The organism is Actinomadura geliboluensis (assembly GCF_043197915.1).
GTDB classification, from domain to species: Bacteria; Actinomycetota; Actinomycetes; order Streptosporangiales; family Streptosporangiaceae; genus Spirillospora; species Spirillospora geliboluensis.
Genome location: NZ_JBICUA010000002.1, coordinates 710,120 through 766,172 on the forward strand (window position 1 = coordinate 710,120; position 56,053 = coordinate 766,172).

General features: G+C 73.7%; 52 protein-coding genes and 1 pseudogene (1 of these 53 only partly in view). 26 read left to right on the forward strand and 27 right to left on the reverse strand.

Going from position 1 to position 56,053, the window contains the following annotated elements; genetic code table 11:
* Positions 1-198: 198 nt before the first annotated feature.
* Positions 199-1,338, reverse strand: coding sequence for an Mrp/NBP35 family ATP-binding protein (locus ACGFI1_RS08840; RefSeq protein WP_138640656.1), 1,140 nt, complete (start codon positions 1,336-1,338; stop codon positions 199-201).
* Positions 1,339-1,448: 110 nt separating this feature from the next.
* Between ACGFI1_RS08840 and ACGFI1_RS08845 the strand changes: the two genes are divergently transcribed.
* Entirely contained in the window at positions 1,449-1,943 is a 495-nt protein-coding gene (locus ACGFI1_RS08845) for a MarR family winged helix-turn-helix transcriptional regulator (RefSeq protein ID WP_240808436.1), read from the forward strand.
* Here ACGFI1_RS08845 and ACGFI1_RS08850 read toward each other — a convergent pair.
* A complete protein-coding gene (locus ACGFI1_RS08850; RefSeq protein ID WP_240808435.1) occupies positions 1,909-2,388 on the reverse strand; it encodes a DUF1003 domain-containing protein in 480 nt (159 codons plus the stop codon). The two genes, ACGFI1_RS08845 and ACGFI1_RS08850, sit on opposite strands and share 35 nt — an antisense overlap.
* A 14-nt stretch (positions 2,389-2,402) precedes the next feature.
* A complete protein-coding gene (locus ACGFI1_RS08855; RefSeq protein ID WP_138640654.1) occupies positions 2,403-3,701 on the reverse strand; it encodes a magnesium transporter MgtE N-terminal domain-containing protein in 1,299 nt (432 codons plus the stop codon).
* Positions 3,702-3,824: 123 nt separating this feature from the next.
* Here ACGFI1_RS08855 and ACGFI1_RS08860 point away from each other — a divergent pair, with 123 nt between their 5' ends.
* On the forward strand, positions 3,825-4,715 hold the full coding sequence (locus ACGFI1_RS08860) for an RNA polymerase sigma-70 factor (RefSeq protein ID WP_392784211.1): 891 nt from the start codon (positions 3,825-3,827) through the stop codon (positions 4,713-4,715).
* A 37-nt stretch (positions 4,716-4,752) separates the two neighbouring features.
* Here ACGFI1_RS08860 and ACGFI1_RS08865 read toward each other — a convergent pair whose 3' ends face one another.
* Positions 4,753-5,253, reverse strand: coding sequence for a hypothetical protein (locus tag ACGFI1_RS08865; protein WP_301177406.1), 501 nt, complete (start codon positions 5,251-5,253; stop codon positions 4,753-4,755).
* Positions 5,254-5,292: 39 nt separating this feature from the next.
* Here ACGFI1_RS08865 and ACGFI1_RS08870 point away from each other — a divergent pair, with 39 nt between their 5' ends.
* Both ACGFI1_RS08870 and ACGFI1_RS08875 read left to right on the forward strand, forming a co-directional pair.
* The gene (locus tag ACGFI1_RS08870; protein WP_171069371.1) at positions 5,293-6,231 is read left to right on the forward strand and encodes an HpcH/HpaI aldolase/citrate lyase family protein; all 939 of its coding nucleotides are present in this window, start codon (positions 5,293-5,295) and stop codon (positions 6,229-6,231) included.
* Between the two features lie 294 nt (positions 6,232-6,525).
* Complete coding sequence (locus ACGFI1_RS08875) at positions 6,526-7,677, forward strand: CPBP family intramembrane glutamic endopeptidase (RefSeq protein WP_392784213.1); 1,152 nt, start codon at positions 6,526-6,528, stop codon at positions 7,675-7,677.
* A gap of 18 nt (positions 7,678-7,695) precedes the next feature.
* Here the strand turns inward: ACGFI1_RS08875 and ACGFI1_RS08880 are convergent, their stop codons facing one another.
* Positions 7,696-8,085: an NUDIX hydrolase gene (locus ACGFI1_RS08880; protein ID WP_301177404.1), complete on the reverse strand. Its 390-nt coding sequence runs from the start codon at positions 8,083-8,085 to the stop codon at positions 7,696-7,698.
* A gap of 83 nt (positions 8,086-8,168) precedes the next feature.
* On the opposite strand from ACGFI1_RS08880, the gene ACGFI1_RS08885 reads away from it, so the two are divergent.
* The 4 genes from ACGFI1_RS08885 to ACGFI1_RS08900 are packed head-to-tail and all read left to right on the forward strand — an operon-like array spanning position 8,169 to position 11,294.
* Positions 8,169-8,816, forward strand: coding sequence for a DUF6758 family protein (locus ACGFI1_RS08885; RefSeq protein ID WP_392784215.1), 648 nt, complete (start codon positions 8,169-8,171; stop codon positions 8,814-8,816).
* 16 nt (positions 8,817-8,832) lie between these two features.
* Complete coding sequence (locus tag ACGFI1_RS08890) at positions 8,833-9,699, forward strand: PHP domain-containing protein (RefSeq protein WP_392784217.1); 867 nt, start codon at positions 8,833-8,835, stop codon at positions 9,697-9,699.
* A gap of 10 nt (positions 9,700-9,709) precedes the next feature.
* Entirely contained in the window at positions 9,710-10,417 is a 708-nt protein-coding gene (locus ACGFI1_RS08895; protein WP_138639767.1) for an MBL fold metallo-hydrolase, read from the forward strand.
* A 10-nt stretch (positions 10,418-10,427) separates the two neighbouring features.
* Positions 10,428-11,294 (forward strand): RecB family exonuclease, encoded by an 867-nt coding sequence (locus ACGFI1_RS08900; RefSeq protein ID WP_138639768.1) that lies wholly within the window; start codon positions 10,428-10,430, stop codon positions 11,292-11,294.
* Here ACGFI1_RS08900 and ACGFI1_RS08905 read toward each other — a convergent pair.
* The 3 genes from ACGFI1_RS08905 to ACGFI1_RS08915 all read right to left on the reverse strand — a co-directional run bounded on the left by ACGFI1_RS08905 (position 11,291) and on the right by ACGFI1_RS08915 (position 12,952).
* The gene (locus ACGFI1_RS08905; protein WP_138639769.1) at positions 11,291-12,196 is read right to left on the reverse strand and encodes an oxygenase MpaB family protein; all 906 of its coding nucleotides are present in this window, start codon (positions 12,194-12,196) and stop codon (positions 11,291-11,293) included. The genes ACGFI1_RS08900 and ACGFI1_RS08905 overlap by 4 nt on opposite strands.
* A 94-nt stretch (positions 12,197-12,290) precedes the next feature.
* Complete coding sequence (locus ACGFI1_RS08910) at positions 12,291-12,482, reverse strand: DUF1059 domain-containing protein (protein WP_138639770.1); 192 nt, start codon at positions 12,480-12,482, stop codon at positions 12,291-12,293.
* A 125-nt stretch (positions 12,483-12,607) separates the two neighbouring features.
* Positions 12,608-12,952 carry an ArsR/SmtB family transcription factor gene (locus ACGFI1_RS08915; protein WP_387072462.1) on the reverse strand — a complete coding sequence of 115 codons (345 nt, stop codon included), beginning with the start codon at positions 12,950-12,952 and terminating at the stop codon, positions 12,608-12,610.
* A gap of 52 nt (positions 12,953-13,004) precedes the next feature.
* On the opposite strand from ACGFI1_RS08915, the gene ACGFI1_RS08920 reads away from it, so the two are divergent.
* Complete coding sequence (locus ACGFI1_RS08920; RefSeq protein WP_392784221.1) at positions 13,005-13,751, forward strand: SDR family NAD(P)-dependent oxidoreductase; 747 nt, start codon at positions 13,005-13,007, stop codon at positions 13,749-13,751.
* 10 nt (positions 13,752-13,761) lie between these two features.
* The gene (locus ACGFI1_RS08925) at positions 13,762-15,321 is read left to right on the forward strand and encodes an FAD-binding oxidoreductase (RefSeq protein ID WP_392784223.1); all 1,560 of its coding nucleotides are present in this window, start codon (positions 13,762-13,764) and stop codon (positions 15,319-15,321) included.
* Positions 15,322-15,340: 19 nt separating this feature from the next.
* Here ACGFI1_RS08925 and ACGFI1_RS08930 read toward each other — a convergent pair whose 3' ends face one another.
* Both ACGFI1_RS08930 and ACGFI1_RS08935 read right to left on the reverse strand, forming a co-directional pair.
* Positions 15,341-15,838, reverse strand: coding sequence for a GNAT family N-acetyltransferase (locus ACGFI1_RS08930; RefSeq protein WP_392784225.1), 498 nt, complete (start codon positions 15,836-15,838; stop codon positions 15,341-15,343).
* Positions 15,839-15,957: 119 nt separating this feature from the next.
* Positions 15,958-16,833 (reverse strand): alpha/beta fold hydrolase, encoded by an 876-nt coding sequence (locus ACGFI1_RS08935; RefSeq protein WP_387072474.1) that lies wholly within the window; start codon positions 16,831-16,833, stop codon positions 15,958-15,960.
* Positions 16,834-16,902: 69 nt separating this feature from the next.
* On the opposite strand from ACGFI1_RS08935, the gene ACGFI1_RS08940 reads away from it, so the two are divergent.
* Positions 16,903-17,631, forward strand: coding sequence for a glycerophosphodiester phosphodiesterase (locus ACGFI1_RS08940; protein WP_138639774.1), 729 nt, complete (start codon positions 16,903-16,905; stop codon positions 17,629-17,631).
* 60 nt (positions 17,632-17,691) lie between these two features.
* Here ACGFI1_RS08940 and ACGFI1_RS08945 read toward each other — a convergent pair whose 3' ends face one another.
* Entirely contained in the window at positions 17,692-19,170 is a 1,479-nt protein-coding gene (locus ACGFI1_RS08945; RefSeq protein WP_392784228.1) for a DEAD/DEAH box helicase, read from the reverse strand.
* A 489-nt stretch (positions 19,171-19,659) separates the two neighbouring features.
* Here ACGFI1_RS08945 and ACGFI1_RS08950 point away from each other — a divergent pair, with 489 nt between their 5' ends.
* A complete protein-coding gene (locus tag ACGFI1_RS08950) occupies positions 19,660-21,474 on the forward strand; it encodes a serine/threonine-protein kinase (RefSeq protein WP_392784229.1) in 1,815 nt (604 codons plus the stop codon).
* A gap of 95 nt (positions 21,475-21,569) precedes the next feature.
* Here ACGFI1_RS08950 and ACGFI1_RS08955 read toward each other — a convergent pair whose 3' ends face one another.
* The 7 genes from ACGFI1_RS08955 to ligD (ACGFI1_RS08985) all read right to left on the reverse strand — a co-directional run bounded on the left by ACGFI1_RS08955 (position 21,570) and on the right by ligD (ACGFI1_RS08985) (position 26,787).
* Entirely contained in the window at positions 21,570-21,869 is a 300-nt protein-coding gene (locus tag ACGFI1_RS08955) for a GlsB/YeaQ/YmgE family stress response membrane protein (protein ID WP_254715089.1), read from the reverse strand.
* A 113-nt stretch (positions 21,870-21,982) separates the two neighbouring features.
* Positions 21,983-22,216 (reverse strand): DUF3107 domain-containing protein, encoded by a 234-nt coding sequence (locus tag ACGFI1_RS08960; protein WP_138640599.1) that lies wholly within the window; start codon positions 22,214-22,216, stop codon positions 21,983-21,985.
* 133 nt (positions 22,217-22,349) lie between these two features.
* Positions 22,350-22,979, reverse strand: a complete 630-nt coding sequence (locus tag ACGFI1_RS08965) for a TetR/AcrR family transcriptional regulator (protein ID WP_089326332.1) — start codon at positions 22,977-22,979, stop codon at positions 22,350-22,352.
* Positions 22,980-23,192: 213 nt separating this feature from the next.
* Positions 23,193-23,387: a hypothetical protein gene (locus ACGFI1_RS08970; RefSeq protein ID WP_138640600.1), complete on the reverse strand. Its 195-nt coding sequence runs from the start codon at positions 23,385-23,387 to the stop codon at positions 23,193-23,195.
* Positions 23,347-24,738, reverse strand: coding sequence for a dihydrolipoyl dehydrogenase family protein (locus ACGFI1_RS08975; protein ID WP_392784232.1), 1,392 nt, complete (start codon positions 24,736-24,738; stop codon positions 23,347-23,349). The genes ACGFI1_RS08970 and ACGFI1_RS08975 overlap by 41 nt, the downstream gene beginning before the upstream one ends.
* Positions 24,739-24,846: 108 nt before the next feature.
* Positions 24,847-25,755, reverse strand: coding sequence for a non-homologous end-joining DNA ligase (gene ligD / locus ACGFI1_RS08980; protein WP_392784234.1), 909 nt, complete (start codon positions 25,753-25,755; stop codon positions 24,847-24,849).
* 57 nt (positions 25,756-25,812) lie between these two features.
* Positions 25,813-26,787 (reverse strand): non-homologous end-joining DNA ligase, encoded by a 975-nt coding sequence (ligD, locus tag ACGFI1_RS08985; RefSeq protein ID WP_392732811.1) that lies wholly within the window; start codon positions 26,785-26,787, stop codon positions 25,813-25,815.
* A gap of 112 nt (positions 26,788-26,899) precedes the next feature.
* Here ligD (ACGFI1_RS08985) and ku point away from each other — a divergent pair, with 112 nt between their 5' ends.
* Positions 26,900-27,799, forward strand: coding sequence for a non-homologous end joining protein Ku (gene ku, locus ACGFI1_RS08990; RefSeq protein ID WP_138640603.1), 900 nt, complete (start codon positions 26,900-26,902; stop codon positions 27,797-27,799).
* A gap of 9 nt (positions 27,800-27,808) precedes the next feature.
* Here ku and ACGFI1_RS08995 read toward each other — a convergent pair whose 3' ends face one another.
* From ACGFI1_RS08995 to ACGFI1_RS09005, 3 genes are all read right to left on the reverse strand, one after another.
* Entirely contained in the window at positions 27,809-28,111 is a 303-nt protein-coding gene (locus ACGFI1_RS08995; RefSeq protein ID WP_138640604.1) for a hypothetical protein, read from the reverse strand.
* 100 nt (positions 28,112-28,211) lie between these two features.
* Positions 28,212-30,374, reverse strand: a complete 2,163-nt coding sequence (locus ACGFI1_RS09000) for an MMPL family transporter (protein WP_386867944.1) — start codon at positions 30,372-30,374, stop codon at positions 28,212-28,214.
* 132 nt (positions 30,375-30,506) lie between these two features.
* On the reverse strand, positions 30,507-32,672 hold the full coding sequence (locus ACGFI1_RS09005) for an MMPL family transporter (RefSeq protein WP_392784237.1): 2,166 nt from the start codon (positions 32,670-32,672) through the stop codon (positions 30,507-30,509).
* A 153-nt stretch (positions 32,673-32,825) separates the two neighbouring features.
* On the opposite strand from ACGFI1_RS09005, the gene ACGFI1_RS09010 reads away from it, so the two are divergent.
* On the forward strand, positions 32,826-33,548 hold the full coding sequence (locus ACGFI1_RS09010; RefSeq protein ID WP_138639144.1) for a TetR/AcrR family transcriptional regulator: 723 nt from the start codon (positions 32,826-32,828) through the stop codon (positions 33,546-33,548).
* Here the strand turns inward: ACGFI1_RS09010 and ACGFI1_RS09015 are convergent.
* Entirely contained in the window at positions 33,524-34,741 is a 1,218-nt protein-coding gene (locus tag ACGFI1_RS09015) for an ROK family transcriptional regulator (protein WP_392784239.1), read from the reverse strand. The genes ACGFI1_RS09010 and ACGFI1_RS09015 overlap by 25 nt on opposite strands.
* Positions 34,742-34,855: 114 nt before the next feature.
* Positions 34,856-37,885, reverse strand: coding sequence for an alpha-N-acetylglucosaminidase TIM-barrel domain-containing protein (locus tag ACGFI1_RS09020; RefSeq protein WP_392784241.1), 3,030 nt, complete (start codon positions 37,883-37,885; stop codon positions 34,856-34,858).
* Positions 37,886-38,550: 665 nt separating this feature from the next.
* Here ACGFI1_RS09020 and ACGFI1_RS09025 point away from each other — a divergent pair.
* Positions 38,551-38,676 (forward strand): annotated as a pseudogene (locus ACGFI1_RS09025) (ankyrin repeat domain-containing protein); the annotation flags it as partial.
* A gap of 93 nt (positions 38,677-38,769) precedes the next feature.
* Here the strand turns inward: ACGFI1_RS09025 and moeZ are convergent.
* Positions 38,770-39,951: an adenylyltransferase/sulfurtransferase MoeZ gene (moeZ, locus tag ACGFI1_RS09030; protein ID WP_138639151.1), complete on the reverse strand. Its 1,182-nt coding sequence runs from the start codon at positions 39,949-39,951 to the stop codon at positions 38,770-38,772.
* Between the two features lie 201 nt (positions 39,952-40,152).
* Here moeZ and ACGFI1_RS09035 point away from each other — a divergent pair, with 201 nt between their 5' ends.
* The 10 genes from ACGFI1_RS09035 (at position 40,153) to ACGFI1_RS09080 (ending at position 52,957) form a co-directional block, all read left to right on the forward strand.
* Positions 40,153-40,353, forward strand: coding sequence for a CsbD family protein (locus tag ACGFI1_RS09035; RefSeq protein ID WP_138639152.1), 201 nt, complete (start codon positions 40,153-40,155; stop codon positions 40,351-40,353).
* Between the two features lie 118 nt (positions 40,354-40,471).
* Positions 40,472-41,335 carry a hypothetical protein gene (locus ACGFI1_RS09040; RefSeq protein ID WP_392732806.1) on the forward strand — a complete coding sequence of 288 codons (864 nt, stop codon included), beginning with the start codon at positions 40,472-40,474 and terminating at the stop codon, positions 41,333-41,335.
* Positions 41,329-42,708 carry a S8 family serine peptidase gene (locus ACGFI1_RS09045; protein WP_392784244.1) on the forward strand — a complete coding sequence of 460 codons (1,380 nt, stop codon included), beginning with the start codon at positions 41,329-41,331 and terminating at the stop codon, positions 42,706-42,708. The genes ACGFI1_RS09040 and ACGFI1_RS09045 overlap by 7 nt, the downstream gene beginning before the upstream one ends.
* 25 nt (positions 42,709-42,733) lie before the next feature.
* Positions 42,734-43,483, forward strand: coding sequence for a hypothetical protein (locus tag ACGFI1_RS09050; protein WP_392784246.1), 750 nt, complete (start codon positions 42,734-42,736; stop codon positions 43,481-43,483).
* Complete coding sequence (locus tag ACGFI1_RS09055; protein WP_392784247.1) at positions 43,477-44,709, forward strand: S8 family serine peptidase; 1,233 nt, start codon at positions 43,477-43,479, stop codon at positions 44,707-44,709. The genes ACGFI1_RS09050 and ACGFI1_RS09055 overlap by 7 nt, the downstream gene beginning before the upstream one ends.
* On the forward strand, positions 44,693-45,001 hold the full coding sequence (locus tag ACGFI1_RS09060; protein ID WP_138641583.1) for an MGMT family protein: 309 nt from the start codon (positions 44,693-44,695) through the stop codon (positions 44,999-45,001). The genes ACGFI1_RS09055 and ACGFI1_RS09060 overlap by 17 nt, the downstream gene beginning before the upstream one ends.
* Before the next feature lie 144 nt (positions 45,002-45,145).
* Positions 45,146-48,259: an ATP-dependent helicase gene (locus tag ACGFI1_RS09065; protein WP_392784249.1), complete on the forward strand. Its 3,114-nt coding sequence runs from the start codon at positions 45,146-45,148 to the stop codon at positions 48,257-48,259.
* 30 nt (positions 48,260-48,289) lie between these two features.
* Positions 48,290-51,682 carry an ATP-dependent helicase gene (locus tag ACGFI1_RS09070; protein ID WP_392784251.1) on the forward strand — a complete coding sequence of 1,131 codons (3,393 nt, stop codon included), beginning with the start codon at positions 48,290-48,292 and terminating at the stop codon, positions 51,680-51,682.
* Positions 51,683-51,818: 136 nt separating this feature from the next.
* Positions 51,819-52,598, forward strand: coding sequence for a class I SAM-dependent methyltransferase (locus ACGFI1_RS09075; RefSeq protein WP_392784253.1), 780 nt, complete (start codon positions 51,819-51,821; stop codon positions 52,596-52,598).
* A 53-nt stretch (positions 52,599-52,651) separates the two neighbouring features.
* A complete protein-coding gene (locus ACGFI1_RS09080; RefSeq protein ID WP_089326206.1) occupies positions 52,652-52,957 on the forward strand; it encodes a hypothetical protein in 306 nt (101 codons plus the stop codon).
* 53 nt (positions 52,958-53,010) lie between these two features.
* Here the strand turns inward: ACGFI1_RS09080 and ACGFI1_RS09085 are convergent, their stop codons facing one another.
* Positions 53,011-54,618, reverse strand: a complete 1,608-nt coding sequence (locus tag ACGFI1_RS09085) for an AMP-binding protein (protein ID WP_392784255.1) — start codon at positions 54,616-54,618, stop codon at positions 53,011-53,013.
* An 89-nt stretch (positions 54,619-54,707) separates the two neighbouring features.
* Between ACGFI1_RS09085 and ACGFI1_RS09090 the strand changes: the two genes are divergently transcribed.
* On the forward strand, positions 54,708-55,346 hold the full coding sequence (locus tag ACGFI1_RS09090) for a maleylpyruvate isomerase N-terminal domain-containing protein (protein ID WP_392784256.1): 639 nt from the start codon (positions 54,708-54,710) through the stop codon (positions 55,344-55,346).
* A gap of 6 nt (positions 55,347-55,352) precedes the next feature.
* Here the strand turns inward: ACGFI1_RS09090 and ACGFI1_RS09095 are convergent, their stop codons facing one another.
* Together ACGFI1_RS09095 and ACGFI1_RS09100 are read right to left on the reverse strand one after the other, a co-directional pair.
* Entirely contained in the window at positions 55,353-55,700 is a 348-nt protein-coding gene (locus ACGFI1_RS09095; RefSeq protein ID WP_138641645.1) for a VOC family protein, read from the reverse strand.
* 86 nt (positions 55,701-55,786) lie between these two features.
* Positions 55,787-56,053, reverse strand: the 3' end of a protein-coding gene (locus ACGFI1_RS09100; RefSeq protein WP_392784259.1) for an alanine racemase. The gene runs 819 nt beyond the window's last position; 267 of the gene's 1,086 nt are visible here — the last part of the coding sequence; its start codon lies off the right edge, out of view; the stop codon is at positions 55,787-55,789.

Genomic DNA, 56,053 nt, shown 5'->3' on the forward strand with positions numbered 1-56,053 from the left:
CCCCGGGCGGGGGGGGGTGGTGGTGTGGCCGGGGGGGGCCCCCCCCGTCCCCCCCCGGTTGGGGGGGGTTGTGTGTCCCCCCCGGGCGGGGGCGCCCCCCCCCAACCCCCCCCCCCCCCCGGCGGGCCGGGCGGCCTCCGGGCGCTAGAGCGCCCTCCGGCCGCCCGGCCCGTGTGGTGTCGGTTGGGCTTTGTGCTTTTACCTACCCTTGGGGCTGATGCCCAGGGACATGCCGGCGAGGCCGCGGCTGCGGCCGGCGAGCTTGTCGGCGATGGTGCGCAGCTCCTTGGCGGCGCCCGCGTCCGGGTCGGACAGGACGAGCGGGGTGCCGTTGTCGCCGCCCTCGCGCAGGCGCGGGTCGATCTGCACCTGGCCGAGCAGCGGGACGCGGGTCCCGAGGGTCTTGGTCAGGGCGTCCGCGACGGTCTGGCCGCCGCCCTCGCCGAAGATGTGCTGCTGCTCGCCGCAGTGCGGGCACGCCAGGTAGGACATGTTCTCGATCACGCCGACGACCTGCTGGTGCGTCTGCGCGGCGATCGCGCCGGCCCGCTCGGCCACCTCGGCGGCGGCCTGCTGCGGGGTGGTGACGACGAGGATCTCCGCGGACGGCAGCAGCTGCGCGACGGAGATCGCGATGTCGCCGGTGCCGGGCGGCAGGTCCATCAGCAGGATGTCGAGGTCGCCCCAGTAGACGTCCGCGAGGAACTGCTGGAGCGCGCGGTGCAGCATCGGCCCGCGCCACACGACCGGCTGGTTCCCGGCGGTGAACATGCCGACCGAGATCACCTTCACGTCGTGCGCGGACGGCGGCATGATCATGTCTTCGACCTTGGTGGGCGGGGTGTCCACGCCCAGCATCCGCGGCACCGAGTGGCCGTAGATGTCGGCGTCCACGACGCCGACCTTGCGGCCCTGCGCGGCCAGCGCGGCGGCGAGGTTCACCGTCACCGACGACTTGCCGACGCCGCCCTTGCCGCTCGCGACCGCGTACACCTTGGTCAGCGAGTTCGGCTTGGCGAAGGGGATCTCCTTGGCGGGCTGCCCGCCGCGCAGCTTGGTCTGCAGGTCCTTGCGCTGCTCCTCGCTCATCACGTCCAGGTCGACCTGGACCGAGGTGACCCCGTCGAGACGGGAGACGGCCTCCGTGACGCGTTTGGTGATGGTGTCCTTCATCGGACATCCGGCCACGGTCAGGTAGACGCCGACGCGGACGGTGCCGTCCGCCTCGATGTCGACGCTCTTGACCATGTCGAGCTCGGTGATGGGCTTGTGGATCTCAGGATCGTTCACCGTGGCGAGAGCCTCGGTCACCCGCTCGGTCGTCAACTGGGAGGCCATGCGTCCATGGTATGAACCCCGGGCCCCGTTCCGTTAATCAGGGTGTCCGTCCTCACACGCCGGGTGCGTCTCCATCGCGCGGGGGCCTCACCGGCCGTAACATCGGTGCGGTGACCACCGGTACCCTCCCGGCCGACGAGCCGGCCGTCTGGCGGACCATGCTGCGGGCGCAGGCGCGGATCTCCCGCCGCCTGCAGGCCGACCTGCTGGCCCGCCACGGCCTCGCCCTCGCCTCCTACGACGTGCTGCTGCACCTCGGCGAGGCGCCGGACGGGCGGCTGCGGATGAACGACCTCGCCGACCGCGTGCTGCTGTCGCGCAGCGGCCTGACCCGGCTGGTCGACCGCATGCAGCGCGACGGGCTGGTGGTGCGGCAGTCCTGCGCCGACGACGCCCGCGGCCTGTACGCCGTCCTCACCGCCGCCGGGCGGGACCGGCTCGCCGACGCCACCCCCACCTACCGGCAGGGCGTCCGCGACTACCTGCTCAGCCGGCTGGACGAGCCCGACCTGCGCATCCTCGGGCACATCCTCGGCAAGCTCGCCGACGAGAAGGTCCCCGCCCGAGCGGCTAGCGGACGTTCTCCTTGGCGTCCATCTCCTTGAGGATCTGCTGGAGCTCCGAGCGCAGGAAGTCGCGGGTGACGACCTCGTTCAGCGCCACCCGCAGCCCCGCGATCTCCCGCGTCAGGTACTCGGTGTCGGCGATGCTGCGGTCGCCGCGGGCCCGGTCCGACTCGTACTGGACGCGGTCCCGGTCGTCCTGCCGGTTCTGGGCGAGCAGGATCAGCGGCGCCGCGTAGGACGCCTGCAGCGACAGCATCAGCGTCAGGAAGATGAACGGGTACGGGTCGAACTTCAGCGCGGACGGCGCGAGCAGGTTCCACCCGATCCACACGGTGACGAAGACGGTCATGTAGACGATGAACCGGGCCGTGCCGAGGAACCGCGCGATCCGCTCCGACAGCCGCCCGAACGACTCGGGGTCGTAGTGGATCCGCGGCAGCAGCGTCCGGCGCACCTCCCGCGGCTGGTCCAGGCGCCCGGTCATCGGCCGTGTCGTCATCATGTGGTCCCCCGGAGAGCCTCTTCCTCGGGGTCCGCGGACCCCTCGGCGACGGCGTCCATCACGGTCTCGCGCCAGTCCTCGGGCAGCAGGTGGTCGAGGACGTCGTCGATCGTCACCGCGCCGAGCAGATGCCCGTTCTCGTCCACGACGGCGCCGGCGACGAGGTTGTAGGTGGCCAGGAACATCGCGACGGCCTCCAGCGACATGGTGGGGCGCAGCGGGTCGAGCTCGGCGTCCACGATCCCGCTGACCAGCGTCGGCGGCGGCTCGCGCAGCAGCTTCTGGAAGTGCACGGTGCCGAGGTACTGGCCGGTCGGCGTCGCGGTCGGCGGCCGGCACACGTACACCTGCGCGGCCAGCGCCGGGTTCAGGTCGGGGCGGCGGATCAGCGCGAGCGCCTCGGCGACCGTCGCGTCCGGCGGGACGATCACCGGGTCGCTGGTCATCAGCCCGCCGGCCGACTCGTCGGGGTAGGTGAGCAGCCGCCGCACCGGCGCCGCGTCCTGCGGCTCCATCAGCGTCAGCAGCCGCTCCCGCTGCTCGGCGGGCAGCTCGCCGAGCAGGTCCGCCGCGTCGTCGGGCCCCATCGCCTCCAGCACGTCGGCGGCCCGGTCCACGCCGAGGTTGCCGAGGATCTCGACCTGGTCGTCCTCGGGCAGCTCCTCCAGGACGTCGGCGAGCCGCTCGTCGTCCAGCGCGACCGCGACCTCCGCGCGCCGCTTCGGCGACAGCTCGTGCACGATGTTGGCGAGGTCGGCGGGCTTCATCCGCTCGAACGCGGCGATCAGCCCGGCGGCGCCCTGCCCGTGCTCGACGGCGGAGAACCCCTCGACGGCGTCCCAGTCGACGATCAGGCTCTCCCCGCGCTTGCGGAGGCCGCGGCCGGTGCGGCGGCGGACGGCGACCTTCGCGATGAGCCAGTCCCGGGTGCGGGTGGGCTCCATCGCCACGTCCACCACGGAGACGGGCTCGCCGGTGTCGCAGAACCGGACGGTGCGGTCCAGCATCTCGGCGATGGCCAGCGTCTCCGACTCGCGCTTCTGGAAGCGGCGCATGTTCAGCCGCCCGTCGAAGATGATCGCGTCCGCCTCGATCACCGTCACCCGGGTGATCGGCAGGAACACGGTCCGCCGCGGCGCGACCTCCACGACAAGCCCGAGCACCCGCGGCGGCCGCGGCGCCAGCCGCAGCGCGACCACCACATCGCGGACCCGGCCGACCTGGTCCCCGGCCGGGTCGAACACCGCGATGCCCGCGAGCCGGGCGATGAACACCCGTGTCGGAGCCGCACTCATGGGCAGGACACTACCCATGATCTCCCGGTCGATCCGGACCCGGGACGCACACCGGATGCTTCCGGCGAGGAGTGTCACATCTCGGGCGCTCGCCCCGTCCTAGCTGGCGTGAAAGAGTTGACGATGATGAGCGACGCTTTCGAGGAGCACCGCAGCCTGCTGTTCGCGGTGGCGTACCGGATGCTGGGCACGGCGGCGGACGCCGAGGACGCCGTGCAGGACGCCTGGCTGCGCTGGTCCGCCGCGGACCGCTCCGGCGTGGCCGACCCGAAGGCCTACCTCGTCCGGATCACCACCAACGTGGCGCTGGACCGGCTCCGCTCGGCGCAGGCCCGGCGCGAGACCTATGTCGGCCCGTGGCTGCCGGAGCCGATGCTGACGTCCCCGGACGTCGCCGAGGACGCCGAGCTGGCGGAGTCGGTGTCGATGGCGATGCTGGTCGTCCTGGAGACGCTGAGCCCCCTCGAACGGGCCGTCTTCGTCCTCAAGGAGGTCTTCGGCTACCCGTACGCGGAGATCGCGCGGGCGCTGGACCGGTCGGAGGCGTCCGTGCGGCAGCTCGGGACCCGCGCCCGCAAGCACGTGCAGGCCCGGCGGCCGCGCTTCGAGGCCGGCGGCGCCGACCGGCGCGCCGTGACCGAGCGGTTCTTCGACGCGGTGCTCGGCGGCGACATCAACCGGTTCATGGAGGTCCTGGCCCCGGACGTCGCGCTGTGGTCGGACGGCGGCGGCAAGGTCCGCGCCCCGCGCCGGGTCATCTTCGGTGCGGAGAAGGTGGCCCGCTTCTTCAGCGCGGTGTCCCAGCAGACCTACCAGGGCGTCGAGCCGGCGGACATGCGGTTCGAGCGGGTCGAGCTCAACGGCGAGCCCGCGGTGGTCGTGTCCGGCCCGGCCGGCCCGATCAGCGCGTTCACCGCCGACGCCGACGCCGACGGCCGGATCCAGGCGATCCACCTGGTCGCCAACCCGGACAAGCTGCGCGCTCTCGCGGAGGGCCGCCGGCTCGAGATGTGAATCGGCGGCTCGAGAGGGAACCGGCGGTGGGCGTCCGCTAGCGGTCGACGCGCCGGCGCTTGCCGCCGACCATGCGCGGCGGCGTGCCGGCGGTCGTCGCCGGGGTCGGCACCGGCCGGACGGCCGCGTACTCCTCCGCCGCCGTCTCGACCTCCTCCACCGGGGTCAGCCGGACGATCCACGACTCGGCCGCCCACGTCTCCACCTGGCCCTCGTGGGTGCGGGCGTTCAGGCGCTCCTTGGCGAGGATCGGCGTCACGGCGTCCCACAGCTCGGTGCCGGGCTCGACGACCTCCGCGTCGGCGGTGAACGAGAGCAGCCGGCCGCCCTTGTCCTTGCTGCGCAGGATCACCGTGACCCGGTCGGCCTCCGGCAGGCCCGGCAGCGGCTGCTCGCCCTCGCCGCCGGTCAGCACGTAGGCGGAGCCGTCGTGCCACACGTGCCAGGCGGCCCGCGGCTGCGGCAGGCCCGGCAGGTCGAGCCACAGCAGCCCGGACTTCTTGGCCGCCTCCTCCACCAGCGCCCTGTTCAGACCCATGCCGGAAGGGTCTCACACCCGCTGGATAGCATCCGGGCCATGCGTTCACGCCGTACCACCCTCGCCGTCCCGGGCAGCAATCCCCGCTTCATCGAGAAGGCGCAGGGGCTGCCCGCCGACGAGATCTTCCTCGACCTGGAGGACGCCGTCGCGCCGTCCGCGAAGGAGGGCGCCCGCTCGACCGTCGTCGCCGCGCTCACCGGCGGCGACTGGTCCGGCAAGACCCGGGTGGTGCGCGTCAACGACCTCGACACCCCGTGGGCCTACCGGGACGTGATCGAGGTCGTCGAGGGCGCCGGCGCCCAGTTGGACGCGATCATGCTGCCGAAGGTGTCGGACGCGACCCACGTCCAGTGGCTCGACCGGCTGCTCACCCAGATCGAGCGGGCCACGGGCCTGCCGGTGGGCGGCATCGGCATCGAGGCGCAGATCGAGGACGCCCGCGGCCTGACGCACATCGACGCGATCGCCGCGTCCTCGCCGCGGCTGGAGACCCTCGTCCTCGGGCCGGGCGACCTCATGGCGTCCCTCAACATGAAGACGCTCGTGGTGGGGGAGCAGCCGCCCGGCTACACCGAGGGCGACGCCTACCACCACATCCTGATGCGCATCCTGATCGCCGCGCGCGCCCACGACCTGCAGGCCATCGACGGGCCCTACTTCAACGTCCGCGACGTGGACGCGTTCACGCGGGTCGCGCGGCGCTCGGCCGCGCTCGGCTTCGACGGCAAGTGGGTCCTGCACCCGTCCCAGATCGACGCCGGGAACGCGGTGTTCTCCCCGACCCAGGACGACTACGACCACGCCGAGCTGATCCTCGACGCCTACGACCACGCGCTGCGCGAGGGCCGGGGTGCCGCCCGGCTCGGCGACGAGATGATCGACGAGGCGTCCCGGAAGATGGCGCTCGTCATCGCCGCCAAGGGACGCGCCGCCGGGCTGGCCCGCACGAAGCGCTTCGACCCCGCGGGGAACTGAGGCCCCGTACGATTCGTCCCACGTACGCGAAGGTTAACGGGGAGGGGTCGAGCGTTGTCAGAACCTGGGGAGACCAACGGCTGGGCGCCCCCGGACCCAGCCACTCCCGCCCCCGAACCCGTCGCGCCCGCCGCACCGGAGCCGCCCCTCGCGGCGCCGCCTCCGCAGCAGGTGCAGCCCGCGCATCAGGCGTCGCCTCCGCAGCAGGCACAGCCTCCGCAGCAGGCACAGCCTCCGCAGCAGGTACGGCAGCAGCCGTATGAGGCCGGGGCCGCGCCGGGCTACGCGCCGGGCATGCCTTACTGGCCCGGGGCGCCCGCGCAGCCCGACGGCTGGGGCCAGGCGTACGGGACCGGCCAGTACCCGGCCCCGCAGTACGGGGCGTACGGGCCCGGCGCGTACTACGGGCCCGCGTACGGCATGCCGCCCGCCAAGCGGTCGTGGACGGTGGCCCTGCCGCCCGGCAGGCCCTACCACCAGGCCGCCCGGAACGAGGCGCACCGGTGGTGGCGCCCGCTGGTGGGCAGCATCGCGATCCTCGTGGTGGGGATGGTCGGCATGCTCGGGCTGATGGTCGCCGGGGCGGTCGTCCAGATGGCGGTCACCGGGGAGGCCCCCGACCCCGCCGCGGCCGACACCGACTCGATCTTCGGCAACACCACCGCCGACGTCGTGTTCAACCTGGCGGCGCTCGCCCTGTTCCTGCCCGTGGTCTTCGGGGCGGCGTGGCTGGTCCAGCGGCGGCGGCCCGGCACGCTGTCGTCGGTCGCGGGACGGCTGCGGTGGCGCTGGATGCTGGTGTGCTGCGGCCTGGCGATCGGCTTCTGCGTCGTGTCCTACGGGACGTCGATCGTGGCGGCGATCGCGATGGGCGACACGTCCGGCGGCGACGAGCACTGGGTCGGCTGGAGCGAGTTCCTGCTCCCGGCGGTCCTGATCGTCCTGCTGGTGCCGTTCCAGGCGGCGGCGGAGGAGTACGTGTTCCGCGGCTGGCTGCTCCAGGCCGTCGGCGCGTGCACGCTGGAGAACGCCAGGGGCCCGGTCGGGCGGGTGTTCAGCGCGGTGTTCCGCACCCCCTGGCCCGGCATCGTGCTCGGGTCGGCGCTCTTCACGGCCGGGCACGGCTACACGAGCTGGGGCGTCCTCGACATCTTCCTGTTCGGCGCGATCGCGGCGTGGATGACGGTGCGGACGGGCGGCCTGGAGTCCGGCATCGCCCTGCACGTGTTCAACAACCTGATGGCGTTCCTCCTCCCGGCGGCGGTCGGGAAGCTCGACATGGAGCAGGGCAGCGTGCCCTGGCAGGTCGTCCTGGCGGACGTCATCCCCATGGCGCTCTACGCGGCGGTGGTGGTCCTGCTGGCGCGGCGCATGCGGATGCAGAAGCGCACGGGTGACGACGAGGTCCCGACCACGGCGGAACCCGAGCCGCTGCCGGTGCCGTAGCGGTTCGTCCAGCCTCTTCTAGAGGACGCCCCACTCGGCCAGCGCGTCGAGCAGCCCCGGCGTGAGCGGAAGATCGGCGAGGTCGTCCGGACGCACCCAGGCCACGTCGTCGGCGTCGTCGCCCGCGCGGAGCGTCCCGCCCGTGACGGTGGCCGCGTAGTCGTGGATCTCGAAGACGACGCCCTCCGGCCCGGGGCGCTCGACCGTCCCGGCGAGGGCGCCCACGGCGACGTCCAGGCCGGTCTCCTCCTTCAGCTCCCGCGCGACCGCGGCCGGGTCGTCCTCGCCCGGCTCGACCCGCCCGCCCGGAACGGACCACAGGCCCGCGCCGGGCGGGCGCCCGCGCCGCACCAGCAGCAGCCGCCCGTCGCCGTCGCGCACGATCCCGCCCACGCACCGTGTTCTCATGGCTCCATTTTGTCCCCCCTTTTCCCGGTGGCGACCTGCGCCGACTTGACGGGGCGGGACGCGGCCGCGCAGTGTGGATATCCATGAGGGCGGAGCCCATGTGCCCGCGCTGCGCGGGTCCGCTGAGCGCGCCGGGCCTCTGGTCGAGCGACTGGAGCTGCGGCGTGCACGGCGCCGTGCTGCCGCGGCAGCCGTCCCGGCGCCCCGGCCCGGACGGGCTGGCCGCCGTGCTGCGCGACGCGCGGGTCCCGGTCTGGACGCCCTGGCCCCTTCCGCCGGCCTGGCTCGTCACGGGATTCGCCACGGTCGGCGACGACCGCTCGGGCGCGCGGGCGACGGCCGTCGCCGTGTCCGGGCCGGGGCTGCTGCGCGGCCCCGCCGACATGGTGCTGATCGCCGAGGAGCCCGGCATCGGGCTCGGCGCCCACTACGCGGGCCTGGAGGGCTCCGACCCCGGCGAGGCGTTCAACGGGGGTCCGCCGCACGTGAAGCTCGACGTCAGCGGCCCCGCCGCGACGTGCGGCCGGTCGGTCCCCATGTGGGCGGTCGGCGACCGGCCCGACCGGGCCGTCTACGTCGGAGAGGCGATGGGGAACTGGCTGTGGGCGGTGCTGTGGCCCGCCGACGCGGGCGTGCTGATGCTGGAGAGCCAGAACCTCCTCGACCTGCGCGAACCGGGCATGGAGATCGACCTGCCCTACGGCGCCTACAGCCCCCGGCTCGACGAGTGAGAGGGGCGGGCCGCTGATGCGGATCGACCTGCACTGCCACAGCGATGTTTCCGACGGCACCCGGCCGCCCGCCGAGGTCGTCCGGCGGGCGCGGGCGCGGGGACTGGACGTCGTCGCGCTGACCGACCACGACACCGTCGCCGGATGGGACGAGGCGGCCGCCGCCGCGCCGGACGGCCTGACGGTCGTCCCCGGCATCGAGCTGTCCTGCCAGGAGGGCGGCCGCAGCCTGCACCTGCTCGGCTACCTGTTCGACCCGGAGCACCCGGCGCTCGCCGCCGAGCTGGCCCGGATCCGCGACGACCGGGTGGTCAGGGCGCGGACCATGGTCGACCGGCTCCGCGACCTCGGCGTGGACGTCACCTGGGGCATGGTCCGGGCGCTCGCGCGCGGCGAGGCGGTCGGGCGCCCGCACATCGCGCGCGCCATGGTCGAGGCCGGCGCGATCAAGACGACCGACGAGGCGTTCACGGCGCGGTGGATCGCGCAGGGCGGCCGGGCCTACGCCGAGCGCTACGCGATGGACCCGGAGCGGGCGGTCGGGCTCGTCCGCGCCGCCGGGGGAGTGTGCGTGCTGGCGCACCCGCGCGCCCGCCGCCGCGGCTACGTGTTCGACGACGAGGTGATCGAGCGGCTCGCCGCCGCCGGGCTCGCCGGCGTCGAGACCGACCACCCCGACCACGTCCCGGAGGACCGCGCCCGGCTGCGCGCGCTGGCCGCCGCGCTGGACCTCGCCGCGACCGGGTCCGGCGACGACCACGGCGCGCTGACCGGCGACCGGCTCGGCGCGGAGACGACCGCCCCGGAGGCGTTCGAGCGGCTCGCCGCGGCCGCGTCCGGCGGTGATCTCCGTGTGCCGGAACGGGGCGGCGAAGCGCGGTAGGGTGCGTTGCGTGGACGCGCGCATCGAACAGGTGGTGACGTCGGGGAAGCTCACCCTGGACGACACCGAGTACGACGTCGATAACAACACCTACATCGTCGGCGACGACGACGAGGTCATCGTGATCGACCCGGCGAACGACGCCGAGGCCATCCTCAAGGAGGTCGGCGACCGCGAGGTCATGGCCGTCATCCTGACCGACGGCAACGAGCACCGCCTCAGCGTGGTGCTCGAGGTCGCCGCCGCCGGGGAGGAGGACGAGGACGACTGGGCCCCGATCGCGATGCACCGCGCCGACCGGCTGCTGTGGCGCGATTACTTCGGCCGCCTCGCCAAAGCGGAGGAGGACGAGGACGACGCCAAGGCGCTCCGCTCCCTCGAACCCGACATCTGGCTGGAGGACGGCGGCGTCTTCGAGATCGGCGAGGCGCAGCTGGAGATCGTGCACACCCCGGGCCACACGCCCGGCAGCGTCTGCGTGATCAGCGAGCAGCTCGGCGTGCTGTTCTCCGGCGACACCCTGCACCGCGGCCGGCCCGGCTCGATCGGCGGCGCCTACGAGGACCTGCGCAAGCAGCTCAACTCGATCGGCGCGCTGCTGACCCCGCTGCCGAAGGAGCTGAAGGTGCTGCCCGCGCAGGGCGAGGAGACCACCGTCGGCGACGAGGACGCCCGCTGGGAGACCTGGGGCTCGCTCGCCAACGAGTCCGACGACTGAGCGGCCGGGCATGGAGCAGCTGGGCTTCGACGGGATGCCCCAGCGGCTGTACACGTGCACGCCGTCGCGGTTGAACACCTGGCTGGACTGCCCGCGCCGGTACCGGATGACCTATCTGGACCGTCCGATGCCGCCGAAGGGCCCGCCGTGGGCGCACAACAGCGTCGGCGCGAGCGTGCACAACGCGCTGGCCGGCTGGTGGCGGCTGCCCGTTGAGGAGCGCACGCCCGAGGCCGCCGGGGCGCTGCTCGCCCGGGGCTGGCTGACGGACGGCTTCCGCGACGAGGCGCAGTCGGCGCAGTGGCGCGAGCGGGCCCGCGACATGACCGAGCGCTACGTCGCGGGGCTCGACCCGTCGGACGAGCCGGTCGGGGTGGAGCGCACGGTCGCCACGCGCACCGACCGCATCGCCGTCTCGGGCCGCATCGACCGCCTCGACGCGCGCGGCCCCGAGCTGGTCGTCGTCGACTACAAGACGGGCCGGCACGTGCTCACCGCCGACGACGCGCGCGGCTCCCTCGCCCTGGCGATCTACGCGGTGGCGGCGTCCCGCGTCCTGCGCCGCCCGTGCCGCCGCGTCGAGCTGCACCATCTGCCGTCCGGCGAGGTCGCGGTGTGGGAGCACACCGACGAGTCGCTGGCCCGGCACATCCGCCGCGCGGAGCAGATCGCGGCCGAGGCCGCCGCGGCCGACGAGGCGTACCGCAACCGCGTCCCGAAGCCCCGCCCGGGCGACCACGCGCCCTACGACGAGCTGTTCCCGCCGCGTCCGGGCAACCTGTGCTCGTGGTGCGACTTCGCCCGGCACTGCCCGGAGGGCCGGGAGGCCGCCCCGCGCAAGGAGCCGTGGGCGGCGCTCCCGGTCGACGTCGCCTAGGCCGAGGCGAGTTCCCGGTTTGGCCACCGGCGCGGGTCGCGGAGCCCGAACAGGCCCTTGCTGACGTCGTAGCCCTCGGCCGCGAGCCGCTGCCGGGCCCGTTCGAGCATGTCGCGGGTGTCCTTGGCGAACGCGTAGTCGTGCACCTTCTCCGGCACGGAGTTCATCGCGAGCCGGAACGATCTGAGCGCGGCGGTCACCGCGGGCTGCGGCACCTCGGGCAGCGCCCCGTACATCCGGCGCGCCCAGTCCGGCAGCGAGTAGTAGCAGAGCGCGCCGAACGGGAAGTAGCCGGGCTTGCCCGGCGCGAGGAACTTCAGGTTCTCCGGCATCGTCGGCCACATCAGGAACCGGACGGTCTCCGCCGCCTCCTCGGTGACCCGCAACCGCGGCCGCATCTCGGCGAAGAACGCCTCCATCTCGGCGACGCTGCCGGGAACGTCCTCGGCGTGCAGCCCGACCAGCGTCGCCGACGCGCGCTGCTCGTCGAGGTACCGGTCGGCCATGGCGCCGGTCAGCGGCAGCCCGGCCCGTCGCGCCACCTCCAGGTAGGAGTAGACCTCGGCGCAGTGCACCCACAGCAGGAGCTCGGGCTGGTCGAGCCGCTCCTTCTTGCCGGTGTCGTGGTTCAGGATGCGCAGGCTCCGGTGGATCTCCCGCACCCGGTACGCGGCCTTCTCGACCTCCTCCGGGCTGCCGAACGTGCCGAGCCCCACGAAGTCTGACGTCCGCTGGAGCCGCCCGAACGGGTCCTCACGGAAGGTGGAGTTCTGCCAGACGCCCCACATCGCCATGGGGTGCAGCGCCTGGAGCATGAGGCTCCGCACCCCGCCGACCCACATGGACCGGTCGAGGTGGACGCGCCAGGTGACGCTCTCGGGTGGCTGGACGGTCGCGGGCATTCACACACCTCCATGAGACAAACTCATGTAAGTGTGTCATTACCTCCCGGGCCCCGCGACACCGCCCCCCGCGCGGGCCGGGCCCGGCGGTGGGTCAGTGGACGCTCACCTCCTCGTTCTTGAGGTGGGTGCGGATCTCGTCCCGCAGTTCGGGCGTGTCGGTGTGCCCGTGCACCGAGACCGCGTGCTCGGTGGCGGCGCGGACGACCTCGTCCTCCTCGCCGCTGATGGTGAGCGTGCAGCCGGACTCGCTCGGCATCTCCCGGCAGTCGGCGACCTTGCGCATGGTTCCTCCCCGTCGGCCGGCGCCGCGGGAGAGCCCGGAGCGCCGGCGGGCCGTGGTCCCGCCGCACCGCCATGCTCGGACACTTCCAGCCTGGCACACACCCAGGTCAGAGTGAAGATTTGCGGCTAGGTCGCACCGTGCAGGCCGACGTGGGCGCCGACGTCGTCGCCGTGGGCCGCGTCTAGGACGGCGTCGAGCAGCCCCGGGAAGCGGGTGTCCAGGTCGTCGCGGCGGAGCGTCACGAAGCAGCGGGTGCCCTCCTCGCGCGTCCGGGTGATCCCGGCGTCGCGCAGGACGCGCAGGTGGTGGCTGAGCGTCGACTTGGCGACGGGCGCGCGCAACTCGCCCCAGCCGCGCTCGCGGCCGTCCGCGAGCACGCGCACCAGCCCCACCCGGATCGGGTCGCCGAGCGCGCCCAGGACGCCGACGAGGTCGATCTCGTCCAGGGCCGGATGCCGCGCGTGCCTCATGCGGCCATGGTACGTTGTTCGATGTTCGCCGAACATCGAACAAAGGGCTCCCATGGACTTCACCGGCACGACCGTCATCGTCACCGGCGCCGGCTCGGGCATCGGCCGCGCCGCCGCCCGCCTCTTCGCCGGGGCCGGCGCCCGCGTCCTCGGCGTCGGACGCCGCCGGGACGCCCTGGAGGAGACCGCCGACGGGCATCCGGGGATCGCCGTCCACCCCGCCGACCTGCGCGCCCCCGGCGCGGCCGGGGACGTGGTCGACGCGGCCGTGTCCCGCTGGGGCCGGCTGGACGTCCTGGTCAACAACGCCGGCGCCACCAGGATGATGCCGCTCGCGGAGACGACCGCCGAGGGCATCGCGGGCCTGTTCGACCTCAACGTCACGGCCCCGAGCCTGCTCGCCCGCGCGGCCCTGCCGCACCTGCGCGACACCAAGGGCGCGATCGTCAACGTGTCCAGCACCTACGGGCACCGCCCACTGCCCGGAGCCGCCCACTACGCCGCGTCCAAGGCGGCGCTGGAGCAGCTCACCCGCAGCTGGGCCCTAGAACTGGCCGACGCCGGGGTCCGCGTGAACGCGCTGGCCCCCGGCCCGACTGAGAGCGAGGCCCTGACCGCCGCGGGCCTGCCGTCCGCCGCCGTCGAGGAGATCAAGCGGGCGGAGGCGGCCCGCATCCCGCTGGCCCGCCGCGGCGACCCCGCCGAGGTGGCCGCCTGGATCGTCCGGCTGGCCGACCCGTCCAGCACCTGGCTGACGGGCCAGACCCTGGCCGTGGACGGCGGCCTCAACCTCACCTGATGATGGGGGCATGCGATCTTGGTGGGGCTGGGGACATGTGGAGGACGCGGTCACGGGCGCGGAACGCGCGGAGCTGATCGCCCGGGTGGCGGCGCTGCTGCCCGGCGCCGACCTGACCGACCACGCGCCTCCGGCGGTCGGTGACCTTGAGGTGCGGCCCCCTCGGATCACCGCGCCGTCGTCCCTGGCCGATCTGTGTTCGGACGACCCGGCCGACCGGCTCGGCCACGCTCGGGGCAAGGCGTTCCGGGACGTGGTCCGCAACCTGCTGGGCGACCTGGGCGAGGTCCCTGATCTGGTGGTCAGACCCGGTGCCGAACGCGACGTGGTCGACGTCCTCGACTGGTGCGCGGGCGCCGGGATCGCCGTCATCCCCTACGGCGGGGGCAGTTCCGTCGTCGGGGGCGTCGAGCCCCGTGGCCTTGGGCCCTCGATCAGCCTGGATCTGGGACGGCTCGCTGATGTCGTGGAGATCGACACCAGCGCCAGGGCGGCCCGCATCCAGGCGGGCGTCTACGGGCCGTCCCTTGAAGACCGCCTGCGGCCGCACGGCCTGACCTTGCGGCACTTCCCCCAGTCGTTCGAGTTCTCCACGCTCGGCGGCTGGCTGGCCACCCGCTCGGGCGGCCACTACGCCACCGTCCTCACCCACATCGACGAGATGGTGGAGTCCCTGCGGGTGGTGACACCGGCGGGGGTGAGCGAGTCGCTGCGCCTGCCCGGCTCTGGCGCGGGCCCGTCCCCGGACCGGCTTTTCCTCGGTTCGGAGGGAACCCTCGGCATCATCACCGAGGCATGGATGCGCCTCCAGGAGCGACCGCGCTGGCGCGCGGGAGCGTCCGTGCTCTTCAGCGGCTACGACGACGCCGTGGCCGCGACGCGGGCCCTGGCGCAGTCCGGGCTGAACCCGGCGAACTGCCGCCTCCTCGACCCCATGGAGGCGCTGCTGAACGCCGGCACCGACTCGCCGGGCGGGGTCCTCGTCCTGGGCTTCGAGTCGGCCGACCACCCGGTGGACGCGCTCCTGGAGCGGGCCCTGGAACTCTGCCGCGACCACGGCGGACGTCCGCAGCCCCGCGCGAAGCGCGACGCGTCCGAAACCTGGCGCTCCGCGTTCCTGCGCATGCCCTACCAGCGCGACGCCCTCGCGGCCCACGGCATGATCGTCGAGACGTTCGAGACGGCGTGCACCTGGGGCGCCTTCCCCGCCCTGCGCGAGGCCGTCCTGGCGGCGGCCCGGCAGGCGATGGACGAGGCCGGCGCCGAGGGCGTCGTGACGTGCCGCTTCACCCACGTCTACCCGGACGGCCCCGCGCCCTACTTCGGCGTTTACGCGTCCGGCCGCTGGGGCTCGACCGTCGCCCAGTGGGACGAGATCAAGGCGGCCGTGTCGGACGCCCTGTCCGCCCACGGCGCCACGATCACCCACCACCACGCCGTCGGCCGCGACCACCGCCCCTGGTACGACCGCCAGCGCCCGGACCCGTTCGCGGCGGCCCTCCGCGCCGCCAAGGGCGCGCTTGACCCGTCCGCGATCCTCAACCCGGGCGTCCTGCTCGACCCGCCCTGAAACCGGCGCTCCGGGCGGCTCAGGCGTCCACGGCGAACGCTATCCATACGTCGGGCGGCAGGTCGGGGCGTGACGGCACCGGCCTGCGCTCTTCCGTCCATGCGCCCGGTGCGATCGCCTCGGCCGCGCGGCGCCAGAACCGCACGGCGGTGGTGTTGCCGTCCTGGAAGGCGACCTCCCACGGGCCGGGATGACGCTCCACGACCTGCTGGAACGCGCGCAGCCCGATCCCGCTCCGGCGCGCTCCCCGCACGACGAAGAACGAGGTCAGCACGCGCCGCTGCTCCGTGAGGCCCCGCACCACGGCGAATCCCACCGGCCGGTCACCCTTGGTGAACAGGTAAGCGGCCGAATCGGCGCCGGAGAACGCGGCCTGGAGCCGCTCGCTCCGGAAGGTCGCGTCGGGGAACGGCAGCCCGCCCCAGAACTCCGACATGTCGTGCTGGAACATCAGCCACAGCCGCTCCACCACCGCGCGGTCGCCTTCACCGGCGAGACGGACGGACAACTCGACCACGAGACCCCTCGATTCCGGCCCAGAAACGACGAAAAGCCTGCCGGGCGGTATGGAACCGTCCGTGCAGGCTTTCCTGAGAACCCGGGAATTCTACACCTTCGGTGCAGGCGGGCCCGCCGCTACTTGAGCGTTTGCTCTGTCTCCGTCCAGAAGGTGCGGAGGGCGGCGGCCGTGGTCTCCGGGGCGTCCCAGGCGGGGGAGTGGGCGGCGCCGGGGATGACGACCTTGGCGGCGTTCAGGTGCTCCGCCATCGCGGCCTGGACGGGCGGCTCCCAGACGTCGTCGTCCTCGCCGTAGAGGACGAGGGTGCGCAGCCCGGAGTCGGCGCAGTGCTTGGTGAGCTCCTCGACGCGGTCGGGGGCGGTGAGCAGCTCGTCGGCCATGCGGGCGAGGCCCCTCGCGGAGTTGCCGACGGTGCGGGCCTTCAGGAACGCCAGGATCTCGTCCTGGACGCCGCGCCCCAGGTAGTTCGGTTCGAGGGCGAGCTCCCAGATCTGCGCGAGGCCGAGTTCGGGGAGGGCGTCGCGGAGGGCGCGGGCCTTGGCGGCGGCCTGGCCGGTCGCGGCGGCCGGGCCCGAGCTCATCAGCGTCAGCGACGCCGGCAGCGCCCCGGACAGGACGGTCTCCCGGCAGACGAGGCCGCCGAACGAGTGCCCCACGAGGTGGACGGGGTCGGGGCCCAGCACGTCCAGCAGGGACGCGATGTCCGCGCCGAGGGCGGCGCGGGTGTAGGCGGCGTCGTCGTCCGGGCCGATCGACTCGTACTGGCCGCGCATGTCGATCGCGAGGACGCGGCGGCCGGACGCGGCGAGGGTCTGCAGGACGCCGAGGAAGTCCTCCTTGCTGCCCGTCAGCCCGGGGACGAGCAGCGCGGGCCAGCGTTCGGGCACGCCCGAGCCGGGGAGGGCCTCCAGCGCGGCGAACGCGCCGCGGGAGGTCTCGACGGTCGTCCGGCTCACGCCGGGGGGCAGGTTCAGGAACCGGGGCGTACTCACAGGGCACCAGCCTAGTCAATGGGTCTCGACGGACATCGGTGAAAAAGTTTCGGTGGTACCGTCACCAGCGTGCCTTCGAAGCCGGCCATCTCCGCGCACCGCCGTGACGAGGCGGGGCTGACGGGGCTCGCCGCGGCGGCCGCGTCCGGCGCCGAGTACGTGGAGATCGACATCAGGCGGACCGGCGACGGGCGCCTCGTCGTCCACCACGATCCCGAGATCGGCGGGCTGCGGCTGAACCGGCTGAGCTACGCCCGCATCCAGGACCTCGCGTCCCGGCCCGTGCCGCTGGTCGGCGAGGCCATGGAGATCATCGCGGGCAGCGCCCAGGGCCATCTCGACCTCAAGGAGCGCGGCTGCGAGCACGAGACCGTCGCGCTCGCGGTGGAGGCGTTCGGGCGGGACGGGTTCGTCGTCACCACCCGCGAGATCACCTCGCTGCTGGAGATCAAGAAGAGCTTCCCCGGCGTGCGGACGGCCCTGTCGGTGGGGCGCAACCTGTGGGAGCGCGGCGCCGCGCACGACTTCGCGCCGCTGCGGCTGATCCGCCGGGCGGGCGCCGACATGGTCGCGCTGAACCACCGGCTGGCCCGCGTCGGCGTGCTGCGGCAGTGCGGCCGCGCCGGCATCCCCGCCATGATCTGGACGGTCAACGCCGAACCGGTGATGCGGCGCTTCCTCGGCGACCCGCGCGTGGCCGTCCTGATCACCGATCATCCCGGCACCGCGCTGAAGCTCCGCGACGGCCGCGACGGTCGCGGCGGCCGGAGCGGCCCCGGCGGGCGCGCCCGCGGCTAGCGGCCCCGGACACAGCACAACCGCGAGACCGGGCGGGGGTCTCGCGGTCGTCCCAGGTGATCAGGCCGTCTGCGACGCCTCGGCCTGCGAGGCCGCCGGCTGGCCGGCGCGGGTGCGGCGGCGGGTGCGGCTGCGCTTGCGCTCGGTCGCGACCGCGTCGACGACGGTGCCGTCCCCCGCGGAGCCGGCGGCGGTGTCGGCCTCCGCCGCGGTGACCGTCGCGGTCGCCGTCGCGGTGGCCTCGACGGGCTGGCCGGCGCGGGTGCGGGTCCGGTTGCGCTTGCGGCGGCGCGGCCGCTCCCGCTCCCGCTCCCGGTCGCGGTCGCGGTCCCGGTCGCCGCGGGTGTGGCTGCGGACCTTGCCGGTCTCGCCGATGTCCTCCAGCTCCTCGGCGTCCAGCCCGGCGCGCCCGTGCCGCTGCTCCTTCGGCAGCGTCCCCTTGGTGCCGGCGGGGATGCCGAGCGTCTCGAAGAAGTGCGGGGACGTCGAGTAGGTCTCCTGCGGCTCGGCGAACGGCAGGTCGAGCTGACCGTTGATCAGCTTCCACCGGGTGAGGTCGGACCAGTCGATCAGCGTGACCGCGACGCCCTCCTTGCCCGCGCGGCCGGTCCGGCCGATGCGGTGCACGTAGGTGTCGGCGCTGTCGGGGCACTCGTAGTTGACGACGTGGGTGACATCGTCGACGTCGAGCCCGCGGGCCGCCACGTCGGTGGCCACCAGCACGCCGATCTTGCCGTTGCGGAACGCGCGCAGCGCCCGCTCGCGCTGGCTCTGCCCGAGGTCGCCGTGCACGGCGGCGGCGTCGAAGCCGCGCTGCGCGAGGTCGGCGGCCACCCGGTCGCAGGCCCGCTTGGTCTGGCAGAAGATCATCGTCAGCCCGCGGCCCTCGGCCTGCAGCAGCCGCGCCAGCATCTCCGGCTTGTCCATCTGGTGGGCCTGGAAGACGTGCTGGACGACCTGCGGCGTCGCGCCGGACTCGGTGTGCGACTCGGCCCGCACGTTGGTGGGCCGGGTCAGGTACTGCCGCGACAGCGCGACGATCTCGCCCGGCATGGTCGCCGAGAACATCATCGTCTGGCGCTGCGCCGGGATCCGCTTGATGATCCGCTCGATGTCGGGCAGGAACCCGAGGTCGAGCATGCGGTCGGCCTCGTCCAGCACCAGCACGCCGACCTTGGACAGGTCGAGGTGCTTCTGCTTGACCAGGTCGAGGAGCCGGCCCGGGGTGCCGACGACCACGTCGACGCCCTCGCGGAGCGCGTTGATCTGCGGCTCGTACGCGCGCCCGCCGTAGACCGACAGGACGCGTGTGCCGAGCTTGCCGCCGGCGACCAGGAGGTCGTCGGTGACCTGGAGGGCCAGCTCGCGGGTCGGGGCGACGACGAGCGCGCGCGGCTCTTTGCCGCCGTGCTCGATGCGCTGCAGCAGCGCCGCGCCGAACGCGAGGGTCTTGCCGGTGCCCGTGCGGGCCTGGCCGATGATGTCGTGCCCGCCCAGCGCGATCGGCAGGGCGAGTTCCTGGATGGGGAACGCTTCCACGATGCCCTCTGCTTCAAGGGCGTCTGCTATCTCGGGGACGACCCCGAGTTCACGAAAGGTAGTCAGGGCTTTCAGCCTCCAATGTGCGGGGTCTCCGCTCCCGGGTGCGGCGCGGCTCGCCGGCGCGACTCCGTCCTCGCGGACGCGTCCGTCGTTCCTGTGGCCGCGCGCTCGCGCGGGAGGGACCAGCCGTTGCTCAAAATCTCTCGGCGACCGCAGTCAGGGGTTGAAAGCAGTCACTCGCTGTGGCTGCGTGCGGTCACACTCCGCGACGCAGTGTACCGACCGGCGGTTGCATACACCAATAGCCGATCACCCGTCCCAACGTTTCCGCGTTCGCGTCTATTCCATGCCCCGTCCGCCAGGCATTATCCGGCGGGGGCGCAAGCGCCGCGCGGGCCCCGGCCGCGGCCCGCGCGGGCGGCCACATCCGGACAGTCCGCGCCCGGCGGCTCCGCAGCCGGCCCGGCGATCGCGCAGAGTTAGATCATGACCGGCCCGCCCCCCTCCGAAACGCCGTGGCGCGTCGACGGCTTCACCGAGGTCCGCGAGCTGGGGGCGGGCGCGCAGGGCCGGGTGGTGCTGGCCCGGCACGCCCGCACCGGCGCCCCGGTCGCGATCAAGTACCTGTCCCGGCGGGACGGGGACGAGCGCGCGGTCGCGTCGCTGCGCGCCGAGGCGGTCATGCTCGGCCGGGTGGACGATCCGCACGTCGTCCGGCTCTACCGGTTCGTCAGCGCCGACCGGGGCGTCGCGCTCGTGATGGAGGCGGTGAACGGGGTCTCGCTCAAGCGGATCCTGGCCGAGCACGGCGCGCTGGAGCCGGAGGCGGCGCTCGCCGTGCTGAAGGGGTCCCTGCGGGGGCTCGCCGCCGCGCACGCGGCCGGGGTGGTGCACCGCGACTACAAGCCCGCGAACGTCGTCGTCCGGGCGGACGGGCTGAGCAAGCTGATCGACTTCGGCGTGGCCGTGCTCGCCGGGGACGGCGGCGGGTCGGGCACGCCCGCCTACATGGCCCCGGAGCAGTGGGAGAAGGGGCCCGCGTCCCCGGCCACCGACGTGTACGCCGCGACCTGCGTGTTCTACGAGTGCGTGACCGGGCGGCGGCCCTACGGCGGCGACCTGGCGGCGCTCGCGGGCGCCCACCTGCGCGCGCCCGTCCCGGTGGAGGGGGCGCCGGCGGCGCTGCGCGACCTGATCGCGCGGGGGATGGCCAAGTCCGCCGGCGACCGCCCGTCCGGCGCCGCCGACTTCGTCGCCGAGCTGGACGCGGTCGCGTCCTCGGTCTACGGGGCCGACTGGGAGAGGCGCGGCGTGCGGGCGATGGCGGGCGCGGCGGTCGCGCTCGCCGCCGTCTTCCCGCTGGTGGCGGCCGGGCTGGCCCCCGCCGGAGGGGCCGCCGCCGGAACCGCCGCCGCCGGGACGGCGGCCGGCGTGACCGCGGGCGGCGGCGTCTCGGCGGCCGTCGCCGCCAAGGCGGCCGGGGCGGTGATCGCGGCGAGCGCCGTCGCGGCGGGCGGCGCGGGGGTGTACGCGGCGAGCACCGGCGACGAGGCGTCGCGGGTGGAGCGGCCCCCGGTCCTCCAGGTGCGGCCCGTGTCGTTCACCCGGACGACGAGCGGCCCCTCGACCCGGGTCACGGCGCGGGTGCCGCAGCTGTCCGGGCTCCCCGGCGGGCTGACGGCCAGGGTGAACGCGCTCATCCGGGAGCCGGCCGAGCGCTGGGCGGAGAGCGCCGGATCGGACCTGGCCGCCTTCCTGCCGAGGGACGACCCCGCGAACCCCTACACGGGCAAGGTCGAGTACGACGTGGGCCTCAAGGGGCCGAAGCTCTTCTCCGTCCGCTACAGCTTCAGCGGGACGGTCATGACGCGGAACACGCCCGCCGTGCAGGTGGTCACGGTCGACCTCACCACCGGCCGGGCGCTGGCGAGCCGCGACTTCTTCCGCCCCGACGCGCTGACAGGGCCGCGCATGAGCGCCCTCACACGCCTGCTGGCCGAGTACGGCCCCGGGCACGGCTCGCTGTGCGGCGAGGGCCCGTTCTGGGACTCCGAACGCCGCCAGTACGTCGACACCCCGCCGTACGATCGGGACCTGACGCCCACCCTGGTGAACGAGGGCGTCCTGCACATGCTGCCGACGCGCCAGGGGATCGTCTTCTATCCGCCGGTCTCGCGGATGGGGTACTCGATGGCGTGCGGGCGGCAATGGCGGCCGTTCGACATCCCGTACCGGCGCCTCGGGCGGTACATCAGGCCGGACGTCTTCCGAGCGGCGGGCGCGGCCGTTCCCACGCCCTGAGCCACTCCGGGGCCCGGAGCCGCGAAGGCCCCCGCCTCGCGAGGCGGGGGCCTTCCACGGAGTGCCGGGCCCGCGTCACCTCGCGCGCCGCGCGGTCAGAACGTGCCGCGGCGGGTGCGCCAGTTGCGCTTGCGGCCGCCGTGCCCGCGCGTGTTCATACCGGTCAGCGCCGCCACCCCGAGCGCGGCGATCACGACCGCGAACACGAAGGCGATGAGGGTTCCCGCGCCGAGTGCGTCCGCGACGACACCGCCGAGGACGGCGCCGGCGACCCCGATGAGCAGGGTCAGCAGAACGCCGATCGGGTTGCGGCCCGGAACGAGCAGCCGGGCGAGGGCTCCGATGACGGCACCGACGACGATGAACCAGAGGATCGTCGTGAGCATGTCGATCATCCATTCCTTCTCCGTGGGCCGGGACGGCCCGTGAACGGTGATCGGTATGCCCGTTATGTCAGGTTAAAACAAAACGCAGGTCAAACGCCCCGCCGCCCCGCCGGCCGGGGCCGTCACGCGTACTGCGTGCCGAAGCCCACGCTGCGCTGCTCGTCCTCGGAGATCTCCAGGTAGCCGACCCGGGCGGCCGGGATCACGATCCGCCCGGCCCGCCGGTCCTTGAGGACCAGCACGCCGTTCGGCTCGTGGAGCGCGTCGGAGAGCGCCTCCGTCACCTCGTCGGCCGACTGCGCCGTGTCCACCACGAGCTCCTTGGGAACGTTCTGCACCCCGATGCGAACCTGCAACGCGCTGCTCCCGTCGTCCGTCTGCGTCCCCGCCGACCGCCGGCGGGGGCTCTCCCCCGATGGTCGCACGGAGATCACCCGGCGCGCGGGCAGTCGGTTGTGCCGAGGGTGAACGCCCCGTCCCGGGCCGGGGTCAGCCCTGGTCGGTCGTGCGCGGGAAGCCGGAGATGCCGCGCCAGGCCAGCCGGGCGATGATCTTCTCGGCGGTGTCCTTCGGGATCGCGCGGTGCTGGGAGAGCCAGAACCGGGCGCTGACCTCCGCCATGCCGACCAGGCCCATGCCGAGCAGGTGCGCCTCCTCGGCGGGGGCGTTGGTGTCCTCGGCGATGACCTGGGCGATCATCTCCGCGCACTGCTGGTTGGCGCGGTCGACGCGGGCCCGGACGGGCGCCACGTTGCGCAGGTCGGACTCGAAGACGAGCCGGTAGGCCTCGCCGTCGCCGGCCACGAAGTCGTAGAAGGCCTGCATGCTCGCCTGGACGCGCAGCTTGTTGTCCGTGGTGGACTCCAGCGCCTCCCGGACGATCCTCACCAGGTTCTCGGCGTGCTCGTCCAGCAGGGCCAGGTACAGCTCCAGCTTGCCCGGGAAGTGCTGGTAGAGCACGGGCTTGCTGACGCCTGCGCGCTCGGCGATCTCGTCCATCGCCGCAGCGTGGTACCCCTGCGCGACGAACACCTCCTGGGCCGCGCCGAGCAGCTGCCTGCGGCGCGCCAGCCGCGGCAGCCGCGTACCGCGGGGGCGGGCGTCCGGGGTCGCGGTCACCACACTCTCCGATCACCGAATCGTCGCGGCGGGAGGGGGTCGTCCGCCGCGTGTGGACAATCACATCATCCTACGCGCGAGTAACTCCGTCGGGGACATTCTCGCCGCGGCGGCGTTCCTTCGCGCAGGTCAGTGTATTCCCGCCGGGGCGGGCGCCACCCCGCACCGATCTTTTTCGAAAACCTTGTTACCTGTGGCGCGGACCAACGCCGGTCACCGGTAGTCGTCCTCGTCCACCGGCACCTCGCGCCGCTGCTCGGCGGCGTCGGCCTCGTTCGCCTCCTCCGGCAGGGGGGCGGCGGTGCCGGGGCCGTCCACCGTCTCGTCCAGCGCGGCGCGCTGCTCGGCGGCGTCGGCCTCGTTGGCGTCATCGGGCGCCGGCCGGTCCAGGTCGTCGGTCTCGCTCATCTCGGTCCTCCTCCGAAGTCCCGTCGCGGCGCCACCGCTCCGCCAGCTCCCGCAGCGGCGCCTCGACGGCCTCGCCGTAGGTCGGGAACGCGTGGACGACGTCGGCGAGCAGGCTCAGCGGCGTCTCCGCGCGGATGGCCAGGGCGATCTCGCTCATCCACTCCTCGGCATGGCGGCCGGCCGCGGCGGCGCCGACGAGCAGCCCGCGGGAGCGGTCGGCGTACAGTTCGACGCGGCCGCGCTCGTCGGCCTCCACCGCCGCCCGCGCCGTCGCGGCGAGGTCGTACCCGGCGGTGAGGAGGTCTATGCGGAGTTCCGCCGCCCGCGTGGGCGAGATCCCGACCGAGTAGACGGAGGGGGAGGTGTAGACGACGCGGGGGATCGCGCGGTAGTCGGCCTCGCGGCGCCGTCCGAGGAGGTTCGCCAGCACGATCTGCGCCTGGTAGCGGGCCGCGTGCGTGGTCCGGGCGATGCCGGTGACGTCACCGGCCGCCCACACACCCCCCGTGCCGGACGGCACCCGGCACGTCTCGTCCACGGGGACGCCTTCGCCCGGGGACACGGCGATGCCGAGGGTCTCCAGCCCGAGACCCTCCACGCGGGGACGGCGCCCGGCGGCGACGAGGACGCGGTCGGCGTCGAGCGTCCCGCCGTCCGACAGCCACAGCCGCACGCCGACGTCCTTGCGCTCGACGTTGCCGGCGGCGGCGCCGAGCCGCAGGTCGACGCCCATGCGGCGCAGCGCGTCCGCGACCACCTCGCCGGCGAACGGCGCCTCGGCGGTCAGCAGCCGCCCGGACGCCTCCACGACCGCGACCTGCGACCCGAACGCCGCGTACACCTGGGCCAGCTCGCAGCCGACCGGGCCGCCGCCGAGGATCACCAGCCGGCGCGGCAGGTCGGGCACCGACAGCGCCTCCGCGCTCGTCCACAGCGGGACGTCCGCGAGGCCCTCGACGGGCGGGATCACCGGTTCGCTGCCGGTGCAGACGACGAGGTCGCCGTAGCCGTGCACGGCCCCGTCCACCTCGACGCGCCCCGGTTCGAGGACGCGGCCCCGGCCGCGCAGCACGGTCACGCCGGCCTCGGCCATCCGCGCGACGGCCGGATCGTCGCCGCGGCGCCCGGCCAGCTCGTCGCGGCGCGCCAGCGCCATCTCCCAGGTCTCGCCGCGCCGCGCCGACAGCAGCAGCGACTTGGACGGCACGCACGCGAAGTACGGCGATTCGCCGCCGACCAGGCGGTTCTCGACGAGCGCGACGTCCCGGCCGGCGCGGGCGAGCCCGGCCGCGACCAGTTCCCCCGCCGTCCCGCCGCCGAGGACCACGGCGTCGTAGTGGTTCTGCGACAACTGCTCTTCCTTCCGCCCCGCTCGGTGTCCCCGCGTCCATGGTGGCGGAATCCGATCCCGGAGCGTGCCGGTTCGAACACATAGGGCACGCAAATTGGGGCGGGAAGGTCAGGGGAGCGGGCGGTGGTCCTTCAGAAGCGGCGCCAGGAGGTCGCCGTGCTCGTCCACTCGCTCCAGCGCCTCGCCGGGGGAGAAGACGAGGTCCCCTGCGTCCTCGCAGTCTTCGAGCTCGTCCCACGTGACGGGCGTCGAGACGGACGGGCGGTTCGCCGCGCGCAGCGAGTACGGCGCGACGGTCGTCTTCGCGGGGTTGTTCTGGCTCCAGTCGACGAAGACCTTGTCCTTGCGCAGGCGCTTCTCCATCTTCGCGACGACCAGGTCCGAGTGCTCCTTGGCGAGCCGTTCCGCGATGCCCTTGGCGTACTGCGACGTCTGCTCGGCCTCCTTCGGCTCCTTGATGGGTACGTACACGTGCAGGCCCTTCTTGCCGCTGGTCTTCGGGTACGCCTGCAGGCCGTCCTCACCGAGCAGTTCTTCGAGCAGAAGCGCCACCTTGCACGCCTCGACGATCGTCGCGGGCGGGCCGGGGTCGAGATCGAAGACGAGGAGGTCGGGGGTGTGCACCTTGCCGCGCGGCCCCACCTTCCACTGCGGGACGTGCAGTTCCAGCGCCGCGAGGTTCGCGCACCACACGAGCGTGGGCAGGTCGTCCACCACGATGTAGTCGAGGGTCTCGCGGCCCCGCGTGCTGCCGGGGCTCGGCACGGTCGCGGTGCGTATCCAGTCGGGGGTGTGGGAGGGCGCGTTCTTCTCGAAGAACTTGCCGCCGTCGACTCCGTCCGGCCAGCGGATCCGGGTGGCGGCGCGGTCCTTCAGGTGCGGCAGCATCACCGGGGCGATGCGCGCGTAGTAGTCGATGACCTCGCCCTTGGTGAACTCCGGATAGAGGTTCTTGTCGAGGTTGGACAGCGAGAGCTGCTGCCCTTCCACCTCCACTGTGGTCTTCTTGCCGCTCATGCACCGCCTCCGGCGGCTCCTGTACGGCCCTGTCCGGCGTGTTCGGCGCGCGCCGGTCTACTGCTCACTCGTGACCTCCAGGGGGTCTTTGTCGTCACGCAGGCCCCTCCAGGACGGGAAGCGGAGGCGTCCGTCCCGGGTGCGGGCGCTGTAGGCGACCTCCCCGACGAGTAGCGGCTCAACCCATTGGGCGTCTTTGGCGAACTCGCGCGGGACGGCCTCGTCGTAGGGGCTCGTCGGACGGCGCAGCGGCCAGAGCGTCTCGTACAGCTCGTCCAAGGCGCGGTCGGTGAAGCCCGTGCCGACGTGGCCGACGAACCCCAGCATGCCCTTCACGTCGTATTCGCCGAGTAGCAGCGACCCCACTCCGCCTTCGCGCCGCCCCTTGCCGGGCTTCCACCCGCAGACGATGACCTCGCGCGTCATGAAGTTCTTCACCTTGCGCCAGAAGTCGACGCGCCGCCCGGGCCGGTACGGGGAGTCGAGCCGCTTGGCGAGGACGCCCTCCAGGCGCTGCTCGCGGGTGAAGGCGAGTAACTCCCGCACCTGCGTGGCGTCGGCGCCGTGCAGGTACGGGGGGACCTCCACGGGGCCGGTTCCGGCCAGGTCCAGGTCGGCCAGCAGCGACCGGCGGTCGGTGTACGGCATGTCGTAGAGGAGGTGCCCGTCGAGGTACAGGACGTCGAAGACCACGTACCGGACGGGGACGAGGCGGATCAGCCGGGCGTCGGGGTGCTCGACGTGCATCCGCCGCTGGAGCCGCTCGAAGCTCGGCCGCCCCTCGTCGAAGGCGACGACCTCGCCGTCCAGCACGACGTCGTGGTCGGGCAGCAGGTCGGCCAGGGCGGACAGCTCCGGGTACCGGCCCGTCACGTCGCCGCCGCGCCGCCCGCCGGCCCGGACGCCGTCCGCCGAGACGTGCGCCAGGACGCGGACCCCGTCCCACTTCAGCTCCAGGCCCCAGCGCTCGCCGTCGGGGGGCAGCTCCCCGGTGGCGGCCATCATGGGCTCAACGGGCCACGGCATGGTCATACCGGCGTCTTACCCGGTCCCGCCGCGCAGAAAAGGATCAACGGCTCGTTCTGGCGCAAAACGCGGGAGGTTGCGACGCTAGGAGCGGGAACGTGCTGGGTAAGGACGGATCATGCGGAGTATCTGGAAGGGCGCGATCTCGTTCGGGCTGGTGACGATACCGGTGAAGCTCTATTCGGCGACCGAGCAGAGGGACGTCAGCTTCCACCAGGTGCACCGGGAGGACGGCGGGCGCATCAAGTACAAGCGGGTCTGCACGGTCGACGGCGAGGAGGTGCCGTACTCCGACATCGCCAAGGGCTACGAGCTGCCGTCCGGCGAGATGGTCATCCTCACCGACGAGGACTTCGCCGACCTGCCGCTGTCGTCCAGCCGCCGGATCGACGTCCTGCAGTTCGTGGAGCAGGAGGAGGTCGACCCGATCTACTTCGCGAAGTCCTACTACCTGGAGCCGGACGCGCAGGGCGCCAAGCCGTACGTGCTGCTCCGCGACGCGCTGGAGAACTCCGGGCAGGTCGCGGTCGTGAAGGTCGCGCTGCGGCAGCGCGAGTCGCTCGCCACGCTGCGCGTCCGCAACGGCGTGTTCGTGCTGGAGACGATGCTCTGGCCGGACGAGGTCCGCACCCCCGACTTCCCGTTCCTGGACGAGGACATCGAGATCCGCAAGCAGGAGCTGTCGATGGCGACCTCGCTGATCGAGTCGATGGAGGGCGAGTTCGACCCGTCGGAGTACAAGGACGCCTACCGCGAGGCGCTCCAGGCGGTCATCGACGCCAAGGTCGAGGGCCGGGAGGTCACCCGGCCGGAGGAGGCCGAGGAGGAGCCCGCCGCGGACCTGCTCAGCGCCCTGCGCGCCAGCGTCGAGGCCGCCAAGAAGAGCCGCGGCGAGAAGGACGGCAAGGCCGCGTCCGGTAAGGGGGCGGCCGCCAAGAAGCCCGCCGCCCGCAAGGCGCCGGCCAAGTCGGGCGCGAAGAAGGAGCCCGCCAAGAGCCGGAGCCGCAAGTCGGCCTGAGCCCCGCCGTCAGTTGTCGCGGCGGGCGGTGAGGACGCGGCCGAGCAGCGCCGCGGTGCCGGACGGGTCCGTGCACGGCGCGATCCGCTCGCCCCAGCCGTAGAAGTAGGCCCAGGAGCCGCCGGGGCCGTCGGGGGCCGCGATGACGCTCTCGTTGATCCGGCGCATGTGCGGGTCGGCGACGAGCGCGGACGGGCGGCGGCCGGCGGGCGCGGCGACCTCGACCGCCCAGCCCGCGGCCCGCAGGGCGTCGGTGAGCCGTTCCAGCTGCGCGAGCTCCGCCTCGGCGTCGATGATCACCCGCGTGGACATGGTGCCTCCCCAAGGGACATCCGTGTGCTGTGGTATGGGATCCGCCGGACGGGATCCGTCGCGGTACGCGTCACGCGAGGCGGTGCCGGTGGAATGCCGTTCAGTCTCGCGCCGCCTCGAGGGGGACCACAAGCGGTTTCCGCAGATTGGTGACCGGCGCTTCACGGATTCCGTACCTGCCGTAGAAGCGGGACAGGGGCCCGGGCGCCCACCAGTTGGCGCGGCCCATCAGCCGCATCATCGCCGGGACGAGCAGGGCCCGCACGATCGTCGCGTCCACCAGGATCGCGACCGCCATCCCGACCCCCACCATCTTGATCATCGTGATGCCGGACGTGGCGAACGCGCCGATCACGACGATGAACAGCAGCGCCGCGCTGGTGATGATCCCGCCGGTGCGCTGCATGCCGGCGGCGACGGCCGCGGTGTTCGAGCCCGTCCGGTCGTACTCCTCGCGGACCCGCGACAGCAGGAACACCTCGTAGTCCATCGAGATCCCGAACAGCATCACCAGCATCAGGATCGGCATCGCGGGCGCGATCGCGCTCATCGGCGTGAAGCCGAGCAGGCCGGACAGGTGGCCGTCCTGGAACATCAGCACGACGGCGCCGAAGGTGGCCGACAGCGACAGCAGGTTCATCACGATCGCCTTCAGCGGCAGCACCACCGACCCGAACGCCAGGAACAGCAGCAGGAACGTCGCGCCCCCGACGAGCAGCGCCAGCCACGGCAGCGTGCCGCCGAGCCCGCCGACCTCGTCCACGACGTCGGCGGTGGCGCCGCCCACGTGGACCTGCGCGCCCGGCGGCGCCGGCGCGTCCCGCACCTTCTGCACGAGGTCGCGCGCCGTGTCGGAGTAGGGGTCGGCGTCGTAGCGGACCGCGATCCGCGTGGTCGTGCCCTCCGATCCCGTGACGGTGGCCCCGGCGGCGCCGGGCAGCGCGGCCAGCCGGTCGCCGAACGCGTCGATCGCGGCCCGGTCGGACGTCCCCGTGACGATCGCGTTGACCGGGGTGGTGGCGTTGCGCGGGAACCGCGCGTCCAGGGCCTCGGCGACGGCCCTGGCGTCGGTGCCGGCCGGCAGCGCGGCGGCGTCGACGCCGCCCCAGTTGATGCGCAGGAACGGGGCGCCGAGCGCGAGGAGCAGCGCCACCGTGGCCACGACGTAGACGACCGGGCGCCGCATGACGCTGTGCGCGAGCCGCGCCCACCAGCCCCGGGACTCCCTGCGCCGGCGCCACAGCGGCAGCGCGTCGACCTTCGGGCCGAGGACGGCGAGCAGCGCGGGCAGCACGGTCAGCGCGCCGAGCATGCAGACGAACACGGTCGCGATGCCGCCGTAGCCCATCGAGACCAGGAAGTTCTGGTCGAACAGCAGCAGCCCGGACAGCGAGATCGCGACCGTGACGCCGGACACCGCGACGGTGCGTCCGGCGGTGTTCATCGTCGCGGCCAGGGCGTCCTCGACCGAGGCGCCGTCCCGCCTGAGCTCCTCCCGGAAGCGGCTGACCACGAACAGGCCGTAGTCGATCGCGAGGCCGAGGCCGAGGAACGTCGTGATGTTCACCGCGAAGATCGACACGTCGGTGGCGTACGCCAGCGCGTGCAGCGCGGTGAACGAGCCGAGGATCGCGAACCCGCCGACCAGCAGCGGGAGGCCGGCCGCCACCAGCCCGCCGAAGATCAGCACCAGCAGCACGAGCAGCACCGGCATGGCGATGGCCTCGGCGCGGGTGATGTCGGAGGTGACGCGCTCGTCGATGGCGGCGGAGGTCGCGACCGGCCCGCCCGCCTTCGCGGTGAGCCCGCCGCCGACCTCGGTCAGCTCGTCCTTGATCGCCTCGTAGGAGCTCGCCCGGGCGGCATCGTCGGCCCCGGCCATTTCGAGCACGGCGTAGGTGGACGTGCGGTCACCGCTGACGAACTGCGGCGCCTTGGTCGTCCAGTAGGTGCCGACGGAAGCGACCTTGTCCTTCGGCAGCGCGCCCAGAGCCTGCTCGACCGACGTCCGGTAGGACGGATCATCGACCGTGGTCTTGCCCTGGTAGAGGACCACCACGTCGGCGGCGTCCCGCCCGAGGGCCTGCTCGGCGATCCGGGTGGCCTTGGTGCTCTCGCTGCCGGGCGTCTCGAACCCGCCGGCCGAGGACAGCGCGCCGAACACGCCCGTCCCCCACACGCCGGCGAAGACCAGAGCCGCGCCCGCCACCGCGAGGACCCACCGGCGGCGCCGGTGCACCCACCGGCCCCATCGCTCGAACATCCGTCGCCCCCCGCCCGCCCCCACGGCATCCCGGTGCTACGTCAAGCAGGGTAAACACCGTTTTGTACTGCTTTGACACGTTTCAGTGGCCGGTGGTCGCGCACCACCGGCCACTGAAGCGGCCCGCCGGGGTCAGCCCACCGGTTCCAGATGGGGCTGCTGCGGAGCGGGAGTGTCTCCTTCACGGATGCCGTACTTGCCGTAGAGGCGGGCGAGCGGGCCCGGAGCCCACCAGTTGGCGCGGCCCATCAGGCGCATCGCGGCCGGGACGAGCAGGGCCCGCACGATGGTCGCGTCCATCAGGATCGCGATGGCCATGCCGAGGCCGGTCATCTTGATGAACGTGATGCCGGACGTGGCGAACGCGCCGATCACGACGATGAACAGCAGCGCCGCGCTGGTGATGATCGAGCCGGTGCGCGCCATGCCGGCGGCGACGGCGGTGGTGTTGGAGCCGGTCAGGTCGTACTGCTCGCGGACCCGCGACAGGAGGAAGACCTCGTAGTCCATCGAGATCCCGAACAGCATCGCCAGCATCAGGATCGGCATCGCCGGGGAGATCGAGCCGGTCGCGGTGAAGTCGAGCAGGCCGGACAGGTGGCCGTCCTGGAAGATCAGCACGACGGCGCCGAAGGTGGCCGACAGCGACAGCATGTTCATCACGATCGCCTTCAGCGGCAGCACCACCGACCCGAACGCCAGGAACAGCAGGACGAACGTCGCGCCCCCGACGAGCAGCGCCAGCCACGGCAGCGTCGCGCCGATGCTGTCGAGCTGGTCGACGACGTCGGCGGTGGTCCCGCCGACGAGGGCCTGCGCGCCCGGCGGCGGCGGGACGTCCCGGACCTTCCCCACGAGATCGCGCGCGGCGTCGGAGTCGGGGTCGGCGGCGTAGCGCAGCGCGATCCGCGTCGTGGTGCCCTTCGCGCCGGTCACCGTCGCGTCCGTGATCCCCGGCACCGCCGCCAGCCGGTCCCCGTAGGACTGGATCGCGGCCCGGTCGGACGTCCCGGTCACCACCGCCTCGATCGGGTTGGTGGCGTTGGGCGGGAACCGCGTCTCCAGCGTCTCCGCGACCACCCGCGCGTCGGCGCCCTCCGGCATGACCTTCGCGTCCACGCCGCCCCAGTTGATGTGCAGGAACGGGGAGCCGAGCGCGAGGAGCAGCGCCACTGTGGCGACGACGTAGACGACCGGGCGGCGCATGACGCTGTGCGCGAGCCGCCACCACTGGCCGCCCTCCCGCCCGGCGGGCGCCTTCGCGCGCCGCCGCCGCACGGAGAGGGCGTCGACCTTCGGGCCGAGGACGGCGAGCAGCGCGGGCAGCACGGTCAGCGCGCCGAGCATGCAGACGAACACGGTCGCGATGCCGCCGTAGCCCATCGAGACCAGGAAGTTCTGGTCGAACAGCAGCAGCCCCGACAGCGACACCGCCACCGTGATCCCGGACACGGCGACCGTGCGCCCGGCCGTGGCCATCGTCGCGGCCACGGCGTCCTCGATCGAGGCGCCGTCGCGGCGGATCTCCTCGCGGAACCGGCTGACCATGAACAGCCCGTAGTCGATCGCGAGGCCGAGGCCGAGGAACGTGGTGATGTTCACCGCGAAGATCGACACGTCGGTGACGTAGGTGAGCGCGTGCAGCGCGGTGAACGAGCCGAGGATCGCGATGCCGCCGATCAGCATCGGCAGGCTCGCCGAGACCAGCCCGCCGAAGATCAGCACCAGCAGCACGAGCAGCACCGGCATCGCCATGCCCTCGGCCCGCCCGATGTCGGACGAGACCCGGTCGTTGATCGCGGCCTCGGTGCCGATCGTCCCGCCGACCTTCGCGGTGAGCCCGCCGCCGACCTCGGTCAGCTCGTCCTTGAGGTCGGCGTAGTTGTCGCTCCGCGCGCCTTCGTCGGCCCCCGCCAGCCGCAGGACGGCGTAGGTGGCCGTCCGGTCGCCGCTCACGAGCTGCGGCGCCCTGGTCGTCCAGTAGGTGTCGGTCGAGGCGATCTTGTCCTGCGGCAGCGCGGCCAGCGCCCGCTCGACCGAGGCCCGGAACGCCGGGTCGTCCACCGTGGTCCGCCCCTGATAAAGGACCACGACGTCCGCCTCGTCCCGGCCGAGGTCGCGCTCGGCGACCTGCGCCGCCTTCGCGCTCTCGCTGCCCGGCGTGTCGAAGCCGCCGGCCGAGGTGAGCGCGCCGAAGACGCCCGTCCCCCAGACGGCGGAGAAGACCAGCGCGGCGCCGGCCGCCGCGAGGACCCACCGGCGCCGCCGGTGGACCCATCGTCCCCATCGCTCGAACATGACCCGTTCCCCTGTCTCGCTACGGTCCATCACTGAAGTAAACGGTGTAAGCTGCGAACAGCGTTAACTTCGCATACAGCGTTCGCTTTCGTCAAGGGTGTTTCTGAGGAATCATGCGAGGACGGCAGGAGCGCGGGAGGAGAGGGCGGCGTAGTGGAGACACGGCGTGATCGGCTGCGTGCGGCGACGGTCCGGGAGATCACCGAGACCGCCCGGCGGATCCTCGTCGAGGAGGGCCCCGAGGCGGTGACGCTGCGCGCGATCGCCCGCGAGATGGGCATGACCGCGCCGGCGCTCTACCGCTACTTCGGCAGCCACGGCGAACTGCTGCGGCACCTGGTCGGCGACCTGTTCAGCGAGCTGACCGGCGAACTGCACACCGCGCTGAAGGACGTCCCGCACGACGACATGAGCGGCAAGTTCCTGGCGGTGTCCCGCCGCTTCCGGACCTGGTCCCTCGCGCACCCCCGCGAGTACGCGCTGCTGTTCGGCGCGCCCGTGCGCGGCGTCGGCGAGCAGGAGCAGGAGGCCGACTTCGCCGAGGAGTGCGCCCGCCAGTTCGGCTGGACGTTCATGGCCCTGTTCCTGGAGCTGTGGAACAAGAGCCCGTTCCCGGTCGCGTCCGACGACGAGATCGACCCCGCCCTGCTGCCGCAGCTGCGCCGCTACCGTGACGAGGTCGTCGGCGTCGACCTGCCGGCCGGCGTCATCCAGCAGTTCCTGAAGTGCTGGATCCGGCTCCAGGGCGGCGTCAGCCTGGAGGTCTTCGGGCACCTGCAGTTCGCCCTGGACGACGCCGCCCCCATGTTCGAGCTGATGCTGGCCGAGATCAGCCCCCAGATCGGCCTCGCCTACCGGCCCCCGGCGGACGGCTGAGGCCGGTCGGGCGCCGTGCCGGACGACGCGTTGTGCCAGATGACGCCGAGCCGGTCGTGCATGGCGGTCGCGGCGGCGCCGTGCATGATGCTGCGCTCGGCCATCGTGGAGAAGCGCGGCCGCCGGACGTCGCTGGGCGGGAGCCGCACCGCCAGCTCGCGCTCGATCGCGTCGAGCAGCCGCTCCCCGGCCCGCCGGATCGGGCCGTCGATCACGACGTCCCCGATGTCGAGGATCGCGGCCTGCACGCACAGCAGGGCCGCGAGGCTCTCGCCCGCGTAGTCGACCCGTGCCGCGAGCGCAGCCAGCTCCGGCGCCGCCGGCGCGGCACCGGGCGCGGCGACCGCGTCCAGCCGCTCGACGGGCGCGCCGTCGAGCACGGCCGGCAGGCTCGCCACCGTCTCCAGGCAGCCCCGCCGGCCGCATTCGCAGTCGCGGTCGCTGACGCCGACGTCGATGTGGCCGACCTCCCCGGCGCGCCGGCGCTCCCCGAGGTGCACGCGGCCGTCGAGCAGGATCGCCGAGCCGATGCCGCCCGCGATGTGCAGCACGATGACGCTGTCGCCGTCCCTGCGCTGGCACGACAGCTCCGACATCCCCACGGCCGTCGCGTCGTTGACCAGCACGACGTCGTGCCCGAGCGCGGACTTCAGCGGCCCCGCCAGGTCGACGTCCCTCCAGCGCAGCTGCAGCGCCTCGATGACGCGCTGCTCGGGGGACACGATGCCGGGGACGGCGACCCCGGCGGCCAGCACCGCCCGCCCGTCGTCGGCGGCGAGGCCGGCGAGCATCGGCGCGAGCGCCGCCACCACGTCGGCCGCGCCCGGACGGGCGGGCAGCGGTACCCGGACGGTGGCGCCGATCGCGCCGTCCAGCCCGATGACGCCGCCGCGCACCTCGGATGGGCGGACGTCGGCCATCAGCAGGCAGTGCCGGACGGTGTCGATGCCGAGCAGCCTGGCCGGCTTTCCGCGGCCGGACGGGCGCCCCGCCTCCTCGGTGACCAGCCGCCGCGCCACCAGGGTCTCCACGATCTCCGAGACCACGGCGCGGGCGAGGCCCGTCGAGCGGGAGATGTCGGCGCGGGACACGGTGCCGCCGCCCGCCAGCACGCTCTGCAGGACCAGTTCGGTGTTGCGCTCCCGGAGGACCGCGGGCGTCGCCTTCTCGGTGATCCGGACCGGCCTGGTCATTGTCGCCTTCCCCGTGCTCACCGCGCTGACCCCCTGCACGGGAGCGTATAGGGATCCGGACATGACCCGGGGCCCGGCCGCCGGTTCGGCGGGCGCGGGCCCCGGGGGAGGGAGTTACCTGGTCGCCGGCGGCGACGTGCAGGTGAGCGTCGGCACGCCGAACGACACCGCGTCGAACCAGCGGTTCACGTCGTACTGGTCGACGACGAGGCGCAGTTCCTTGACGTCCGCCACATCGACGTCGAGCCGGACGGCCTCGGCCCCGGAGGTCGCGAGCCCGCTCCGCAGCACCCCGGTCTCGTGCAGCAGCCGGCCGTCGCCGAAGACCCGGACGATCACATCGCCGTCGGCGGTGTGGTTCATCGCGTCGTCGATCCCGACCACGGTCGTGAACCGCTGGCAGCCCTGGTTCAGCGCGAAGCGCACGTCGGCGTTCGCGTTCGTGCCGAGCCCCTTGCTGTAGAAGGTCCCGTCCAGGCGGATCGGCTTGCCGTTGCCCTCGGGCGTGCCCGGCGTCACCGTGTCGCGGGCCACCGCGTAGATGCCGTCATGGTTGGAGGAGTAGGTGAACGGCAGGTCGCTGAGCTGGACGCGGCCGTCCGCCGCCACCGGCAGCACCGCCGTCGCCTTCCGGGTGAGGTGCTGCCCCGCCTGGTCGAAACCGACGGTGAACTCCACCGCGACCTGCGTCGTCCCTGCCGGGAGGGCGTCGGTGCGGTGCAGCGTCCACGACTGCTCCAGCGTGGCGCCGGGGTCGATCTCTCCCTTCTCCGGCCCGGCCGGACGGACCTCCACGCCCGCGGGCGCGGAGACGTCGAAGGTCAGGCCGCTCATCGGCGCGAAGTAGTTGGTGTTGGTCACCGAGGCGGCCACCTCGGCGGAACCGGAGAGCGAGCCCGTCGGACGCAGCGCCAAGCGCAGGTCGTAGCTGTCGCCCATCAGCCGCCGCAGCGTCTTGGACGCCTCGGTGTAGGTGTCCCCGGACGGCTTGGTCGGGTACTTGCCGCCGTCCTTCGACCACGCCTCGGCCATGGCGTACCAGTCGAAGGCCGGCGGCGTGCCGCCGGTGCGCAGCGCCTCCTTCAGCCCGTCGAACAGCTTCGCCCACCGCGGCGCGTAGTAGTCGCGCAGCACGCCGGACCACTCGCGGTAGGCGTAGTCGTGCAGGTCGGTGTTGCTGTCGCCCCACGACGTGATCAGCTTGCGCGCCTCGTACTCCAGCTGCCGGGCCTCGGCCGGGCCGCCGGCCGCCTGCCGCGCCCGCTGCAGCCACGGCCCGACCATGGAGCCGCGGTCGGTGCCGGTGAGGGCGTCGAGGCCCTTGATGTGGCCGATCCAGCTGTCGGTCAGCTTCGTGAACGTGGCGAGGTCACGGGCCTGGTACGCCGCGTTGATCTGCGGCAGCAGGGTGCGGGACCGGTCCGCGACGGCCTGCCGGGCCACCTCGAGCAGGTCGTACCGGTAGGCGGAGCTGCCCCGCAGCGACCGGTCCACCGCCAGCAGTTCCGGCAGCGCCCGCGCGAACGCGGCCGGGTCGTAGGCGAACGCCGCCTGCGCCCACCGGTGCGGCCGCGTCGCCGCCAGGCTCGGCGCCGCCGCGAACAGCCCGCCGTGCCCGGACGACCGGCCGCCGGTCGGCGGGATCGCGTAGGCGGTGTCCGCCAGCACCCGCCAGGCGGCGCGGGCGTGCGGGTCGGCGCCGCCGTACCGCGCGTCCGCGTACTCGTCGAACCACCGGTGGACGTCGACGGGGCCGTCGTGCCAGGGCAGCTCGGCGAGGAACTCCACCGCGACCGGGTTGTTGTAGCTCGCCTCCGGCATGATCGCGATGCCGTCGAGCGCGCTGCCCCCGGCCCGCGCCCGCCACGCCCAGAACCGCTCGTTCCAGGCGCCGACCGGCGCGCCGACGGTGGAGTTGCCGCCGAAGTTCCAGATCGACCCGAAGGCGTACGGTGTGCCCTTCCAGTCGGTGTCGCGGTCGACCTTGAGCGCCCGGTCGGACAGGCCGTCCACGATGAGCATCCTGCTGCGGTCGACGGCGGCCACGGTCTCGGCACGCGGGTTGCTCTGCCAGCCGAGGATCACCCAGGTCGCTCCGGGATGGGCCTTCTCCAGCGCGTCCTGGACGGCCACCGAAGCCTGGCCCACCGGGATGTCGCCGGCCTTGCCGCCCTCGTGCAGCAGGTCCATCTTGTACATCGTCGACTTGCCGAGCAGGCGGTCCTGGACGCCGTAGAAGCGCTCGGCGACCTTGCCGAACACCGGGTTCGTCGGCGCCAGCCAGTCGGGCCGGGTGAACCCCTGCCAGGTGCCCTGCGGCACCGTGACGGCACCGGGGTTGCGGGTCTCGAAATCGGTCGGCACGGTGCCGAAGTAGCCCGGCAGCACCGGCGTGATGCCGACCTGCCGCATCCGGTCGGCGATCCGGCGGCCGAGCTTCGCGCGGTCGCGGATCTGGTCCTCGCTGATCGGCGAGGTGAAGTTGGACATGTTCTGCAGTAGCCACCACGGCTGGTAGCCGGCGCCCGGGATCCAGGAGCGCACCTCGTCCGCCGAGTAGCCGAACGACTTCAGCGTCTCGAAGTACACGGCCTCGGTGCCGACGGGCATGAACATCTCGTTGACGCCGTGGAGGGCGTAGACGTCGATGAGGCGTTCCCAGTCCTCGAACGTCCGGTAGGGCCCGGAGTAGCCGTCCTCGGTGTCGTTGCCGGCGAACCGGTGCTTCACGACGGACGACTGCTCGATCGGCCGCGCCGGGAGGGGGAGCCGCTTCGGGAGGTCGAGTTGGTCGCCGGTCCAGGAGATGTCGGCCTTGACCACGTGCTTGAGGTACCAGTTGAAGCCCATGAGCAGCGCGGGCGTGCTGCTGCCCGCGATGACCAGCCGCCGGTGCCGGCCGGAGACGCGGAAGGCGTCCCGGTCGCCGGGCAGGGTCTCCAGGCTGACCTGCGCGGCGTACCGCGGGCCGACCAGCCGCTTGATCACCTCATGGGCGGGCCGCACGTCGAACGCCGGGCGGCCGTGGCCGGCCGTGTCCGCCGACGCCGTGGTCCCGGGCAGCACGCCGATGACGAGCAGGACGCTCACCACCCCGGCCACCGTGATCCGCCATCTTCGCTGCGTGCCGCTCCGTCGAACCACGGTCGCGTCCCTTCGCCGGGGTTTTGATCGGGGCCCAAACTAAATACCCGTCGGCCACCCGGTCAAGATCCAAAGCCCCGGAATCTCTTCCCGGTGGGCCGGTGCCGTCCGGGGTCCGCGGCGCCTGCCCCGGCCGGCGGACGTGCCCGAGCCACCCGCCTTGAGAACCCCGGCCGAGCCGAATGCACCGCCCTGCCAGGGCGGTCGAATCCGGCTTTCGGCGGGCATGGCGAGGCGGCCGGCGAATTTCTCGCCAGCGGTGACCCGTCCGGCGGACTTTCCGTAGTGCGCGACCCGCAAGGGGTATTCGCTCAGACCATCGCCGTGCTGCTTGGCGAACGACCAGGAACTGCAAAAGGACGGCTCGGCGCCGGTCTTCTGGTAGACGTGCCACCCCAGCGCTCCGCCCAGTCGTTCACCTGGCAGATGGGGTGGCCGGCGGATTCACCCCGGTCGTGCACGGGTCCCCGGCTCTCTTTCGGGAGATTCGGCGTCCGATCGGATTTCGGTCGTGCAGGGCACGCTAACCGGAGAAAGTGACGGCAGGAAGATCGTCCCCGGCAAATAAATATGCGTAAGCGGGCTTTTTCTGTGCGGTTGTTTCCTCGACCGGGCGGACAATTCCGGGCATGCGGAGCCGGACGGCCGGTCAGCCGGGGAAGCGGATGAGGCGGGGTTCGACGGCCGCCGTGACGGCGGCCGCCCTCGCCGCCGGGGCCGACCCGGCCGTACGGGACGGGCGGGGCCGCACGCCGCTGCTCGCCGCCGCGCTCGGCGACCATGTCGAGGCCGCCAAGACGCTGGTCGAGGCGGGCGCGGACCCCGACGCGCCGGGCATGCGAAGACCCCCGGACCCTGACGGGTGCGGGGGTCTTCGGCGCGCGTCAGTAGGACGGCTGGCTCGGGTCGATCTGGTTGACCCAGGCCAGGACGCCGCCGCCGACGTGGACGGCGTCGGCGAAGCCGGCGCTCTTCACGACCGCGAGGGCCTCGGCGGAGCGGACGCCCGACTTGCAGTGCAGGACGATCTTCTTGTCCTGCGGCAGCCGCTCCAGGGCGGAGCCGTTCAGGAACTCGCCCTTCGGGATCAGCGTCGCGCCCGGGATCGAGACGATCTCGTACTCGTTGGGCTCGCGGACGTCCACGAGGAAGATGTCCTCGGCGCGGTCCTGCATGGCCTTGAGGTCGTGCACGGAGATCGTGGAGTCCTTGACGGCCTCGGCGGCCTCCTCGGAGACGGCGCCGCAGAAGGCCTCGTAGTCCTCCAGCAGTTCGGTCTGCGTCGGGTTCTTGCCGCAGAGCGGGCACTCGGGGTCCTTGCGGACCTTGACCGAGCGGTACGTCATCTCCAGCGCGTCGTAGATCATCAGGCGGCCGACGAGCGGCTCGCCGATGCCGGTGAGCAGCTTGATGGCCTCGTTCACCTGGATCGAGCCGATGGACGAGCACAGCACGCCGAGCACCCCGCCCTCCGCGCAGGACGGCACCATGCCGGGCGGCGGCGGCTCGGGGTAGAGGCAGCGGTAGCAGGGGCCGTACTCGGACCAGAACACCGACGCCTGGCCGTCGAACCGGTAGATCGACCCCCACACGTACGGCTTGCCGAGCAGGACGGCCGCGTCGTTCACCATGTAGCGGGTGGCGAAGTTGTCGGTGCCGTCGAGGATCAGGTCGTACTGGGAGAAGATGTCCATGATGTTGTCGCGGTCGAGCGCGGTGTTGTGCACCACCACGTCGATGAGCGGGTTGATCTCACGGACGGTCTCGGCCGCCGACTCGACCTTCGGCCTGCCGAGGGACGACTGCCGGTGGATGATCTGCCGCTGCAGGTTGGACTCGTCCACGACGTCGAAGTCGATGACGCCGAGGGTGCCCACCCCCGCGGCGGCGAGGTAGAGCAGTGCGGGGGAGCCGAGCCCGCCGGCGCCCACGACCAGGACCTTCGCGTTCTTGAGGCGCTTCTGCCCGGACATGCCCACGTCGGGGATGATCAGGTGCCGCGAGTAGCGGTTGACCTCGTCGCGGGTGAGCTCCGCTGCGGGCTCGACCAGAGGTGGCAACGACACGGTGGGTGCTCCTGTGCTGACGCTCGGCTGTTAGAGAGGCGGGGGCGTCCCCGTCCTCCCACCGCACAACCTTGCCACGTCGCCTTGCATTCCCCGCAGGCGCCGTCCCCGGAACGCGCACGCGCGCATACACCGTCAAGGGACGCGCATGGGCCGCCCTGGAGCGGGCATGGGTCGCCCAACATAACGGGAGGAGGAACCATGAGCTTCCTCGACAAGCTCAAGAACAAGACGCAGCAGGCCATGGGACACGGCAAGGAGCAGGTCGGGCGGCAGTCCGGCGACCGGTCCATGGAGGCCGAGGGGCGCAAGGACCAGGCGGCCGGCGGCACCAAGCAGGTCGGCGAGAAGGCCAAGGACGCCGCCGAGGAGGCGCGCAGGACGTTCGGCTCCGGGTCCTAGCGCCCGGTAGCGGGTCCTGGCGCTCCCGCGAGTGGAAGCCCCTCCGCGGAGGGGCTTTCCACTGCCTCGTGCGCAATGACAGGTGGATTGTCGTAAAACACAGTTAATCTTGACTGTTGTGGCATTCCCGCCTCCCTTCCAGCAGCAGCCGCCCCCACCGCGTCCCCCGTACGCCGGTCCGCCAGGGCCTCCGTACGCGGGTCCGCCGCAGCCTCCGCCGCGGCCCGGCCGGCCCACCGTCCTCGGCCTGACCGGGCGCCAGTGGATGGTCGTGGCCCTCGTCGTCGGCTGCTGCTACTTCTTCACCACCGCGTTCGCCATGGTCGGCGCCTGGACGACCGTCAACCGCGAGCCCACCACCGCGGAGCTGCAGACGGCCGCGAACAAGGAGGTCGCGCGGCGCTGGGAGGCGTGGCCCGCGAGCCGGATCTTCCCCGACCGGATCCCCTACCGCCCCGTCGGCGACCACAGCGAGTACGCGTCCCGGACCGGCATCGTCCCCGACACCGGCTGCGCCCAGGCGGTGGACGAGGAGATCGCCGCCACGCTCGTCAAGTACGGCTGCCGGGCCGTCCTGCGCGCCACCTACACCGACCAGCTGCAGGGCGTCGTCGTCACCGTCGGGGTGGTCGCGTTCCCCGACCCGTGGAAGGCCGACCGGGCGTTCAAGGAGCTGCCCGGCTCGCAGGGCCCGGGCGACGGCTCCCGCTCGGTGGCGCCCGCGCTGCACGCCGCCGCGTTCCCGGGGACGGCGTCCGCCCGCTTCACCGACGAGGCCCGGCAGGACCGGACGATCGACCGCGGCGGCCCGTACGTCGTGCTGACGGCGTCCGGGCAGTCCGACGGCCGGCCCGCGTCCGCGATCAAGAAGGCGCGGCCCGGCGAGCTGTTCGCCGTGGCCCCGCAGCTCGGCCACGCGATCGCGCGTGCGCTGGCCGCCAAGGCGCTGCCCGACTGCGACGACCCGGAGTGGGAATGCTGACACGCGCGCGGACGGCCGCGGTCCTGGCGGCGGGGGCGCTTGCGGGGAGCTGGCTGCTGCCCGTCCCGGCTAACGCCGACGAGGTCCGCGACCGGCAGCGGCCCATCCTGAAGCTGCTCGGCATGGACGCCGCCTGGAAGGTCACCAAGGGCGCGGGGGTGACGGTCGCCGTCGTCGACTCCGGCGTCGACCCGAACCAGGCGGACCTGCGCGGCAAGGTCACCACCGGCCCCAACATGCTCGCCAAGGTGGACCGCGGCAGCACGCCCGCGCGGCTGCACGGCACCGGGATGGCGTCGCTGATCGCCGGGCAGGGGCACGGCCCGGGCGGCCGCGCCGGGATCATCGGGATCGCCCCGCAGGCCCGCGTCCTCGCCGTCCGCGCGATCGGCGAGCCGGAGGACGCGAGCTACGCCCGGTACCGGACGTCGGAGGAGGCGGAGACGTCGGTGGCGCGCGGCATCCGCTACGCCGCCGACCACGGCGCCGACGTCATCAACCTCTCGCTCGGCCGCGAGGACGAGACGCCCGAGGAGCGCGAGGCGGTCGGCTACGCCATCGGCAAGGGCGTCGTGGTGGTGTCGGCGGTCGGCAACGACGGCGACGAGCAGCGGCTGCTGGACGACGACGGGTTCGCGCCGTACTCCTACCCGGCGTCCTATCCCGGCGTGATCGCGGTCGCGGCGACGACGCCCGGCCACACCCGCGCGCCGTTCTCCAACCGGAACTACTCGGTGGTGCTGTCCGCGCCGGGTGCCGGGCTGCCCGTCGCGGGCCCCGGCGGCCGGTACTTCGTCAGCTCCGGCACCAGCGACGCCAGCGCGGTCGTATCGGGGATCGCCGCGCTGATCCGCGCCAAGCACCCCGACATGGCGCCCGCCCTGGTGTCGCAGGCGCTGGTGCAGAGCGCCCGCGGCGGGCCGAAGGGCGGCTACGACCCGGAGATCGGGTTCGGCGAGGTGCACGCGGCCCGCGCGCTGTCGGCGGCCGACTCGCTCGCGGAGGCGAAGCCGGGACCCGCGAAGGGCAAGCGCGCCGGCGAGCGGTTCGGCGCGGGCGACCCCGGGCCGGTGCCGATCATCGACCATCCCGCGTGGGTCCGCTGGGTGATCGGCGTGATCCTGGTGCTCGGCGTCGGCGGGGCCATCGGCGGGGGCGGGCTCGCGATGGCGTTCCGGCGCCGCCACCCCAAGCCCGCGCTCGGCCCGCCTCCCGGCCCGTCCGCGCCCCCCGGTCCGCCGCCCGGCCGGCATCCGGGCCGGCCGTACGGGCCGCCGCCTCCCGGCTCGCCGGGCGGGCCGCCTCCCGGCCCGCCGTACGGCGCGCCGGGGCGGACCCCGCCGCGCGGCGCGTCGCCGGCGCCCCCGTACTGATCTCCGTTGGGCTACGCTCCGCTGCGTGTCGCGCGCTGAGATCTCCGCCCCGGGCACCGAGCCGGAACCGGGACGGTGGCGGGTGTCGCGCCGGACGGCGGCGCTGGTCGCCGCGTCCGCGTGCGCGACCGTCCTCGTCGTCGCCGCGGTGCGGCTGTCGGCGGAGCTGACCCGCGGCCCGACGCCCGCCGAGCGCGCCGCCGCCGCGGCCGCCGAGGTGGCCGGCCGGTACCGCGCGTGGCCGGCCGGGCGGATCTTCCCCGCCGGGATCCCGTACACGCTCGGCCAGTCGTCCCCGGCGACGGCCAGCCGGGTGGGGATCGGCACCGACACCCGCTGCGCGCCGGCCGCCGACGACGCGCTCGCCCGCTCCCTCGTCGTCCGCGGCTGCCGCGCCGTGCTCCGCGCCACCTACCTCGACCAGACGCAGGGGCTCGCGGTGACGGTCGGGGTGGCGGTGTTCCCGGACGAGCGGTCCGCGCGCGAGGCGGCCGAGTGGTTCCCGGACCGCGCGCCCCGCCCCGGCCTGCGGGCGCTGCCGTTCGAGGGGTCGGTCGCGGCCCGGTTCGGCGACGCGGCCCGGCAGGCGTCCGCCGCCGCGCAGCGCGGCCCGTACGTGGTCGCCGCGACCGCCGGGTACGCCGACGGCCGGCCCGCGCTGCGCGGCCCGCTCGCCGACTTCGCCGAGCTGGCGCCGCAGCTGGCGCGCGCCGTGCTCGCGCCGCTGGCCACGCCGGCGGAGGTCCGCTGCGGCGACCGGGAGTGGCGATGCTGAGGCGCCTCGCCGCCGTGCAGGCCGCCGCCGCGCTCCTCGCCGTCCTCACCCTCCTCGCCCCTCCCGCCCGCGCCGATCAGGTGCGGGACGCCGCGACGCCCGTCCTGGAGTCGCTGAACGTGCCGCGGGCGTGGACGATGGCGAAGGGGCGCGGCGTGACCGTCGCCGTCCTCGACTCGGGGGTGGACGCCGACCAGGCCGACCTGGCGGGGTCGGTCACCGTGGGCCCCGACCTCACCCGCGGCGCCGGGCCGGCGGGGGCGCGGCCGAAGCGGCTGCACGGCACCAACATGGCGTCCATCATCGCCGGGCACGGGCACGGACCCGGCGGCGCGCTGGGGATGATCGGCGTCGCGCCCGAGGCGCGGCTGCTGTCGGTGCGGGTCATCCTGGAGCGGGACGAGCCGGGGTTCGCCGAGTTCACCGGCGCCGAGCGCTTCGCCGGGACGATCGCGGACGGCATCCGGTACGCGGTCGACCACGGCGCCGACGTGATCAACCTGTCGCTGGGCCGCTCCTATCCGACGGCGCGCGAGCGCGACGCCGTCGCCTACGCGATCCGCCGCAACGTCGTGGTGGTCGCCGCGGCCGGGAACAACAACGCCGAGGGCAGCCCCGGCGGCGTGAAGGGGAAGGGGCGCGCCTCCTCCAAGTACTTCTACCCGGCGTCGTTTCCCGGTGTGATCTCCGTCGCGGCCGTGGACGCGCGGGGCCGGCACGCCGGGTTCTCCAACCGCAACTCCGGCGTGGTCGTGTCCGCGCCCGGCGTGCAGGTCATCGGCGCCGGCCCGGACGGGCGGTACTGGATCGGGGACGGCACGAGCCCCGCGACCGCGTTCGTGTCCGGCATCGCCGCGCTCATCAGGTCGCGGCATCCCGGCCTCGCGCCGGCGCTGGTCACGCAGGCGACCGCGGCGAGCACCCGGAACCGGCCCGCGCGCGGCTACGACCGGGGCGTCGGCTTCGGGACGGTGGACGCCGCCGCCGCGCTCGCCGCCTCCGACGGGCTCGCGGGCGCCCGGATGAGCGGCGCCGGGCTGCCGGCGGACCGGCGGTTCGCGGACGGGCCCGTCCGGCCGGTCCGGGCGGTGCACCGCTCGGGCGGGCTCGTCCTCGCCTACGTGCTGGTCTGCGCGGTGGCCCTGTTCGGCCTGGCGGGCGCGGCGGTGTTCGCGCGCGGGGCGCCGCGCGATCCGGGAGAATCGCCGGATGCCGTTCGAACCTGACGAGTACGCCGAGGCGGTGCTGGACGCGGTCGAGAGCATCCCGCCGGGCCGCGTCCTGTCCTACGGCGACATCGCCGAGCTGGTCGGGCGCGGCGGGCCGCGGCAGGTCGGCCGGGTCATGTCGCTGTACGGGGGCGGCGTCCCGTGGTGGCGGGTGATCCGCGCCGACGGCAGCCCGCCGCGGAGCCACGAGCGCCGCGCCCACGAGCACTACCGCGCGGAGGGGACGCCGCTCCGCCCGGACGGCGTGCGGGTCGACATGAGGCGGGCGCGGTGGTCGGGTCCGTCCTGAGCCGGCCGGGTGTGGTTTTTCTCCCTGGCGACATGCGTGCGTTGTGGTCAGAACCGTCCCGGTGATCTGTTCCAATGAACTGTTGTGCCCTCTGGTTCCTACCGTCTCGTGCGCCGCGCCGGTCCCGCGCGGACCGTCCCGCCTGTGCTCGACGAGCAGCAGCGGCGGGTCGTCGAGCACGCCGGCGGGCCGCTGCTGGTGCTGGCGGGGCCGGGCACCGGCAAGACGACGACGATCGTCGAGGCGGTCGTCGACCGCATCGAGAACCGGGGCGTCGATCCGGAGCGCGTGCTCGTCCTGACGTTCAGCCGCAAGGCGGCGGGGGAGCTGCGGGAGCGCATCACCGGCCGCCTGCACCGGACGACCCGCACCCCGCTCGCGCTCACCTTCCACAGCTACGCCTACGCGCTGCTCAGGCGCGACGCCGTGCTGAACGAGGAGCCCGCCCCGCGGCTGCTGTCCGGCCCGGAGCAGCTCTTGGAAGTGCGCCGGTTGCTGGAGGGCGAGCTGGCGGACGGCGCCCGCGACTGGCCGGAGCGCCTGAGGGCCGCCTTGGCGACGCGTGGGTTCGCCGAAGAGCTGCGTGACTTCACCTTGCGGGCCGTTGAGCGCCAGTACGCCGCCGAAGACCTGGTCGCCCTGGGGCGCATGCGCGGGCGCGACGACTGGCCCGCCATCGGCGGGTTCATGGAGCGGTACGTCGACCGGTTCCTCCTCGACCCCGTCCCCACCTACGACTACGGCGAGCTCATCCACATGGCCGCGGGCATGCTCGCCGACGAGGAGGTGCGGATCCGGGAGCGGGACGCCTACGACGTGGTGTTCGTGGACGAGTACCAGGACACCGACCCCGCGCAGGAGGCGCTCCTGCACTATCTCGCCGGGGAGGGGCGCGACCTCGTCGTGGTGGGCGACCCCGACCAGTCGATCTACGGGTTCCGCGGCGCCGACGTGCGGGGCATCCAGGAGTTCCCCACCCGCTTCCCGACCCTGGACGGCGAGCCCGCGCCCGTGGTGGCGCTGCGGACGTGCCGCCGCATGGGCCCGGAGATCCTCGCCGCGTCGCGCCGCATCGCGCGCCGCCTGCCCGCCGGGTCGGCCGGCGCCGCCGAGCACCGCGCGCTGAATCCGGTGGAGGAGCTGGACGACGGCGAGGTGCGCGCCGTCATCGCCGACTCCGAGAGCCAGGAGTCGGCGCTGGTGGCCGACGAGCTGCGCCGCGCCCACCTGCTCGACGGCGTGCCGTGGTCGCGGATGGCCGTGCTGGTGCGCAGCGCGGTGCGGCAGGTTCCGGTGCTCCGGCGGGCGCTCGCCCAGGCCGGGGTGCCGGTGGTCGTCGCGGGCGACGAGGTGCCGCTGATCGCCGAGCCCGCCGTCCGTCCGTTCCTGGTGCTGCTGCGGGCCGCGCTGAAGAAGGGCTTCCTGGACGAGGAGGTCGCCGAAGACCTGCTGACGGGGCCGCTTGGGGGGGCCGACGCGCTCGCCATGCGGCGGCTCAAGCGCGCGCTGCGCGACCTGGAGGAGCTGTCGGGCGGTGACCGCCCGCTGGGGGAGCTCCTCGTCGCGGCCGTCAACGACCCCCGGGAGCTGATCCTCGTCCACGAGAGGGTGCGGGCGCCCGCCGAGCGGATCGCGCACCTGATCGAGGTGGCGCGGCGCTCCGTCCATGACGGCGGCACCGCCGAGGACGTGCTGTGGGCCGTCTGGCAGGAGAGCGGGCAGGCCGACGTCCTGCTGGAGCAGAGCGTCAAGGGCGGCACGCGCGGCGCCGCCGCCGACCGCGACCTGGACGCGGTCGTGGCCCTGTTCGACCACGCGGCGCGGTTCGTCGACCGGCTTCCCCAGGCGGGGCCCGAGCTGTTCGTCGACAACATCGCGTCCCAGGAGATCGCCGGCGACACCCTGGCCGAGCAGGCGCCCCAGGGCGAGGCCGTCCGCATCCTCACCGCGCACCGCTCCAAGGGGCTGGAGTGGGACGTGGTGGTCGTGGCCGGCGTCCAGGAGGGCGTCTGGCCCGATGTCCGCCTGCGCGGGTCGCTGCTGGGCGTCGAGGAGCTCATCGAGCACGCCGCAGGGGCGGAGCTTGAAGGCGACGCCGCGGCGGGCGCCTCCATGGCGGCCAAGATGCTCGACGAGGAACGTCGGCTCTTCTACGTCGCGGTCACGCGCGCGCGCAAGCGCCTGGTGGTGACGGCCGTCGGCGGCGACGACACCGAAGAGCGTCCGTCGCGGTTCCTCAACGAACTGCTCCCGGGCGCCATCGAGCAATCGCAACTGGACGAGAAGACCCGGTGGCTGTCACTGTCCGCGCTGGTCGCCGACCTGCGCTCGGTGGTCGCCGACCCGTCCCGTCCCGAACCGCTGCGGCGCGCCGCAGCCGGGCACCTGGCCCGCCTCGCGCGCGCGGGCGTGCGCGGCGCCAAACCGGAGAACTGGTACGCCATCACCGCGCTGTCCGACCCCGGGCCGGCGTTCAGCGAGGACGAGCAGATCACCATCTCCCCGTCCCAGGTGGAGGCGTTCACCACCTGCGGGCTGCGCTGGCTGCTCGCCTCCGCCGTCGGCGCCCAGGAGGGCGGCCCCAACGAGTACAGCACGATGGGCAAGGTCGTCCACGCCGTCGCCGAGATGGCGGGCGCCGACGACGGCGTCGACGAGGTCCACGTCGCCGAGCGGCTCGACGAGATCTGGAACGACCTGGAGTTCCGCAGCTCCTGGTACTCGGAGAAGCAGCGCGAGCAGGCCGCGACCATGGTCGACAAGTTCCTCGCCTGGCACCGCGACAACCCCAACGAGGTCGTCGCGCTGGAGGAGTCGTTCAAGGTCGACCTCGGCCGCGTCGTCATCAAGGGCCGCATCGACCGCGCCGAACGCGACGAGCACGGCCGCGCCGTCATCATCGACATCAAGACCTCCTCCGCCGCCGTCCCCAAGGACGACCTGGCGCGGCACCCGCAGCTCGGCGTCTACCAGTACGCGGTGATGCTCGGCGCGTTCGAGCGGCACGGGCTGATCGAGCCGGGCGGCGCCAAGCTCGTCCAGGTCGGCAAGGCCGCGTTCACCGCGAAGGCGCGCGAGCAGGAGCAGCCGCCGCCCGCCGAGGACGCCGACCCCGAGTGGCCGAAGAAGCTCATCGAGGTCGTCGCGACCGGGATGGCGAGCGAGGTGTTCCAGGCGCGGGCGAACGACAAGTGTCGCACCTGTCCCGTACGCTCCTGCTGCCCCGTCCATGACGAGGGCGGGCAGGTCGCGGACTGAACGGTCCACAGTGAGCTCGGGGGGAGCGAGGTGATCACGCCGGGAGAACTGGCCCGGCTGCTGGAGATCCCGGAGCCGACGGAGGAGCAGGCCCGGGTGATCGAGGCGCCGCTGGCGCCGATGGCGGTGATCGCGGGCGCCGGGTCCGGGAAGAGCGAGACGATGGCCGCGCGGGTGGTGTGGCTGGTCGCGAACGGCTTCGTCCGGCCGGAGCGCGTCCTCGGGCTGACCTTCACCCGCAAGGCCGCCGCCGAGCTCGGCGTGCGCGTGCGCAAGCGGCTCGACAAGCTCCGCGAGGTGCTGCCCGCCGACGAGCTCGAACGGCTCGGCGGCGAGGCCCTCTTCGACGGCGAGCCGATGGTGTCGACGTACCACTCGTACGCCGCGCGCCTGTTCGGCGACCACGCCCTGCGCGAGGCCCTCGAACCCACCATGCGGCTGATCTCGCCGGCCGTCGCCTGGCAGATCTGCTCGCGGGTGGTCGACGCCTACAACGGCCCCATGGACCGCATCGACTGGCAGCCCGACACCGTCACCAAGGCCGTCATGGAGCTGGCCGGCGACCTGGCGGAGCACCTGCGCACCGCCGAGGACGTCCGCAAGGTCGGCGCCTGGCTCGACGAGCGGCTCGCCGTGGTGAAGAAGCCGCTGAAGGCGCAGCGCGACATCCTCGCCAAGCACGCCGTCCGCGAGCAGCTCATGCCGCTCATCGACGCCTACGCGCGGGCCAAGTCCGACCGGGAGGTCATCGACCACGGCGACCAGATGGCGCTCGCCGCCCGGATCGCCCACAAGCATCCCGAGGTCGGGATGATCGAGCGGTCCCGGTTCTCCGTCGTCCTGCTGGACGAGTACCAGGACACCAGCCAGGCGCAGCTCGTCCTGCTGCGGTCGCTGTTCGCGGGCGGCCATTCGGTGACGGCGGTCGGCGACCCGTGCCAGTCGATCTACGGGTGGCGGGGCGCGAGCGCCGGGAACCTGCTGCGGTTCGCCTACGACTTCCCCGCCCAGCCCGGCGCGGACGGGCGGCGGCCGGTGCCGGCGCCGGTCGTCCAGCTCAGCCGGTCGTTCCGCAACGGCGAGCAGATCCTGGAGGCGGCGGCCAAGGTTCAGGAGGAGCTGCGCGCCGAGACGAAGGCCGTGCCGCGCCTCGTCCCGGGCGCGGGCCGCGAGGGGCGCGGCCGCGTCGAGTGCGCGCTGTTCCCCACGGTCGAGGACGAGGCCGACCGCATCGCCGCGCGCATCGCGGGCCTGATGGCCGCCGACCCCGAGACCGCGCCCGACGGCGGCCCGCAGGCCGAGCCGCTGCGCTACTCCGACGTCGCCGTGCTGGCGCGCAAGCGGTCGCAGTTCCCGCTGATCCGGCGGGCGCTGGAGGCGCGCGGCATCCCCGTCGAGGTCGTCGGGCTCGGCGGGCTGCTCACCGTCCCCGAGGTACAGGACGTCGTCGCGACGCTGCGGGTCATGCACGACCCGACCGCCGGCGCGTCCCTCGCCCGGCTGCTCACCGGGCCGCGCTGGCGGCTCGGCCCCCGCGACCTCGTCGCGCTGGGCCGCCGCGCCCGCGCCCTCGCCCAGGAGACGGCCCGCGACGTCACCCCGCCCGAGCGTCTCGAACCGCCCCCGGCCGAGGACGCACCGGAGGCGGCCGGTCAGGACGGTGCCGACGCCGCCGGGCAGGACGACGCCGACGACCCGCTCCGCCAGCTCGTCGGGGAGCTGAACCAGGAGACCGGCAGCCTCGTCGACGCGCTCGACGACCTCGGCCCGGCCGAGGCGTACTCGCCGGAGGGGTACGGCCGGCTGCGGCGCCTGCGCGACGAGCTGCGCGGCCTGCGGAGCCAGGTCGGGCTGCCGCTGCCCGACCTCGTCACCGAGGTCGAGCGGGCCCTCGGCCTCGACATCGAGGTCGCCGCGCGGTCCGGGCTCGACCCCGTCACCGCCCGCGCCGACCTCGACGCCTTCATCGACGCCGCCGCCACCTTCGCCGGCGACGCCGAGGACCCGACGCTCGGCGCGTTCCTCGCCTACCTCAAGGCCGCCGAGACCGAGGAGTTCGGGCTGGAGGCCGGGCGCGTGGGGGAGACCGACAGCGTCAAGCTGCTCACCGTCCACGCGTCCAAGGGCCTGGAGTGGCCCGTCGTCGTGGTGCCGGGCCTGTCGTACACGGCGCAGAAGAACGGCGGCCCCGCCAAGGGGTCGATCTTCCCGTCGCCGCCGCAGAACGCCACCCGCTGGACGGCGAACCCGCGCGTCCTGCCGTTCATGCTGCGCGGCGACCGCGCCGACCTGCCCGCGCTGACCGGCCTGGAGAAGGACGACCTCGCCGCGTTCGACCAGGCGTGCGCCGAACGCGACCTGCGCGAGGAGCGGCGGCTCGCCTACGTCGCGGTCACCCGCGCGTCCAGCCTGCTCATCACCACCGGCTACTGGTGGGGGGCGTCGGGGCGGCCGCTCGGCCCGTCGCCGTTCCTGGAGGAGGTGCGCGCCGTCTGCGTCGCCGGCGCCGGGTCCGTCGCCGTGTGGACCGACCCGCCGGAGGAGGGCGCCGCCAACCCGCTGCTCGCCGACCCGGAGGAGGCGCAGTGGCCCGTCGCGCCCGGTGAGCGCGGCCAGTCCGACCTCACCGCCCGCGAGCGGTACGAGGCGGTCGTCGAGGGCGCCCGCATGGTCGAGGCCGAGATGGCGGGGCGGACGCGGCACTGGGCGGGCGACGCCGGGCTGTCGGACGCCGACCGCGCCCGGATGACCGCGTGGGCGCGCGACGTCGAGCTGCTGCTCGCCGAGCGCGACCGGGGCCGCTCCGGCGACGGCCTGCTCGTCGAGCTGCCCGCGCACCTGTCGGTGTCGTCGCTGGTGTCGCTGGCGCGCGACCCGGCGGCGCTCGCCCGGCAGATCCGCCGCCCCATGCCGCGCCCGCCCGCCCCCTACGCGCGGCGCGGCACCGCGTTCCACGCCTGGCTGGAGGGCCGCTGGGGGCAGCAGCGCCTCCTCGACCCCGACGAGCTGCCCGGCGCCGCCGACGAGGGCGCCGCCGACGACTCGCAGCTCGCGCGGCTGCGGGAGCGGTTCGAGCAGTCGGAGTGGGCGTCCCGCGAACCGCTCGACATCGAGGTGCCGTTCGAGACGATCATCGGCGACCGGCTCGTCCGGGGCCGGATGGACGCGGTGTTCCGGTCGCCGGGCGGCGGCTACGAGGTCGTCGACTGGAAGACCGGCTCGCCGCCGTCCGGGGAGGAGGCGCGGTTCGCGGCGGTGCAGCTCGCCGCGTACCGGCTGGCGTGGGCGACGCTGACCGGGGTGGACGTCTCCGCGGTCAGCGCGGCGTTCCACTACGTCGCCGCCAACGTCACCGTCCGCCCGGCCGACCTGCTGGACGCCGCCGGGCTCGCCGCGCTGCTCGACGGCGTCCCCGCCGCGTGACCCGCGGCCCGCGCGCGGTGTGATTCTCCGCCGCGCGGTGTGATTCTCCGCCCGCGCGGCGTGATGAGTCTCACTCCCCTCTGGTCACCGTGCGTGCTTTCGGGGATGATCCGGGCAACCATCCGAGGGAGGCGACGTGACGGTTACCCACGACGAGAAAGTCGTACGGGAGTTCTCCAAGCAGGCGGCCGGGTTCGCCGACCCGAGGCTGAACGTCGCCTTCACCCGTCACCTGGACCGGCTCGTCCGCTTCATGGAGCCGGAACTCGACCTCGAGGACGTCGTGCTGGAGGTCGCGGCCGGCACCGGCATCGTGTCCCGCGCGATCGCCCACCGGGTCCGGCACGTCACGGCCCTCGACCTCACGCCCGCGATGCTCGCCGAGGGCAAGCGCGGCGCCGACCACGCCGGCCTCACGAACGTGACGTTCACGCACGGCGACGCGACCGCGCTGCCGTACCTCGACCGGTCGTTCACGCTGGTCATGACCCGTTTCTCGCTGCACCAGGTCGCCGACCCCGGGGCCGTCGTGGCGGAGATGGCCCGGGTCAGCCGGCCCGGCGCCGCGCTGATCATCGCCGATCTGGTCCGGCCGGAGGGCGTCGCGGGCGACCCCGACCGCATCGAGCGGCTCCGCGACCCCTCGCACGGCACCGCGCTCACCGAGGCGCGGATCGCCGAGCTGGTCGCGGCGGCGGGCGCCGAGGTGAAGCGCACCGACCGGTTCGACTACGTGCGGCCCCTCGACCCGTGGCTGGAGTTCAGCCAGACCCCGGACGAGGCCGCCGCCCAGATCAGGCGGGAGCTGGAGGAGGAGCTGGCGGGCGGCCCCGCGACCGGCATGCGCCCGAGCATTGTGGACGGCGTCCTCCACTTCACGCACGCGTATCTCTTCCAGCAGGCGATCGCCGGGTAACGATTCGAGCGAATGTTCGACGCCGCTCGCTCATATGTTCTAGGTTGTCGGGCATGGGTTCCACCACCGTGCGGTCCCTCGACCGCGAGCCCGCCGCGCTGGCGATGCGCATCGGCGTCGTCGCGGCCGAGGCGGCCCTCGCCACCTTCGCCCGCAACCTCGACCTCGACGACCTGGCGGACGGCGTCGACTTCCAGGGCGCCATCGGCCCCGCCGAGTGGCCGGTGTTCTCGCTGGTCATCGACACCCTCGCCGAGGCGGGTCCGGGCGACCGCCGGTCGCTGGACGAGCGCCGCGCCGACGCCCTCAACGACCTCGCCCGCATCTGCATGGCGGCCAAGAACCGCGGCGCCGCATGACCCGGTGACCGGGCGCGTCCGGGACCGTGCGGCCTTGGGCCCGGGCGCCGCCCTCAACCGTGCAGCGCCGCCGGCCTGACCTTCCCCGTGCTGGTCCGGGGCAGCTCCCGGACGAACCGGATGTCGCGCGGCACCTTGTACCTGGCCAGGTGCGTGCGGACGTGCTCCTTGAGCTCGTCCTCGGTGACCTCCGAGCCGGGGGCCCGCACCACGTACGCGGCGAGGCGCTGGCCGAACGCCTCGTCGTCCACGCCGGTGACGGCGACGTCCGCGACGTCCGGACGGCCGCCGAGCAGGTCCTCGACCTCGCCGGGGAACACGTTCTCCCCACCGGACACGATCATGTCGTCGGCGCGGCCGTCGATGAACAGCCGCCCGGCCGCGTCGAGGTGGCCGAGGTCGCCGGTGCTCGTCAGGCCGTCCAGCGTCGGCTTGCCCCCGCCGCCGGTGTAGCCGGCGAACCGCAGGCCGCCGCCGGTGTAGACCTCCCCGGTCTCGCCGCGCGGGACCTCCCGGCCGTCCTCGCCGAGGATGCGGACGGTCAGCCGGAGCGACGGCCGCCCGGCGGTGCCCGGCGCGGCGCGCAGGTCGGCCGGTGTGGCGATGGTGGCCCAGCCCGTCTCCGTCGCGCCGTAGACGTTCACGAGGACGTCGCCGAACGCGTCCATGAACGCCTCCGACAGGTGCGGGTGGAGCATCGAGCCGCCCGACACGACCGCGCGGAGGGTGGGCGTCTCCGGCCGGTCGGGCACGTCCAGGATGCGCTGGAGCATCAGCGGCACCGCGACCAGCGCCTCCGCCTCGTGGTCGGCGATGGCCCGCAGCGTCGCGCGCGCGTCGAACCGGCGCGACAGGACGAGCGGCATGCCCATGCCGAGGCCGACCGCCGTGTAGGCGAAGCCGAGGATGTGGAACAGCGGCGGCGCGATGACGATCGGCGCCCCCGCCCGGACGGGGACGCGCATGGCGTGGGTCAGCGCGGCCGGCAGCAGCGCCCCGAGGGACATGTCGTGCCGGGCGCCCTTCGGCGTGCCGGTGGTCCCCGACGTCATCACGATCACGCCGCCGGTGCGGTCGGGGAGGAGCGGTTCGGGCTCTGTGCCGCCGATGAGCGCGTCGAGCGTCTCCGTCTCCGTCTCCGTCTCCGGGGCCGCGTCGCCGCCGGTCCAGGCGAGCAGCCGCCGCCCGGCGAACCCGGACTCCTCGACGGCGTCGGCGAACTCCGCGTCGTGGACGAGCAGCTCGATCCCCTCGCGCTCCGCGACCTCCCCGAGCTGCGCGCCGGAGAAGTCGGTGTTGAGCAGCACGATGTCGTTGCCCAGCCGCGAGACCGCGAGGAGCGTCTGCACGAACCCGCGGTGGTTGCGGCACAGGACGCCGGCGCGCCCGTCCCCGATGCGGCCGCCGAGGGCGGTGGCCAGCGCCGCGGCGTGCCGCTCCAGCTCGGCGTAGGTGAGCGCGCCGCGCTCGTCGATCAGCGCGGTCCGGCCGGGGAACCGCAGTGCGGCCATCGCGCCGATCGTCGCCGGCACGGGCCCGAACCGGACGTACGGGAACAGCAGCCGCGCGGCCCGGTCCGGCCGGATCGGCCGCACGACCCCCGTGTCCCGCACGGCGCGGACCGCCCGCACCCCTGACCGCAGCTGGTCGAGCAGTGGCAACGTCTTTCCTTCCCCTCGTCCTCCGCCACGCCCATACCCGCCCTTTGCGGAGATATTGAGCGCTGCGCGGCATGGGTTACCGTCGGGGCATGACGATCTCCGACGATGCCGTGACCGCCGCCGACGTGGAGCTGGCCGTCCGGCTCGCGGTCTCCGTCCTGCGGAAGGCGCCGCCGGACGCCTGGGACGCGATGGCGGGGTCGCTGGAATGGACCTGCTGGGAGACCGTCGAGCACCTGAGCGACGACCTGTTCGCCTACGCCGCCCAGCTCGCCCCGCAGGCGGCCCCGGCGGACGGCGACGTGCCGTTCGTCTGGGAGAGCCGCCGCCCGGGCGGCCCGGCGAACGCGGTCCACGCGGACCGCGAGGCCGGGCCGGACGGGCTGCTGCGGGTGCTCGACGCCTGCGGCGGCCTGCTGGTCGCCATGGTGCGCACCGCCTCCCCGGACGTCCGCGCCCACCACGTCTACGGCGCGTCGGACGCCGAGGGCTTCGCCGCCATGGGGATCGTGGAGACGCTCGTCCACACCCATGACCTCGCCGAAGGGCTCGGCCTCCCGTGGGAGCCGCCCGCCGACCTGTGCTCGCGTGCGCTCGGCCGCCTGTTCCCCGACGCGCCGCGCGACACCGACCCGTGGCCGACGCTGCTGTGGGCGACGGGACGCGGGGAGCTCCCGGGCCGCCCGCGCCTCACCTCATGGCGCTGGTACGGCGCGCCGCGCGCCTGATGCCCCTCAGCGGTGGTTCAGCACGTTCACGACCCGGCCGTTGGGATCGCGGACGAAGAACCGGCGCACGCCCCACTCCTCGTCCTGCAGCGGATGCACGATCTCCGCGCCGCTCTTGCGCACGGCCTCGTAGACCGCGTCGACGTCCTCCACCTCGACGCTGATGTCCGGGACGACGGGCCCGGTCTTGTCGCCGGTCATGAAGCTGACCTGCGCCGTCGGCACGGACGGGGAGGCGAGCGTCACGATCCACCCCTGGTTCATGACCTCCTCGAACCCCAGGCGCTCGTAGAACTCCCGGCTCTCCTCCACGGCCCCGGACTCGATGTTGGGCACGACACGGCGAATGGTCATCGATATCTCCAAGCAGAGCGTGATGGCGATGTGGAAGCCCCCATCGTCGCCCACCGCCGCCTGCCGGGTCTTGGACGAATGGGAGCTCAGTGCAGGTAGTGGAAGCCCGGCTTGGGGTGCATCAGGAAGTCGTGGTGGGAGATGTTCCAGGCGTAGGCCCCGGCCATGCCGAAGGCGACCACGTCGCCGGGGGACAGGGGCGGGACGGGGACGTCGCGGGCGAAGACGTCCTTCGGGGTGCACAACTGGCCGACGAGCGTCGCGGGGGACTCCGGACCCGTGGCGGTCAGGACGTGGAAGGGTTGGTCATGGCCCTTCGTCACCGGAGTTCTGAGGTGGTGCGTGCCACCCCG

Excerpts from the sequence above, each read along its gene's own strand:
- ACGFI1_RS08970 (WP_138640600.1), bottom strand. The coding sequence starts at position 23,387 with ATGAGCGAGACCGACGACCTGGACCGGCCGGCGCCCGATGACGCCAAC.
- ACGFI1_RS09005 (WP_392784237.1), bottom strand. The coding sequence starts at position 32,672 with ATGTTCGAGCGATGGGGACGATGGGTCCACCGGCGGCGCCGGTGGGTC.
- ACGFI1_RS08900 (WP_138639768.1), top strand. The coding sequence starts at position 10,428 with ATGGAGCAGCTGGGCTTCGACGGGATGCCCCAGCGGCTGTACACGTGC.
- ACGFI1_RS09000 (WP_386867944.1), bottom strand. The coding sequence starts at position 30,374 with ATGTTCGAGCGATGGGGCCGGTGGGTGCACCGGCGCCGCCGGTGGGTC.
- ACGFI1_RS08995 (WP_138640604.1), bottom strand. The coding sequence starts at position 28,111 with ATGTCCACGCGGGTGATCATCGACGCCGAGGCGGAGCTCGCGCAGCTG.
- ACGFI1_RS09035 (WP_138639152.1), top strand. The coding sequence starts at position 40,153 with ATGAGCTTCCTCGACAAGCTCAAGAACAAGACGCAGCAGGCCATGGGA.
- ku (WP_138640603.1), top strand. The coding sequence starts at position 26,900 with ATGCGGAGTATCTGGAAGGGCGCGATCTCGTTCGGGCTGGTGACGATA.
- ACGFI1_RS08880 (WP_301177404.1), bottom strand. The coding sequence starts at position 8,085 with ATGAGAACACGGTGCGTGGGCGGGATCGTGCGCGACGGCGACGGGCGG.
- ACGFI1_RS09045 (WP_392784244.1), top strand. The coding sequence starts at position 41,329 with ATGCTGACACGCGCGCGGACGGCCGCGGTCCTGGCGGCGGGGGCGCTT.
- ACGFI1_RS08950 (WP_392784229.1), top strand. The coding sequence starts at position 19,660 with ATGACCGGCCCGCCCCCCTCCGAAACGCCGTGGCGCGTCGACGGCTTC.
- ACGFI1_RS08875 (WP_392784213.1), top strand. The coding sequence starts at position 6,526 with ATGCCTTACTGGCCCGGGGCGCCCGCGCAGCCCGACGGCTGGGGCCAG.
- ACGFI1_RS08920 (WP_392784221.1), top strand. The coding sequence starts at position 13,005 with ATGGACTTCACCGGCACGACCGTCATCGTCACCGGCGCCGGCTCGGGC.
- ACGFI1_RS09060 (WP_138641583.1), top strand. The coding sequence starts at position 44,693 with ATGCCGTTCGAACCTGACGAGTACGCCGAGGCGGTGCTGGACGCGGTC.
- ACGFI1_RS08850 (WP_240808435.1), bottom strand. The coding sequence starts at position 2,388 with ATGACCGGGCGCCTGGACCAGCCGCGGGAGGTGCGCCGGACGCTGCTG.
- ACGFI1_RS09095 (WP_138641645.1), bottom strand. The coding sequence starts at position 55,700 with ATGACCATTCGCCGTGTCGTGCCCAACATCGAGTCCGGGGCCGTGGAG.
- ACGFI1_RS08915 (WP_387072462.1), bottom strand. The coding sequence starts at position 12,952 with ATGAGGCACGCGCGGCATCCGGCCCTGGACGAGATCGACCTCGTCGGC.
- ACGFI1_RS08840 (WP_138640656.1), bottom strand. The coding sequence starts at position 1,338 with ATGGCCTCCCAGTTGACGACCGAGCGGGTGACCGAGGCTCTCGCCACG.
- ACGFI1_RS08885 (WP_392784215.1), top strand. The coding sequence starts at position 8,169 with ATGAGGGCGGAGCCCATGTGCCCGCGCTGCGCGGGTCCGCTGAGCGCG.
- ACGFI1_RS08910 (WP_138639770.1), bottom strand. The coding sequence starts at position 12,482 with ATGCGCAAGGTCGCCGACTGCCGGGAGATGCCGAGCGAGTCCGGCTGC.
- ACGFI1_RS08890 (WP_392784217.1), top strand. The coding sequence starts at position 8,833 with ATGCGGATCGACCTGCACTGCCACAGCGATGTTTCCGACGGCACCCGG.
- ACGFI1_RS09015 (WP_392784239.1), bottom strand. The coding sequence starts at position 34,741 with ATGACCAGGCCGGTCCGGATCACCGAGAAGGCGACGCCCGCGGTCCTC.
- ACGFI1_RS09090 (WP_392784256.1), top strand. The coding sequence starts at position 54,708 with ATGACGATCTCCGACGATGCCGTGACCGCCGCCGACGTGGAGCTGGCC.
- ligD (WP_392784234.1), bottom strand. The coding sequence starts at position 25,755 with ATGAGCGGCAAGAAGACCACAGTGGAGGTGGAAGGGCAGCAGCTCTCG.
- ACGFI1_RS08860 (WP_392784211.1), top strand. The coding sequence starts at position 3,825 with ATGATGAGCGACGCTTTCGAGGAGCACCGCAGCCTGCTGTTCGCGGTG.
- ACGFI1_RS08925 (WP_392784223.1), top strand. The coding sequence starts at position 13,762 with ATGCGATCTTGGTGGGGCTGGGGACATGTGGAGGACGCGGTCACGGGC.
- ACGFI1_RS08855 (WP_138640654.1), bottom strand. The coding sequence starts at position 3,701 with ATGAGTGCGGCTCCGACACGGGTGTTCATCGCCCGGCTCGCGGGCATC.
- ACGFI1_RS09080 (WP_089326206.1), top strand. The coding sequence starts at position 52,652 with ATGGGTTCCACCACCGTGCGGTCCCTCGACCGCGAGCCCGCCGCGCTG.
- ACGFI1_RS08955 (WP_254715089.1), bottom strand. The coding sequence starts at position 21,869 with ATGATCGACATGCTCACGACGATCCTCTGGTTCATCGTCGTCGGTGCC.
- ACGFI1_RS09055 (WP_392784247.1), top strand. The coding sequence starts at position 43,477 with ATGCTGAGGCGCCTCGCCGCCGTGCAGGCCGCCGCCGCGCTCCTCGCC.
- ligD (WP_392732811.1), bottom strand. The coding sequence starts at position 26,787 with ATGACCATGCCGTGGCCCGTTGAGCCCATGATGGCCGCCACCGGGGAG.
- ACGFI1_RS08865 (WP_301177406.1), bottom strand. The coding sequence starts at position 5,253 with ATGGGTCTGAACAGGGCGCTGGTGGAGGAGGCGGCCAAGAAGTCCGGG.
- ACGFI1_RS08905 (WP_138639769.1), bottom strand. The coding sequence starts at position 12,196 with ATGCCCGCGACCGTCCAGCCACCCGAGAGCGTCACCTGGCGCGTCCAC.
- ACGFI1_RS08870 (WP_171069371.1), top strand. The coding sequence starts at position 5,293 with ATGCGTTCACGCCGTACCACCCTCGCCGTCCCGGGCAGCAATCCCCGC.